Source organism: Stenotrophomonas sp. GZD-301, assembly GCF_049310345.1.
In the GTDB taxonomy this organism is placed as follows: Bacteria; Pseudomonadota; Gammaproteobacteria; order Xanthomonadales; family Xanthomonadaceae; genus Stenotrophomonas.
On sequence record NZ_JBMOWY010000022.1, the window covers coordinates 55,897 to 107,887 of the forward strand.

The following is a 51,991-nucleotide window of genomic DNA, read 5'->3' on the forward strand; positions in this document are numbered from 1 at the left end:
CGACGCTGCGCGCCCACCAGTAGGCCAGCACCACATAGCCCGAGTAGAACAGGTAGTCGAAACTGGCCGCGCCCAGCTCGTCGGGGTTGCCGGCCGCGCGCTGCAGGGTGGCCATCGTCAGCTTTCCCCACTCGTCGGCCTTGGCGCGGAGCGGGGTGATGAACTCGGCCAGCGCCTCGTTGCCTTCATTGGCCTTGGCGAACGCCTCGATCTCGGCCAGCATCAGCTTCAGGCCCGCGCCCTGGCTGGACGCGGTCTTGCGCCCGATCAGGTCCAGCGCCTGGATGCCGGTGGTGCCTTCGTACAGGGTGGTGATGCGTGCATCGCGGGCAAGCTGCTCCATGCCGTGCTCGCGGATGTAGCCGTGGCCGCCAAAGCACTGCAGGGCGTTGTAGGTGTTTTCGATGCCCCATTCGGTCTGGCAGGCCTTCGAGATCGGGGTCAGGAAGCTCACCAGCGTATCGGCGCGTTCCCGCTCGGCGGCATCGTCGGCGTGGTGGGCCACATCCACCAGCGTGGCCGCATGCAGCGCGAGCAGGCGGCTGCCCTCGACCAGCGACTTGACCGTCAGCAGCATGCGCCGCACGTCCGGATGCACCAGGATCGGATCGGCCGGCTTGTCCGGGAACTTCGCGCCACTGAGCGCGCGCGACTGCAGGCGCTCACGCGCGTACGCCAGAGCGTTCTGGTAGGCGCGCTCGGACAGGCCGATGCCCTGCAGGCCCACACCGAGGCGCGCGGTGTTCATCATGGTGAACATCGCCTGCAGGCCCTTGTGCGGCTGGCCGACGAGGTAGCCTTCGGCGCCGTCGAAGTTCATCACGCAGGTGACCGAGCCCTTGATGCCCATCTTGTGTTCGATCGAGCCACAGCGCAGCGCATTGCGTTCGCCCACGTTGCCGTCGCGGTCGACCTTGAACTTCGGCGTGACGAACAGCGAGATGCCCTTGGCACCGGCCGGGGCGTCGGGCAGCTTGGCCAGTACCAGGTGCACGATGTTGTCGGTGAGGTCGTGCTCGCCGGCGGTGATGAAGATCTTGGTGCCGGTGATGGCATAGCTGCCATCGGCGTTCGGCTCGGCCTTGGTCTTGAGCAGGCCCAGGTCGGTGCCGCAGTGCGGTTCGGTCAGGCACATGGTGCCCGTCCAGCGCCCTTCGATCAGCGGCTTCAGGAAAGCCTCCTGCTGCCAGGCTTCGCCGTGCTGCTTGAGCGCTTCGATGGCGCCGTGCGAGAGCAGCGGGAAGTTGCCCCACGCCAGGTTGGCGGCGTTGATCATTTCGTTGAGCGGCACGCCCAGGGTGTGCGGCAGGCCCTGGCCGCCGAGTTCCGGCGCGGCGGTCAGGCCGGTCCAGCCCCCCTCCACGAACTGCGCGTAGGCCTGCTTGAAGCCGGGCGGCGTGGTGACCTCGCCGGTGGCCTGGTCAAGCACGCAGCCGATTTCATCGCCCACGCTGTTCAACGGTGCCAGCACGGTGGTGCTGAAACGGCCGGCTTCTTCCAGCACGGCATCGACCACGTCGGCAGTGGCGTCGGCAAAGCCCAGGCGGGCAAACAGCGACTCCACCTTGAGCACGTCGTGCAGGGCGAAACGGATATCGGAAAGCGGGGCGGTGTAGCTGCTCATCGGTAGGTCTCGATCAGGTGCAAGGGAAGGCGGACGGGCCGCCGGTCAGCGCAGCACGCCGGGCAGGCCGGGGGCCTGGTTGAGCGTGCTGCGTTGGTCGATCTCGAAACTGCGCTGCTTCTTTTCCTGCGGCGTGGCGCTGACGGTGCCCTTGAGCGTGTAGGCCAGGGTGCGGTTGCCGGCGAGGGCATCGGCCATCACCAGGCGGGCGCCGGAGGAGGGCTGCAGACGCAGGGTGACCACGTCGGCGGACTCGCCGCCGATCGACAGCGCAGGCGTGGTCTGCAGGGTGCCGGCGTCTTCGTCGTCCACTTTCAGGGACACGGCGACGGTATCGAAGGTCATGGGCATCGAGCTGAAATTCTGCAGCCGCAGGGCGACATCCCAGCCCCCGTCGGCGCGCACGGTCAGCTGCTGCACGCTGGCCGCAGGCGGCGAGACGCGTTTGACCACGCCGGTGTTGCAGGCGGCCAGGGCCAGGGTGGTGCCGGCCACCAGGGCGATCATCGCGGCGGTACGGAAGCGGTGGAACATGGGCGCAATCCTCGTGCAGGGTGCTGCGTGGGTAAGAGCATACTACGGCGTATGGTGGTTGTGCGGCCGCGCGGCGGCCTCCCCGCAAGGGTAGGCGGAGACGGTGTCGTTCAGGTAGGGGGACGCGCCGTGCCGCTCAGTCCAGCGGCGCCATGACCCGCAGTGGGCCCAGGTCGTAGCCCATCGCCTCGGCCCGGGCGGTGAGGCCGGCGAACTGCGCCTTGTCCATGCTGGGCGAGCGCGACAGGATCCACAGGTACTTCCGGTCCGGATCGCCCACGACCGCCCACTGGTAGTCCGGGTCCAGCGCGATCACCCAGTAGTCGGCCCACACCAGCGGCACCCAGGCCAGCCAGTCCGGCACGAAGCGCACCTGCAGCTGGCCCGGCTCGCCCGGCACCGGGCGCGCCACGCCCTCGGCCGCGATATGCCCGCCATCGTCGGTGCGGCAGGCGTTGTGCACGCTGATGCGGCCGTCGGCGCGCAGCGCGTAGGTGGCGGTGATGTCACCCACGCACTTCTTCTGGAACGACACCGGCAGGTGGGCGATCTCGTGCCACTGGCCGGCGTAGCGTCCCATGTCCAGGGCCGGGACCGAGCGCACCGGCGCGGCCGCGCTGGCGACGGTGGCCGACAGCAGCATGCCGAGGGCAAGCAGGGCAGGGCGCAGACGCATGGGAGAACTCCTCGCTGGACGACCGAGCTTAGGAGCCGGCGGCCGGGCAGGTGTAAAAGTTTCGTCATCGCCGTCCGGCGATGTGCCGTGTTTTTCACGCGTGGGCTGCGATGCGTTCACGACGAGGGGACAGCGCGATGACTAGCTTGAATGCTCCAACAGCGTCCCGACAGGGGAAAAAAGCATGATCAAGTGGGCCATCATTTTTCTGGTCATCGGCCTCATCGCCGGTGCCCTCGGTTTCGCCGGTATCGGCGGGGCGGCCATCGGCATTGCCAAGTTCCTGTTCTGGGCCGGCATCATCATCGCCGTGGTGCTGTTCCTGCTTGGCATGACCGTCGCCAAGAAGGTGAGTTAGCGCGCGGCAGCGGATGCCGCGAATGGCATGAGGCAAAAAAAAAGACCTGCATTTCTGCAGGTCTTTTCAAATAGTGGTGGCCGAGGACGGAATCGAACCGCCGACACGGGGATTTTCAATCCCATGCACCACTAGAAAAACTCTTTTAGATCAGACACTTTAGTGGTGCTACTAATGGCGTGCTGTAGCGCTAAGTGTTTGATCAATAGCGCCACCTATGCCGACCGTCCGTGCAACTTCCGTGCAACTTTCTCGATGCGCTCCGCGTCTCCAGCGAGGTGCTCAGGCGACAGGTGGGCGTACCGTAGTACGGACTGGTAGGACCGCCACCCGCCCAGCTCCATGAGGCTGCGCAGGCTGGTGCCAGCCATCACATGCCAACTGGCCCAGGTGTGGCGCAGGTCGTGCCAGGCCAACGGCTCAATCCTCGCCCGCCGTTGCGCGGCGTACCAGCCGGTGTTGCTTGCCCGGACGTACGGCGCGCTGTCCTTCTCAGATCCACTTGGGAACACCCACGGGTTCCCCGCCACCCTCTTCGCGCGCTGCTCCGTCAGGATGTCCATCGCGTTTCTGTTGAGCGGTGCGCCTATGGCCTTCTTCCCCTTGGCCTGTCTCCCCTTGATCCAAGCCACCCGCCGCTCCATGTCCACCTGTTCCCACCGCAGGCGCAGCACGTTCTGCTCGCGCCAGCCGGTGGCCAGAGCAAACAGGAAGGGCGGTCGCAGGTGGTCCGCCAGCTCGTCGTGCAGCCGCACCGCCTCGTTCTGCGTCAGCCACCGATAGTCTTCAGCGCCGTCGGCCTCCTTGATGCGGATGGTGGGCACTGAGTCCGACCAGCCCCGGCGCTGCGCGTCGCGCAGGATCGAGCGGATCAGCGCCATCATTTTGTCCACCGTGGACTGCGATGTTGGCTCGTCGGTGAAGGTGCTGCCGTCCTGCCGTCGGCGTTTGTTCTTCGGCTCAGCCTTGCGCTGGGTGGAGACGAGCGCCAGCACATCGGCGTTGATCTCGTCCAGGTGGAGGTGGCCCAGGTAGGGGGACAACCATTTCAGGTTGTGCTGATCCTTCTTGATGCTCCGTTTGCTCTTGTGGTCCTCGAACCAGGCCACGACCGCCTCGGTCCAGAGGCGCCGGGGCTTCTCGCCCAAGCGTGCTACGCGGTACTGCTCCGCGTGGATTTTCGACGCCCACTCGGTAGCGAGGTCACGGTCGACAGTCCCAGAGCTTCTAAATACTTCGCGTCCGTTGGGCGCGGTGAAGCGAATCCAGAGGATGCCTTTTTTGCCGCGCGGTTCAAGTCGGTAGGGATGGCGGGCCATTCGGGTGCTTTCGTTTCCGTGAGATATGCGTCGAGTGCTGCGCGGAGGAATCGCCAGTTTCCGCCGACCTTGCGGCCGGGCGGGCCTTTGCGCTTGCGCATCCAGTTGCGCAGGGTGACGGGGTGGTACTGCAGGTAGGCGGCGGCGGTCTCCAGGTCCATCACGTCCGGCCATAGCTTTTCAGCCGCTCCCACGATTCACCCCCTTGATCGAGCCGGCCTCGCGCGCAGGCGTGAAGCGCATCGGCAGCTGCAGCACGTTGTCCGCCGCCGGCGCATCGATCACGGGCAGCACCTTGCGCGCGCTGCGTGCGGGGCGATTGATGCGCCGCCATTCCGCCAGGGCTGCCTCGGGCTCTGCGTGCTTGCTGGTCGCCCTGCAACGGCATTCGACCAGGTGGCCGCCGCCGGCGGTCAGGCCGCGCAGGTCGAGGATGTGGCGCGCGCTGTGTCCGGCGGCGCAGGCCGGCAGCCCCTCGGGGTGGCTGATGTGTCGCTGGGTCATGGCAGAATCGGCTCCAACAGGGAGGGGTTATGGCGATTGAGTTCTGTCCGCTCGATGCGGCGTGGGGAAACTGGGCGGACTGGGCAGCGGTCGTGGTAACGGCCGCTGCCGCCATTGCGGTTTTTTGCCTGACGAGGGCGGCTAACCGCACGGTTAAGGCCTCGTATGAATTGAGCAAGGCGATTGACGCGAGCGCGCGCACGGCGCGCAGAGATGAGGCTATGGTCGTCGCCATCGCCATCTACCCAGAAGTGGTTGTTGCCGTTCAGCGGTACAGGCACGTGGTCGACGTCCTTGATCGAGAAGGCGACTGGCTGGCGCGCCATGCAGTCGATGAGCACATCCCACAGCTGATGGCGGCGAAGGCCCATCCGAAGCTCGATGAAGGTATGACCAGGTTCCACCTGCTGCCGCAGGACCTCTCGATCCTGCTGACAGCGGCATTGGGGAAGCAGAAGGCCGCCGAAGAACATGCGGAGCGCTATGGCGTGCTTCCGATGTCGCAGCAAGAAATAGATGCGTTCCGCGCCGAGGTCCTGGAGAACGCAAGGATTTTGGCGCGAGACTTCAAGCACGCAGAGGATATCCTTGGGGCGATCTTCGGAATCGATCCGAGGAACTGATTGGGCGCCGGAGAGCTTCAAGCTGCTTTCTCCGCGGCACAGATCGCTGCCAGGTCGAGCTCGTCCGCGCGGTCGCGCAGGCAGCGCGTAGCGCGATCGCCATATCCTTGCGGCTGTCGTGGCGGTAGTAGTTCAGGCCGACGAAGTGCAGCGCGCCGGCGTGGTCGCGCCGGAACAGGCGATAGGCGGTGATGCCGGTGTCGCCCTTCGGGAGCCTGCCCCAGGAGAAGCCGTCGTTCTTCTTCGGCGGGCGGCGGGCGGCTCACGACTTCACCGCCTTGAACTCGATGACCCACACCCAGGGGTTTGCCGCCCACTGGCCGCCGGTGCTATCCCAGAGCGTCTGGAAGCTGATCTGCGGCGTCAGCGATTCGTGCATGCCGCCGTTGAAGGTGAACCGGCCGCCGATCTCCTCGATGCCCTCGGCGAGTGCATCGGCCTCGCTGATCGCCTGCAGGCGCTCCACGCGGACGGCGGTGATCTCCAGCACCAGGCGGCAGGCCCAGCGCGGCATGTGGATGGAAGGGACGTAGCCGCGCGCTGCAGCGTCAGGCAGGATCCAGTCGTCGTCGGGTCCTGCCTGCGAGGTGAATGGAACCCACTGGCCATCTGCGGCGTAGGTGATGCCCACAGAATCGCAGTCGCATGCGTCTTCGCAGCAGCTGTGAATGACACTTGGCCGCCATGTCTCCCTCAGCCACAGCCGGTCGCCGGGCTGGCCGAAGGGGCAGACGATCTCCGGTTCTTGGCCCATCAGCTTCCGCACGGCCCAAACGGGGCCGCCAACCCGATGGTGTTGGGCGCCGGGCCAGCTCGGCGGCAGCCAGCAGTAGTCGATCCCAGCCAAAGCGCGCACGTCTTCGGGTGTCGGCGGTTGAGGCTTCACGACGCGCCGGGTCTGGGTCTTCTGGCCGGCCAGGATGGCGCGCACCATGTCGCCGTTGAACAGGATGGGACGCTCGCGCATCAGCGGGGCTCCTTCGGCAGCAGGGTGGGGCCACGGCGCAGCGGCTTCACTGCGGCCTGCGTGGCGGTGGTGTGCGGGATCGGGCCGGTGTGGCGGTACTCACGGAGTGCGTCGGACACGAACCGGCCGCGCTCGCGGCGCTGCACGACGTACTCGGGGAACGCTTCGCCCGGCAACAGCGCCTGGGCTTCGTCCATGAGCGCGACGAACTTCCGCTGCCATTCGAGGGGCATGGACTGGAGCGTGCGGCGCGGCACGACCAGGTAGCCGGCCCGGCCGAGACCGAACGCTTGCCAGACGGGGCCGTCGCAGTACGGATTGATGGCGTGCTGCTGTTTGGTGTCAGCCATTGGTAGTGGCCTCCCAGCGCTTTATCGTTTTGCAGTAAGCGATCACCTTTCGGCAATCGGGACAGGTGATCTTCTCGCTGGGATCTGCGAACAGAACATCCGGCTCGTCGGCGCAGTCTTTGAGGTGATTGCAGTCCCAGGCGACACCGCACAACGTGTACTCGCCGGTCACTGGGGTTCTGGTGTGTTTGACCGGCTCAGCCATTGCCCACCCCCGGCGCTGCATCGCGCTGGTCGATCAGGGTGCGAACAGCTGCATCAAGCCGGCTCTTCGCGGTCAACTCGCGCTCGTAGGCGGTGCGACAAGAAGCCCGCCCACCCGCCGCGCCACTCATTGCACTGACGGTGTGATACCTCTTCTTCGCCTCGGCGTACTCGCTATCAGCTGCCGCAAGCTCGGCAACGAGCGGACCCAGGTCGATGCCCTGCGCGGGCGTGGCGCGATAGAGCGGCTGAGTGAACTTCCCGGCACTGCTTTTGCGCGCGGGCAGGTAGTGACCGCCCTCACCGCGTTGCGGATCTGCGTGTGCTTCCAGTTGTTCCGGGCTGACCCAAACCGCCACCTCCTGCGCCGCCGGCTGGCGGGCGGCGAGGGCCTGTACCGCCTCCCACGCAATTTGAACACCGTCCCCGACGTATCGCCCGCTGGACAGTTTGTCCCGGTTGTAGGAATTTTCTTTCAGCCACGCTTCGAACTGCGCGCGCGCATCCCCCTGCACCTCGCCAACCTGCTCGTGCTTCTCATTGAGCTGGCGCAGCGTCATCTGCAACACGGTACTGGCGCCGCTCTCGCCATCCGATTCATGGCCGAACACCTTTTGATGCAGAGCCTCGGCCAGCTCTTCCAGTTCGTTCACGCAAGCGACGGCATCAGCGAGTCCGCCGGGGAAGCGGTCGTCTTCGACCACCTCGCCAACCTGCATCACCTGCGCTTTCATGGGTGAGCTGCGGTTGGCTGCTTGACCTGCGCCACCCACCTCCGGCGCCGCATCGCGCAGGCTGTCGATCGCTGCGTCCAGCTCTGCCGGCGTGTGCCCGGATACGAACGCCAAGTCGCCATCGTCATCTGCTTCTTCCACCGACACGGTGACGCCGCTCTGTTCGCGCACCCAGCGCCAGCGGGCGGCGTCCTGCTGCTGCCCCAGGTCGATGCCATGCGCGGGCGGCGCGGCGTAGACCTGCATCATGCGAACCGGCTCGCCTGCGACGAAGTCTTCGCCCACGCTCTCCTGGACTGCTTTCCTTGCGGAATCGCTGTCACCACCGAACACCTGCTGCCCGTGATGGATCGCCCCGGCCGGATCAAGCGCGATCCAGAAGCCCACCGGCTCCTGCGCCCCCGGCGCTGCAACGCGCTGGCTGTCGATCAGCGGCAGCCAGCCAACCGGCGCGCCCGTGCCCTGTGTAAAGTGGTCGTGCGTCCAACACCAGCCTGCGAACTGCCAGCCGATCCTTGCGCCTTCACTCACGTTATCGTCGTTGCATGCGCCGATGGTCCATGTAGCGCCGATGCTGTCCTCGATGGCGTTTTCATCGAAGTCCACCAGCAGGCGCACGAGCGTGCCGTCGCGTGGCGCGGTGTCCATCGGGCGCGGCGCCAGGTCGATGCCCTGCGCGAGGCTTTCCCCCATGCGGACCTTCACCAGGTCAAGGCAGGAATCGTCGGAGCCGTAGTAGCGGCCATCGGACCGGTAGTTCGATCCGTGCGAGGATTTGAACGGCTTGTTCGGATTCCCGCTGTGCGCGGTGATCTGGATTTCTCCGCCACTGCGGAGCTGATAGGTCCGACCGACCTCCAAGGTCTGGAAGGTGGTCCAGCTCTGGGACGGCTCCTGCGCCCCCGGCTGGCGGGCGGCGAGGGCGGCTTGCCACGCCTGCCAGGCATCTTCCGTGTACAAGTTGCCGTACTGCCCATTTCGTTGCAGCCCGGGGACGTCGCGGCGATGAACCTGCATGTCGCGGTCCTTCGCCCACGCCTCAAACTGTGCGCGCGCGCCCCACTTCCCATCACCAGCTTGCTGCTCGCTAATTGCGGCGGACAAGGCGCGAGACAACCAGCGGATACGATCCTTGGCGGCGGTCAGGTAGGTGATGCCCGGCAGCGCCGTGCCTGCGGCCAGGTCAGCCATCGTGGGTTGCTCGTTGCCATGCATGAACACGGCGTTTGCCAGCTCGTCGTCCGTCAGATGGCCCAGGGTCAGCGCGGCGCGCAAGCAGTTGTACCGGTTGCCGTGGGGGTCGGGCCGTCCGGCCGCCGCCCATTTGGTCGCCGGCGTGGCGGGCACGAGTGCAATGGTGAAGCAGCTCGGGCTGTGCTCTTCGATGCGTGCTTTCTCGCGCGCTGTGATGGCGCGCTCGCCGCCGTCCCACCACATGGGTGCGGCGGACGTCGGCAGCGCTTCGGCGGCAGGGCGGGTCACGACTTCACCTCCGCGGCATCGCCGTCCTGGCTGTCGGCCAGCAGGCCGTCCCAGCACACCGCGCAAAGCGGGACGCCTTCGCTGTCATGGTTGGTGACCGGGCCGCACTCGGGTTGCCCGGCTTCACAGGACTCGCCAAGGTCCTCAGCGGTGATGACGTGGCTGGCGATGTTTCCGACCCGCCAGAAGTTCACGGTTTCGACCCGGTCGGCCCAGTCGGCGACCAGGTGCTGCAGCTCCTTGAGCTGTTCAGCGGACACCACGGCCAAGTAGTCTTCGGACGCTTCACCGGCGTCCTCATAGGCCCGCTCCTGCATCGCTTCAACGATAGAGCTGGCGTCGATCAGAGCTTCCGTCTCCACCTGCACGACGTCGCCGATGTAGACAGTGCTGCCTACCGGAAGATCACCGCCGTGATGATCAACAGCCGCGGCGATGGCTCCGGCCACGCTGTCGCACTGGTCGCGGAACGTCTCCTGGTCGATGCTCCAGCTGTACTGCACAGATGCTGCGTTGGTGTCGGTGGTCATGGCTGGCTTCCCTTCGCGTGGTCTTTGATGCGATCGATGAGGTAGGTGGTTTCGGTGCGCCACTTGGCGCGGTCCAGCGGGTTCATGTGCTTCGTGAGGTACTGGAGCTTTTCGAGCGGCTCGATCAGCCACCTCAGAGAGAAGGGCGTGTCGGAGCGGTGGTCGCGGATCGGCGCGAACGGCCTGCAGTCCGGCCCCGCGAGCCACTCGGTTTCGCCGCAGTCCAGGCATTCGCCCTGGCCGCTGCTGCCGGCCGGCCATCGGTGGTCCTTGTGCTTGCCGGCGGGCGGGTGCAGATAGAGCGCGCGAAGTTCCAGCTTTCGGCGCCGGTAATGCGCCACCTCGCCCATTTCGGCCGGGCGCCACGGCTGGGTGCTGTGCCGCGGCCTGCACTCGTATCGAGCCGGGCTCTGCGTGCCGTACAGCTGGGTCAGGAGCGTCTGCGTCCAGGCCTGCACCACTGCGGCCGGCACCGGCTCGCCTGCGGCGCCAGCACGGCGCATGTCACGCACGGTCGAGGCCACGGTCGGCGCCTCAGCCATCGCGACCGCGCCTCCACGCGTCGGGCACCTGGCTGGCGCAGAGCAGGGCGCCCATCAGCATGTAGACGCCGGTGTCGTTGATGCCTGCCCAGTGCATGGCGCCGGCGACGGCCGCGAGCAGGGCGCAGAGCAGCACCAGGACGGCGGCGCGCCAGTGGCGGATCAGTGCGCGCATCGGATCTGCTCCATGAGGCGCGCGAACTGCTCTTCCTGGCGGCGCAGCGCCCAGTGGACCCCGGCCCACGCGCCAGTGGCGAAACCCAGCACCAGACCGAATGAGAAGTCGATGGCGTTCATGCGGCGTCGCCTCCGTTGCCGCGCGCTGCGCGGGCGAGGGTACGGGTCATGTCGGACGCCGCGCGGCCTGCGCTCTTGCGGCCGTCCAGCACCTCGCGGCGCGCCAGCGCGGCGGCGCGGGCGATGTGATGCGCGGCGTAGCCCATGCGCTTGGCGGCGATGGCCACGGCGAGGCCGGCGCCGTTGGCGCGCGCTGCGTTGTCGACGGGGAACTGCAGGACGACGGCGCTCATTCGGCGGCTTCCAGCATGCGCAGGGCGATAGCGGGGCGCAGGTTGGCCTCCTCCTTCAAGATCGCCTTGATGCGGGCCGGGGTGGTTCCGTTGCGCTCTGCGGCGCGCACCAGGAAGTCACGTCCAACACTGGCAACAGCAGCCTTGGCCTTGATGCGGAGAGCGGCCAGCTCGGCGCGGCGCGCTTTGATCTCGGCGCTCCGAGCCTTGCGCGCGACGGCGCCAAGCTTCGCCTGTTGTGCCTTGTAGGCGTCGAGCTGTGAATCGATGCAGCCGCGCTTACGCAGCGGCACGTTCAGTACGCCGTGGTCGAGGCTCATGCCGCCACCTGCTGGGTGCCGCGCAGGTCTGCGGCGGCGCGCAGGAGCTGCGCGGCGGCGTCTTCGGCTTCGGTGGCGGAGAGGTAGACGCGGCCAGCGGCGCCGACGTACATGGCGACCTTGCCGGTGACGGGTTGGGCTTGGACCTGGACGGGTCCGGAAGAGGTGCTGAGGGCCAGGGTGGCCATGCTGATCTCCGTGCCCCGGCCCGGATGGGCGGTTCGTGGGGCGACGGAGTTAGGTTAGGAGAAGCTAATTATTCAGTCAATAGGACTAGCTAACATTGGTGCTGTGATAGCTGAACAGAGGTGCATTTTGTTCAGCTTTCGGCCGTCTATCGATCGAAGCTGAATACCGTGGGATACTTTTGCAGAGCCGTCGCAGGATGGACGGCGACAGGGGGATAACATGGAAGAAATGACAAAGTTCCGCATCACATACGACGGCCCAGCGCTTGCCACTCACGAGATGGACGCGCGCGACCTTGCGCCTGCGCTGTTGGCGATGGCTGACCTACTCGACGCGAGCGTGAAGGCCTTGCACGGTGACCGCGCCAAGGCGCAGATCAACGTTAAGGGTTCTTTCAAGACCGGCAGTTTCAACATTGATTTCAACACTGCGGTCAGCTTTGTAAAGGCAGTCAAGGACATTTTTGCCGGTGACGGAATGACTGCCGTCGCGAATGCGATCGCGGTGCTGGGATTCTTGGGATTCGTCGGTAAGAAGGGTGTTACGCACGCATTGAAATGGATGCGTGGTCGGAGGATCACAAACGTTCAGATCGAGCAGACTGGTCTGGCTAGGATCTTCTGCGATCAGGACTCGATCGAGGTTGAAATCGAGGTTCTTACCCTCCTTCGGGATGTCGCCGTTCGAGAGTCGCTGGATCAGGTGCTGGCGCCGTTGGACCGAGAAGGAGTTGACACCTTTGTGGCGGGCACGGATACCCAGCCGTATGTGGTGATCGATCAGGCAGAACGCGCGTACTTCGCACCGCCTGCCGGCGTCGAAGAGCTTTTGCTCGAAGATACTCGGCGAATGGTCTTCTCCATCCTGTCGCTGGCGTTCAAGGACGACAACAAGTGGCGATTGTCGGACGGAACTTCGACCATCAACGCTCTGATTTCTGATGCCGGCTTCTTGGCCGGAGTGAACTCGAACGAGATTTCCTTCAGCAAAGGCGACGTCCTGATCTGCAACGTCCTTGTGAAGCAATGGCTGACGCAGTCCGGTGCCAGAACCGAGTACGAAATCGTGGAGGTGATCGAGCATCGACACGCAGCCAGACAGATACCTCTACCTGGCATAGATCCGGTAAGGCCAATAAAGAAGTCGCCCCGGCCCTAGAAAGAAGCCCTACAAATGTAGGGCTTCTTCATGCTGCGAACAGCTTGACTAGAAGCGGCGCAGGCCAGCGTGGATCAACGCCTTCCCTAAAATGCTCACTTCTCCTTCGTCCGCCTTGTAGGTGGGGAAGTCTGGATTGATGCTTACCACGTACATGCCGTCTCCGCGCTTCTGCAGCATCTTGATCTGAGTCTCGCCACCGATGTTGATCAGATAGTAGTCGTCGCCATCGAAGTAGTCGCAGGTGGTGTCAATCCAGATGATGTCTCCGTCCTCGAGCTTGGGGCGCATCGAGGGGCCGCGGCCAGTGATGATCTGGATCCGGCCAGGCTGTGGCAGGTAGCCGAGCTTGCGCCGCACTTCCCATTCGGCCACCTCAATCGTCTGTACTACCTCGGGGTAGTCCTGGTTGACGATCCCTGCACCCATGCCAGCACCCCCTTCGAACAAGTCGAAGCGAACATAGCCGGGAGGGGTCTCAGTCTCTAAGACTGTTGAGACGTTGTAACTACCATCCGTCTCTCTAACCTGGTTGCTGCGGTCCGGCTGTCCCTTGCCGGTTGCGAGCCAACCCTCGTCCACCTGCAGCGCCTTGGCTGCGGCTAGGAGGTTCTCTCCACGGAGGAACTTCGCCTTGCCGCTGAACCAGCCATTCACGCTAGGGGCGCTAATGCCGACGCGGCGCGCCAGTTCGGCTTTGGTGATGCCGGCTTGGGCGATAGCTATGGTTAGTCGATCAGCGAGTGTGCTCATTAGGTAAGGCTAACGAGGTTTTTGTTAGGACTGGCTATTGACTCAGTCATTAGCTAGTCCTAACCTCTCCGAATGGACAAGCCAACCGACTCGCAAATCATTGACCGTTTGGGTGGGACCACCGAGGTGGCCCGCATCTGCCAGATCAAACCGCCATCCGTCAGCGAGTGGCGTGTCGCGGGCATTCCGCCCGCTCGCCGCCAGTACCTGGAGCTGCTCAGGCCGGACGCCTTCGGGCACGTGTTGGCTGTGGAGCCTCGCGCCATCGGCGTGCTCGTAGATAGTCGGATGAGCAAGCGCGCGCTGCGCGCTCGGCTGGGCCTGGCTACCGACGCTCACCTCGCGAAGGTGCTGCAGCTGCCGGTTGAGCAGGTGGCGGCCTGGCCGGAAGAGCAGGGCGTTCCGGCCCTCCCGCAGGTGATGAAGCTGCTCGGCGTGCAGGAGCCGGCCCCGGCCGCTGCTGCTCCCGAGGACCCCGACGCCGGCCGCATCGATCTCGACGTCCACGCCGCCTGACTGGCCGTCCTTGGCCTTCGTCCCTGAGTTGATTTCGTCCATAGCGCAGATGGTGCGCCACCCGGGCCCGGCCCGAAACCTTGAAACACCCGTCTTCCCAAGGTGACCCATGACCTGCCGTACTTCCTCCATTAACTGGCTCGACTGCCTCTACAACGCCGTGCGCAAGACGCCGGGCGGTGTCGCCGAGGCCGCCAAGTGGCTGACCGATCGCCGCGGCAAGTCCATGCACCCCGAGACGCTGCGCGCGAAGCTCAACGGCACGGAGGGCGAGTCGGTGACCATCGAGATCGCTGAGTTGCTGACCGAGTGGATGCAGCAGAAGGTCGGCGGCAGCGAGTACGCCCTGGAATGGATGCAGGCCTTGGCCGGGCAGTTCGGCATGGCCGTGGACGCAGTGCCGCCGCCGCCCGAGGGCGGTTGGTCGGACGAGATCGGGGCCATCCAGACGAAGCTGCTGGAGATCACCTCGCGGGTAGGCCGTTTGTCCGGCACCGCGCTGGACGCGATGTCCGACCGCTGCATCGACAGCGACGAGGCAGAGCTGATGGTCAGCGAGGTCCGCGCGCTGCGCACGATGGCGCATCGCCTGGAGCGCAATGTGGCGCGGGCTGCGCGGAAGGGGACGGGGAAGGGGAGGGCACGCCGATGAACCATCCGGCACGCGCTACCGATGTTGGCACCAGCCACGAGGCTGCCCACCACCTCATCGCCAGTGGCCAGCAGGCCATCCAGCAGGACCGGGCCGCGAAGGCGGTGCAGCAGCACCCCGGCCTGACCAGCATGGAGCTGGCGCGGGCGACAGGTCACGACCGCTACATGCTGGCCCGCAGGCTGCCTGAGCTGCTGGAGGGTGGGCGCGCGTGGCGCGGTCCGAAGAAGCCGTGCGAGGTCAGTGGCCGCAGCGCGTGCACCTGGTGGCCGGTGGCCACGGGCGACAACTACACACTGGCGGTCTGAGCCATGTCCACCATCATCATGAGCAGCTGCTGGCCGTTGCAGGGGCTGAGCGTCACCCAGAAGGCGGTGCTGATCTCGCTGGCGGATCAAGCCAACGACGACGGTGTGTGCTGGCCGGCCATCGGGACCATCGCCAAACGCTGCTGCATGTCGGCGCGCGCTGTGCGCAGTGCGATGGACCATCTTGAGGTTGTCGGGCTGCTGTCCCGCGAGCGCAGGTTCAACAGCAGCAACGTCTACGTTGTCACGCCGGCGAAGTTCGACGCTGCTGCCACTGCTTCGAGGAGCAAGCGCAAGGTTGGGAAATCGGGGGATGCAGCGGGCGCAGGTGATGCGCCCCATGCAGGGGGTGCGCCCGATGCACCCGGGGATGCGCCCGGTGCAGGGGGTGAGGCAGCGGGCGCAGGTCTGGAGGTGCGCCCCGTGCCGCCTAACCGTCATATAACCCCCATTGAACCGTCAGGAGAACCGTCATCTCCGGCGGGCCTGCCGGCCACGCCGCCGGCAGAGGACACCGAGACGGAACTGCAGGCCGCATGCCGGGCCACCTGGGCGGCGTACGCGGTGGCCTATCGCAACCGCCACGGCGCAATGCCGGTGCGCAACGCGAAGGTCAACGCCAACGTGAAGCAGATCGTCCAGCGCCTCGGCCGCATTGAGGCGCCGCAGGTGGCTGGGTGGTTCCTGCGGGTCAACGAACGGATGGTTGTCCAGGGCATGCACGACCTCGGGCTGCTGCTGGCGCGCTGCGAGGCGTACCGCACCCAGTGGGCCACCGGGCGGCAGGTGACCGAGACCAGCGCCCGCCACACGGACCAGACGCAATCGAACGTCAGCGCGGCGGATGAGGCGAAGGCCCTGCTGCGCCAAGGGAGGGCTGCCCATGCTGTGTGACCACGAACAGGACCACCTGGTTGACCTGCTTGTCGCGACCGCTGAGGTGATCGGCGACCAGATGCGGCCCACCACTGCCGCGTACATGGTGCATGACCTTGCCTGCTACCCGATGCCGGTTCTGGAGGCCGCGCTGGCCGGTTGCCGCCGCGAGCTGAAGGGGCGGCTGTCACTGGCGGCAGTGCTGGAGCGGATCGACGACGGGCACCCTGCACCAAACGAAGCATGGGCTATGGCCATCCAGGCGGCTGACGAGCGGGCCACGGTGGTCTGGACCACGCTCACGCAGCAGGCATGGTCTACGGCGCTGCCGCTGGTGCTGGCGGGCGACAAGATCGCCGCTCGCCCTGCGTTCCTCGAAACCTACGGTCGGCTGTTGAAGGAGGCGCGCGCTGCCCGCCAGCCGGCTACCTACACCCCATCGTTGGGCTTCGATGCGGCCTGCCGCCGCGCCGCGCTCTCGGATGCGCTGGCGAAGGGGCTGCTGCAGCACGAGCAGGTGAGCCACCACCTGGAGCTGGCCGCGCCGGCGCCGACGTTCAACGCCGTGGCACTGCTTGCGGGGAAGGTCGAGGCATCGCCCGGCGCGAGCGAGAAGACCCGGGCGCGGCTGGAAGAGCTGGCACGGGAGCTGGCCGCCTGATGCGCCCGCTCAGGACCCAGCTGGACATCTTCGAACACGACCCGGCGCGGCTGGCCAAGGCCAACCGTGTGGCTGCCGAGACCGCGCTGCGCGACGTGCAGTTCAGCGCGACCGAGCGTCAGGAACGCCACGACTACTACCTGGGCGAGGCGCTGCGGCTTGAAGCGCTGGCCCGCCAATGCAAACCCGCGCCGGCCCGCCGCCGCCGCACCACCAGACAGACAGGAGCAACACCACGATGAAGCCGCTGGTCATCTACCACGCAAACTGCGCCGACGGGTTCACCGCTGCAGGGTTCACGGTCCCCCGCGACCACGAGCTGGCGAGGGCCTGATGGACTTCAACGCTTACAGCACCCGCAGCAGGTTCGCCGCCGAGATCAACGCCGGATATTCGGCCCGGCTCAACGGCCAGCGCCTGAGCGACAACCCGCACCTGGTATGGATCGAGTGCGAAACCGAGGATGGGGCCAACCGCAGGGCTGGAGCGCTGAGCGAGAAGGCGCAGGCCTGGCAGCACGGGTGGAGGCTGGCCGACAAGGACGAAAGTGGTAGGGGAGGCGCGCGCTGATGAGTGCCAGGAAGATGCTCGCCCAGTTCACGACCGACCAGTTGCTGGAAGAGATCGTCCGGCGTCGCGAGGACCGGAAGGACATAGGGGACGTGCAGCCCTGCGATGAATGCAGGCACTTCAAGTTCTGGATCACCAGCGGCGAAGCGCCCAAGGACTACAACCCTTGCGAGCTGGGCAATCGGATGCGCTTTCACATGGCCGGTGACGGTGAGGACCCGCATAGCAGCATCGGCTACTACCGGCGCGTATGTGTCTCTCGCTCCCCGCGAGAGGGGGCAACCTGATGTGGTCCAAGGCACCACCGCCGACCGCAGCCGAGGCTGCTCGCATCGAGGCATCCAAGGTGGGGCCGTGCATGGCCTGTCTGGTCAGGTACTCACAGGGCCTGATGGCGCAGCGTCATGTGGTCTACGGCTGCGAATACAACCACACGAAGTCGGGAAACATCCGGCGGGGTCACTTCTTCGGATACGCCCTGTGCCAGTGGCACCACCAGCGCTATCGGCGCGAGGACATGACTGAAAAGCAGATGGTGGAACGGTGGGGACCGCCACTGCATTGGTCCAAGCAATTTCACGAGGCATTCGGCTCGGACGACGAGCTGATCGCACAGCAGACGTTCGTCAACGAACAGAGGCAGGCAGCATGACGACCAGTACCACCCACGACCTGACCCCGGACGCGATTCGCGCCTGGTTCGCAGACCAACCCGCCGGCGCGCTGTTCACGATGCCGGCAATCAGCAAGGCATTCGGCGTGGCGCCGGGGGAGGAACGGCGCAGGCTGGCCTCGTCGGTCCGCTGCGGCTTCCTGTGCGGCTTCCTCGAGCGGACGCAGGTGGCAGCCGGCACCGCGTATCGGGTGAGCGGCAAGAGCATGCGGAGGGAGAGGTTGAGCGAGGAAGAGCGGCGCGAGCGCAGCTTGGCGAACCAGCGGGCGCGCCACGAGCGTCATCGCCGCGCCAAGGGCGTTAAGCCGGTGCCGAACCGTTCGAAGCTGGTCCGGGCGGCGCGGGTGAATCTGCAGGCGGCCGGGGTGTCGCCGCCGACCGTCGCGGCGGCCGGGCGAGCGCCCGAGACGGTAGAGCAGTTCCTGGCGCGCGGTGGCCGGGTACACCGGCTGGCGGCGGGCTGGGACCAGACGGCGCGGGCGGCATGAGCGAAATCGAGACGCGCGCGCGGGAGCTGCTGAACGCGCACATGCAAAATCTACCCGGAGCGCCCTGGAAAACTCAGCCAGTCCAGGTATACGAGCGGGCGCTGTCAGCGATGATTGACGCCCTCACGCCGCCCGAGGGCTACGTGCCCGCGACCGCTGTTCTGGGCACCGCAACGCGTTTGCGTCGCCTCGCATCGGCCGCAAGTCCGCTGGGGCGGAAGGCGTACATCAAGGCCGCCGAGGAAATTGAGATGACAGTCAGCGCCGCTCGCCCGGAGGTGACCGGTGGCTGAGCCCGCCCTGGAGCTGGTGCTCCCCTGGCCGAGCAAGGACCTGTCGCCGAACGCGCGTGTCCACTACCGGGTGAAGGCGCAGGCCACGAAGACCGCACGGCAAACGGCGGTGCTGCTGGCCTATGAGGCCGGATGGCGAGGCCTGCGGCTGCCGGAGGGCCGGCTGTATCTGTGGATCGAGTGTTACCAGGCGCCGGGCAAGAAGCTCCCGGACGACGACAACATGATCGGCCGGTGCAAGCCCTACCGGGATGGCATCGCCCAGGCGCTGGGCATCGACGACAAGCGGTTCCGCTGCCTCCCGTTCGTCCATGACGAGCGCCGGCCCGGAGGGCAGGTAGTGATGCGGATTACGGGTAGTCCCCGGGAGGGGGAGTAGGTCGCGAGTGGTGCGACGGAAGGGCGGCAAGCTGGCTGGATGGACCTGACCTGCTACGACGACAAGGCGCTGGAGCTGCTGAGCGGCATCCAGCAAGACATAGCCGCGATGCGCTGGGCAAGGGCTTGGAATGCCCCGGCCCAGAGGCAGCAGGCAGAGCAGGCACTGCGCCGAGCACGCGCGCTGCGCCGTGAAATCAATCGACGAGAGCGACAGGGGAATGGGCATGGCAGACGTACGTGAGTTGATGGGCCGACTGGGGCCGACGACCGTCAAATTCGACACCGGGCGCGGCGGAGTGCCGGCCCTCACCAACCAGGACATCGCGGCGGCGCTCGGCATGGTGCCTGCTGGCCTGGGCAGGGAGCTGCTGGAGGCGCTGTGGTGGCCGGAGAGCGGCGCGCGGCGTACCCAGCGAGTGCGCCAGGCGGTAATCGCCCTGGTAGCACCGGAGTACATCCGGCAGCAGCAGGCCTTGAGCCTGGCACGTACCGAGTTCGGCATTGCGAAGGCGTGCATGGGGTGGGCGGGTGGTGCCGTGACCGATGCCCAGCGAGTGGAGCGCAGCCGGGCGGAGGCGAAGCTTGAGGCCGTGCGCGCGCTGTGCTGGCCGAACAACACGATGGAACAGCTCGGCACGCTCACCGCGGCTGTAATCAGTGAAATGGCGGGCGCCGGGAACTGTGCTGGCTGTGAGGGCCGTAGGGTCCAGGCTGCCGCCGACAGCTCCGGCGTGGTGGAGTGCGAATGCTGCGACGGCACCGGTCTTGAAGCGCTCAGCGGCCGGAAGCGCGCCATAGCCATCGGCGCAGATAAGTCGGCCTACCAGCGGTTCTGGCAGCCCGTGTATGAGTGGATGCTGGAGCGGATGAGGGGCGCTGAACGGGAGGCTGCGGAAGCATTCAATCGGGCGGTATCGCGCGCTGCGTAATGGGGACTTGATGAGTCCCCGGAATGGCGGGCAATCTTGCCACCATCCAGACGCAAGCCCCGGCCACAGCCGGGGCTTTTTCTTTGCCCGCGACCCAGCCGGATCAACCCTCGTGCCCAGCCGGCGCAGGGGCGGGCACCAATCAACCGGGAGGGGCATATGCCGAACCGGACATTCCACGGGGCAACCATGCGGGACGAAATCATCACCACCGCAGTGAGTGCTGCGGCAAAGGCGGTTCCGCCAGTCACTGTGGCCAGCGCGGTCGCTGCCGGCGCAAGCCTGGATCGCGTGGTGGTGGTGTTGACCATCATCTACCTGGTGGGCCAGATCAGCTATCTGTGCTGGCGTTGGGTCCGCGAGTGGCGCCAGAGGGCGCGCGCATGAAGGGCCGGATTGCTGTGCTTGCGGTCGTCCTTCTGGCAACGCCCGTCGTCGTCATGTTCGAGGGCGTGGAGCAGAAGGTGTATCGCGACCCGGTAGGCATTCCGACTGCCTGCGTAGGCGAGACCGACAAGGAGGTCGTCGGCTTCAAGCAGCAGTTCAGTCGGGATGAATGCCTCGCCGTCATGGGCGCCAGCCTCCATGCCCATGCTGTCGCGATGGACAAGTGCATCACCCGTCCTGTCGAGCGGCACGAGGCGGCAGCGGTACTGAGCTGGTCCTACAACGTGGGCACCAGCGCGGCGTGTGCCTCGACGCTCGTCCGCCTGCTCAATGAAGGGAAGCCGTTCTGCCAGGAACTCGACCGCTGGACCTTTGCCGGCGGGCGCCAGTTGCCGGGCCTGGTGCGGCGGCGCACCGCCGAGCGGGCCCTGTGCGAGGGAAGGTCGTGAACCGAACTGCGGCAGTAGCCGTCGCCGCGCTGATCTGGTCCGCGCTGCTTCTTGTGGGTGGGTTCATCGCGGGCTGGTGGTGGCGTGGCGATCGCGCCACGGCAACTGAATCCACCCGCGCATCTCTCACAGCGGGCGCGGCGCTGGACCAGGTGAATGCCACCCGATCAACCGAACATGCGGCGGCCGACACGATGGCCGCCATCGGAGCCAAGCTTGAAGAAGATCGCAAGACGGCCGAGGCCGTCCCTGCTGCTGTTGTGGCTCAGCTGCGTGATGGCACTCTCCGGCTGCGCGACGACCTCGCCACCTGCCACACCGACCGCCTGTCCCAGGCTGCCGCCGGCGCCGCCGAACGTGATGCGCGCGCCGAACTACGTCCAGAGGTTGCAGGAGCTTTTGTTCGAATCGTCACCGACGCCGAGCAGGACATCATCGCCTGCCAGGCCGTCGTCGAAGCCGACCGGGCCGCGATCCAATGACTGACAAACTGGTCGAGCGCCTGGTGCTGGCCATCGAGGCGCAGCAGGCAACGATCGCGCAGCAGGCAGAGCAGATCGGGCTCTTGGTTCAGTCGGTGGCGATGCTCCTGGGCGAAGAGGTGGGGACGCCTGTCGCCGAGGACGCGGCCGCGCCACGCACTGACATGGACGGGAACCCGTACTGATGCCAAGTCGAGCGCCAAGGCACCGGCCACACGGCGGCGCGGTGAAGCAGCATGCACCACCGGAGCGCAATCGGCAGGCCGAGCGCGCGCTCGCCACCAATTCCACTTACTGGCTGCGATTGCGCGCTGTGGTGCTGTCTCAGTCACCACTATGCGTCGCGTGCATGGCAGAAGGCCGGACTACCGCCGCCAGCCACGTGGACCATCGGGACGGTGACAGCCGGAACAACGACCTGTCGAACCTTCAGGGTCTATGCCGGCCGTGCCACAGCGCCAAGACCGCGCGAGAGGATGGCGGGTTCGGGAACAGGCGGGCATCGCGCACTTATCCACAGAAACCTGAACGATAACTGCCGAAATGAGTTATCCACAGAAACCTGAACGGGGGGTGGTCGAAAGTTCGACCTGAACGCGTCCCGATACGTGCGCCAAGGTGTTTATTTGCACCGTCAGTTGAGAAAAACCATTTTTTCGCGGTGAACATGCCGCCCCTCGGAACGAACATGGCGAACCCCCGCAAACCGACATCGCTGAAGGTGGTGGCCGGCACGGATCGCCCTGACCGCGCCCCGCCGGCGGCCGCCGCCGAGCTGCCGCTGGTGTCTGACGTGCCGCCGGCGCCGGACTGGATGCCGAACCCTCATGCCGTCAAGGAATGGAACCGCCTGGCGCCAATCCTCCATGCGAACAAGCTGCTCACTGAAGCCGGCCTGTCCGCCTTCGGCCAGCTGTGCGCCTTGCATGGCAATACTGTGCAGCTCTACGCCGCCGGCCTGGCGCCGGTAGCGTCGATGGTGTCGCAGCTGCGCGGCCTGATGAACGACTTCGGTCTGACCCCAGTTGCGCAGGGCAAGGTCAGGCCGTCAGGCGACGTCGAGAAAGCTGGGAACGCCTTCGCCAACAACGGTGCGAAGCGGAAGACCCGTGCGTGATTACGTTGGTATCGCCACGGCATACGCAGAAGAGGCGGTAGCCGACAAGAAGGGAAAGAAGTTCGGCAAGTGGATTCGGTTGGCCGGCAAGCGGTTCCTCGCGGACCTCAAGCGCGCCAAGCGGAAGCGGCCACCCTTCCTGTTCGATGAGTGGCACGCATGCGACCCATGCGACTTCATCGAGAAGCTTCCGCACGTTGAAGGGAAATGGGCACGGCCCGAAATCGAGCTGCACCGCTCCCACGTGTTTTTCGTGGTGCAGCTCTTTGGCTTCCGCAACCTCGATGGCAGCCGACGCTTCACGTCGGCTCTGTTCGCGGTGGCCCGCAAGAACGCCAAGTCCACGTTGGCCGCGGCGATCCTGCTCTACTGCCAGTGCTGTGAAGAAGAAGAGGGTGCCCAGATCATTTCGGCGGCGACGACCGGCAGCCAGGCGCGGATCATCTTCAACGTCGCCAAGCGGATGACCGAGAAGACGCCCGACCTGCAGGAGGCCTTCGGGCTTGCGTGCTGGGCCAACGCGATCAGCCGGGTGGAGACGGGCGCAACGTTCAAGCCAATCAACTCCAAGGCGAGTACGCAGGACGGCCTGAACCCGTCGCATGTTGGCTTGGACGAGATCCACGCTCACAAGTCGGCAGACCTGTTGAACGTGTTGACCTCCGCAGCAGGTGCGCGGAGCAACCCCCTGTGGCTGTACACCACGACTGAGGGATACACCAACCCCGGACCCTGGGGCGAGATTCGGCAGTTCGCAAAGCAGGTGCTGCAAGGAGTCCTGGGAGACTCGGCCGACCACTTCCTGGTGGTGTTCTTTGCGGTTGACGACGAGGACGACGAGTTCGACGAGTCGGCGTGGCCAAAGGCCAACCCGCTCATGGACGCGAACCCGCACCTGTTGAAGGCGATCCGCAAGGAAGCCGTCGAGGCGCGGCAGATGCCGTCCAAGCTGGCCGAGTTCAAGATCAAGCGGCTCAACCGCCCAGCGTCTTCAGCCACGGGATGGGTGGACCTGACGAAATGGCAGAGGTGCGGCGGCCGTATCGACCTCGACTGGCTCGCCGGCCATCCATGCTGGGGGGCGTTGGACCTGGCCAGCACCCTGGACCTGACTTCTTGGAGGCTGGTCTGGAAGGTCGACGGCGTGTACTACACCTGGGGCCGTCGATTCGTCCCCTCGGAAGCTGTGCGCGCGCGCACAGAGCGCGGCGTCGTGCCTTACGCGGGTTGGGTGGCAGCCGGCCTGATTGAGGTCACCGAGGGAGAGGTAACCGACTACGCGGTGGTCGAGCGCCGTATCCGCGAGGACATCGACAGATTCGGACCTTTGGCGATTGGCTTCGACAAGTGGAACGCCCAGGAGATCAGCCAACGGCTGTTGGCCGATGGCCACCCACTGATCGAGTTCAACCAGACCACGAAGAACTACCACCCGGCGATGCAGGAGCTGGAACGGGCCTATATCAGCAGAAGCATCCAACACGGGAACGACCCAGTGCTGAACTGGTGTGCTTCCAATCTCATCGCGGTGAAGGACGGAAACCTGAACATGAAGCCCGACAAAAAGCGCTCACCGGACAAGATTGATGACATGGCGACCCTGCTGATGGCCGTGGGCCTGAGCATGCCAGTGGCAGCGGAAGACGACGCGAGCGCCTTCCTCGCGAGTCCGGTGATCGGATGAAGGCGCGCTCAGCAAAGCCGGGCCGCCTGCGGGCGGCGGCCCTGAAATGGCTCGGTGTACCTATCCAATTGACCGATGGCGACTTCTGGTCCGACTACTTCGGCTCCAGTTCCGCAGCAGGCGTCCCAGTGAACCAGCAGACGGTGCTGAAGCTGTCCGCAGTATGGTCGTGCGTACGGTTGATCTCTGAGACGATCTCTACGCTTCCCCTCTCGATGTTCGAAAAGACCGGCAGTGGAAAGCGCGTCGCAAGCCACCATCCGCTTCATTTCATCCTCCACGATCAGCCCAACGCCGACACGACCGCAGCAGTGCATTGGGAGGCGAGCGTGGCGGCAATGCTGCTGCGGGGTAACGCTAGGTGCGAGAAGCTGACTATCGGTGGTCGGCTTGTCGGTCTCCAGTTCCTTCATCCAGACCGGCTTACCAGCTTCAGGCGTGACGGTGCGAAAGTGTGGCGATACACCGACGAGGGGGGGCTGCAGAGGGAGATCCAGAATGATCGGATATGGAGCATCCCCGGCTTCTCGTTGGACGGGAAGGATGGCGTCTCAGTCATTGGCTACGGGGCCGAAGTATTCGGTGCCGCCATCGGTGCAGATCGGGCCGCGAGCGGTACGTTCGCCAAGGGGCTTCTGCCGACAACCGCAATCACTTTCCCCGCCGTGCTGAAGCCCGACCAGCGAGACGACGCGCGGAAAACTCTTGAAACATTGAGTGGCGCGGTGAACGCGGGACGCCCCGTGATCCTTGAGGCTGGGTCTGAGATCAGGACCGTTGGCATCAATCCCGCAGACGCCCAGCTCCTTGAATCCCGGGCGTTCTCGGTGGAAGAAATTTGCCGTTGGTTCCGCGTCCCGCCCTTCATGGTGGGCCATAGCGAGAAGTCGACAAGCTGGGGCAGCGGGATTGAGCAGCAGATGATCGGGTTCCTTACGTTCACCCTGGGCCCCTGGCTGAGGCGTATAGAGCAGGCGATCAGCAAAGACCTGCTGACGCCCGCCGAAAGGCTCCGGTACTACCCCAAATTCGCAGTGGAGGGCTTGCTGCGTGCGGACAGTGCCGGCCGTGCAGCGTTCTACACGTCAATGGTGAACAACGGCATCCTCACCCGCGACGAGGTTCGCGAGTTGGAAGACCGTGAACCGATGGGGGGCAACGCGGCCGTGCTGACCGTCCAGACGGCGCTGGCGCCGCTCGACAAACTTGGCCAAGCCGAAGACGGCAACGCAGCCCGCGCATCGATGCGCGCGTTCCTCGGCGTGCCTGACACCACCAGCAAGGAATAAGAGATGACTATCCGTGCAACGCCGGGCGTCCCCAGCGGACGGCCGCAGATGGACGTGCGCAGCTACATCGCACCGGCTGCCTTCGAACGTTGGGACTCCAGCATTCGTGCCGCCGCAGAAGGCGATGAGGATCGAACGATCGGCATCTACGACGTCATCGGTGAGGACTGGTGGACTGGGGGCGGATTCACCGCCAAACGCATGTCCGCTGCTCTGCGATCGCTCGGCAAAGGGCCGGTGACCGTCGCAATCAACTCGCCGGGCGGGGACATGTTCGAAGGCCTTGCCATGTACTCAATGCTTCGCGAGCACCCCGGCGAGGTCACCGTGAAGGTGATGGGAATCGCTGCGTCGGCCGCGTCCATCATAGGTATGGCCGGTGACAAGGTTCAGATTGCGCGAGCTGGCTTCCTGATGATCCACAACTGCTGGCTGCTCGCGGCGGGCAATCGACACGAGCTGCGTGAGATCGCGGACCAGTTGGAGCCGTTCGACCAGGCGATGGCCGACGTATACGCCGCCAGGACCGGTGAGGACGTCAAGGCGATGCAGAAGCTGATGGATCGTGAGTCCTACATCGGCGGCAGCGCCGCTGTATCGCAGGGCTTTGCCGATTCGTTACTCGATTCTGACGAAATCAGCAAGAAAGACGACGGCAAGAACGCGTCAGCAGTTCGCCGGATGGAGGCAGCGCTCCGGGCGTCGGGCATGCCCAAGTCCGAGGCAATGCGTCTGATCAGTCAGTTCAAGTCCAGCGCGGGCGATCCCGCTGGCGGCGGTGAGGGCGAGCCCACCGAACACGGCCAGCGTGACGCTGCCGGCTTCACGACCACTGCGGCGCTGGCCGCGAACCTCACCACCATTCTGTAAGGAGAGCCTCAATGGCCCAGATCGACGACGACATCAAGAACATCAACGCCAGCCTCGGGCAGGTGAATGAGCAGCTGAAGAAGCACGCGGAACAGGCCAAGGCCGACATCAGCGCGCATGCACAGCTGTCCGAAGAAACGAAGGCCAAGGTTGACCAGCTGTTGACCGCCCAGGGCGAACTGCAGGCCAACCTCCAGGCAGCCCAGCAGGTGATCGCCAAGCTCGAGCAGGGCGGGGGTGCTCCGGCCAAGGCGCGCACCATCGGTGAAGTCGTAGCGACCTCCGATGTGTGCAAGAACTTCAATCCGGGCATGCAGGGCAGCTTCACGGTGAAGGCCGCCATCACCCGCGAGGACGCGTCGGCCGGCAACCTGATCGAGCCCCACCGTATCCCGGGGGTCGTGGCCACCCCGAACCAGCGCCTGTTCCTTCGCGATCTGCTCACGTGGGGGACGACCACGTCGGATAGCCTGGAATACGTGCGGGAAACCGGATTCACCAACAACGCCGAAGTCGTGGCCGAGAACCCGGCCAACCCGAAGCCCGAGTCTGACCTGTCCTTCGAGCTGGACTCGGCGAAGGTCGCCACGATTGCCCACTGGATCCGTGCGTCCAAGCAGGTGCTGCGCGACGCCGGAATGCTGCAGGCCTACATCAACGGTCGCCTCATGTACGGCCTGAAGCTGAAGGAAGAGGGGCAGCTGCTCAAAGGCTCCGGCCTCGGCCTCAACATCAACGGGCTGTACACCCAGGCGACTGCGTACGCCAACCCCGGTGTGGTGGTGCAGAACGAGACCGCGATCGACCGCCTCCGCATCGCCATGCTCCAGGTGACGCTGGCCGAGTACGAAGCCGACGGCATCGTGCTGAATCCGATCGACTGGACGACCGTCGAGCTTTCGAAGACCACCGAAAACGCCTACCTGTTCGCCACGCCGCGCGGCCTGGCAGTGCCCGGCCTGTGGGCGCGCCCGGTCGTGGCGACCAAGGCGATGGATACCGGCGAATTCCTGACCGGTGCTTTCAAGCTGGGCGCGCAGGGCTGGGACCGTGAGCAGGCGAACATCACGGTCTCCAACCAGGACCGCGACAACTTCGTCAAGAACATGGTGACCATCCTCTGCGAAGAGGACGTCGGGCTGACCGTGTTCCGTCCCGAAGCTTTCGTGAAGGGCGGTTTCGCCGGCCTGCCGGTGGTGGACGGTCCGTAACGTGGTCGCGGGGCAAGGCGATGTCCTTGCCCCGCGTAGGAGAAGAACATGGCGAAAGTAAGGGCTCTCAGCTCCTTCGAACACGGTGGCCATCGAAGTCGCGGTCTTGAATTTGAGGTGTCGCCCCAGCATGCCGATCTGCTCGTCAAGCGAGGTCTCGTCGCTCTGATCCCCGGTTCGCTATCCGCCTCCGTTGGCGGTGCCCCCTTGGCGCGCGCTGGCGCGGCCCTGGTTGGCCAGAATGTTGCGGACGTGATCGCCGAGCTGGCCACGGTTGTAGATATGGGCACCCTTGCAGCGGCCCTTGAGGCCGAGCAGTCGAAGGGCGACAAGGCAAGAAAGACCGTGTTGGAGGCGATTGCCTCGGCTATTGCGGCGCTTCCCAAGGAATGAACCATGCTGATTGAACTGGCCGACGCACGGCGACATCTGGTTCTCATCCATGACCTGGATGATGAGCTGATCACCGACTACGTCAACGCCGCCCAGGACTACATTGAGCAGTACATTGGGCGGTCAATACCTTGGACGGACGGGGGCAATCCACCGGAACAGGTTCCGGTGCCGGAGTCGCTCAAACAGGCGGCGCGCTTGCTGGTTGGTGACAGCTACGCGCTTCGCGAGGGGTCGGTGACCGGCACCATTCACTCGGACAATCCAGCGGTGATGCGACTGCTGAACCCCTACCGCGTCACCTGGGGTGTGTGATGGCGCGCCGTGGGAAGTACAGGCATCGCGTCACGTTGCAGAACCATGAGGTAGTCCGGCAGCCCCTGGGCGGCGATACCAGGGTGTGGAAGGACTGGCAGAAGGATCTGCCGGCGGAAGTGGTTCCGCTATCGGGGCGCGAGTTCACGGCGGCGAGCGCCGAGCATGGGGAAGTCACTGCCCGAATGGAGATTCCCTATCTCCCTGGCGTTCTGTCCTCGATGCGCGTTCTGTTCGATGGACAGGCGTATGCCATCCGCGCCGTGCTCCCGGACCCGACCGCGCGGCAGTGGCTGACGCTGATGGTGGATGCGGGGGTCGCCGATGGCTGAAGACCTGAAGCTGCATGGCTTGAAGGGGCTGCTGGAGACCCTGCGCGGCTTGCCCGACGAGGTCCGTGGGAAACCCCTGCGCACTGGTATGCGCAAGGGGGGGAACATCATCCGTGATGAGGCTAGAAACCGCGTTGCGAAGCGGTCGGGCTTCCTTGCCGGTGAGATTGTTGTTCGCAGGGCCAACGCCAAGAACCGCCGTCGGGCAGGGGTGGGCACGGATGGGGAGTACTTCACGGTCGGAGTACGGGTCGGCCGTAAGGCGAAGTACTCAAACACGAAGCGCAACCAGCGCATGCGGCGTGTTGGCAAGGTCTACGAAACGACGGGCTGGGCGCACTACTGGCGCCACCTGGAGTTCGGCACGAAGAAGATGGCGGCCAGGCCATTCCTCACGCCGTCCGCTGAGGCCCGAGGACCTGAGGCTGCCCAGGCGATCATCAATGAATCGTGGATCGCGATCACTCGCGCGCTGAAGCGGAAAGGCTGGGTACTGTGATGATTCCTTTGATCCAACCGATTTTGCAGGGCAGTGCGTCTGTGCGCGCGCTGCTGGGCGATCCAATCCGTGTCTGGCCCAGTGTGGCGCCTCAGGGCGCGGCGTTGCCCTACGCAACCTGGGAGGTCGTGGGAGGCTCCCCAGTTCCTCAGTCCGACACACCACCGGCCGACGGTTGGCGGGTCCGGATTACGGTCTGGGGTCAGGACACCACGCAGGCGAACGCCGCAGCTATCGCGATCCGCGACGAGGTTGAGCGCCGCGGCAGCATCGAATCCTACAACCCGAGCCCGGACCCCGACGGCACCGACACCTTCGGCATCTCCTTCGACGTGCGGCTGCTGACTGTCCGGTAGCTGCTCGAACTTCTCAAACCCTACCGCCGGCGCAAGCCGGTTTTTTCTGTGCCCGGCGACCGGGCTCTATCCAAGAGGTAAACCGCAATGGGCGTTTTGAAGTCCAAGCACACCCAGCTGTTCATTGCCACCGCGCCCACCGAGGTCACGAAGGTGACCCGTCTGCGCTCGGTCGGCTTCCCCGATGGCCAGGCATCGGAGATCGACATCTCCGATTTCGACGATGACTGGGATAAGTTCGTGTCCGGCCGGAAGGCCACCGGCAGCACCACCATCGAAATCAACTACGACGCCGTCGACCATCAGAAGATCGAGGCTCTGCACAAGAGCGGCGAGGTTGTGGACATCATGGTCACCGCGCCGCAGTCGGAAACCGAGGGCGTGGACAAGCCGGAGGCTGTGGCTGGTGTCATCACGCCCCCCGCCGGTGTGGTCTCGAAGCAGTTCAAGGGCTTCGTGCAGAACTTCGCGGTCCAGGTGGCCGACAACGACATCTGGAAGGCAACCATCACCATCCGTGGGTCCGGCGAGGTCGTCACCCACCTTCCGGCGCCCTAACTCGCGCAACGGCGCTCTCTCTCTTTAGGCCCGCTTCGGCGGGCCTTCTCTTTGGCCGGGCGCGCAGGAACCTCCGCGTGTTAGCCGTGCGCGGCCTGCGCGCCCGACCACCATTTCAGGAAACGGCCCATGAGCAAGACCAACGACACCCCGGCGACCGACACGTTCGCTGCCCCGCCGACCGTGCTGCAGACCTTCACCAGCCTCGGCATGTTCGCGTCCAAAGACGTGCGCGCGGATACCATCACGCTGCCCAGTGGCGACAAGGCGCAGTTCCACGTGCGCGAGCTGCCGGACGCGGAGTTCCGTCGGCTGTACCAGGACGGCGATCGGTCGAAGCTGATCGCGGCCACCATCTGCGACGAGAACGGCAAGCCGGTGATGACTGCCGCGCAGGCCGCACAGCTGAAACCGTTGGTTGCGGCGGAACTGCAGCAGGTCGTCATGAAGCACTCCGGCTTCGGCGACAAGGCTGCTGACGCCCAGGCCGAGACGGGAAACGCCTAAGGCAGCGCGGCGAAGACTGGTTCTGGCACGTACTGGCCGGCCACCTGCATCGCACGGTGTCCGAGCTGCGGTCGACCATGTCGCGCCGCGAGTTCCTGAGCTGGTGGGAGTTTCACAAGCGGAACCCCATCGACCCTGTCGGTCTGCACATCAAGCCTGCGGCCTTCGCCGCCTTCACCGCAGCAGCGCACAGCCAGGCCGGCACAAAGCGCAGCATGCAGGCCTTCCTAGAAGTTCTTGTGCCGAAGTCCGACGACGACGAGGCCGAGGATTGGTTCCACGCACTCTGAGGAAATGATGGCTGACACCTTCGGGCGCTTCGCCGCGCTGCCTATTGGCCCGTTGCTGGCCGCCCGCGACGGCGGCCTCACGCTGGCCACAACCGCAGCGGCGGACATCCACCACATGGCTCGCTCTGACGTTGCATTGGATCACGGCACCTTCGGTGCCGAGTTCGCGGTGTGGGGCGATGATCCGATGGCCGCCGTCGTCGGCGTCGCGACGGCCGCCGCCTCGCTGACCGCCTTCCCCGGCGGTGATGCCGCTGGGATTGGTTGGAACCTTGGCGCAGGGACCGTGCTTTTCAACGGTGGGCCGGTCGCTGCCGGCTTGCCCGTCCTTGCCAAAGGTGAAATCGCGGGGGTGCTGGTGGAGGTCGGCGCGCCAACCCGGCTCAAGCTTTACCGCAACGGCGTGCTGGTCCACCAGAGGAACATCGGGCTTACCGGCCCGCTGCACTTCGCCGCCTCGCTCGCGGCCACTGAAGCCGGTGGTCTATGCATGGCGGTCAATGCAGGGCAGTGGGGTGCCAGTAGTCCCGCCGCTCAGGTCGGCTGGCGCTTGCCCGCCGCATCCCCAGCGGTGGCGCGCCTCGCCGATGCCGACTGGCTGACCGCCCCGGGTGATTCCCCGGCCAACGCCCGGTTCGAGGGGGTGCTGGCCGACGGCATCACCCTTATCAGCGAGATCAACTTCTGGCCGTGGGGTGGTGAACCGGTGAGCCAGACCAGCGCGGCGGAATGCCAGGCGCTGGACGCTGATGGCATTCTGGACGATCTGGCGCTCAGTGGCGCTTCCGGCGCGCCGGCGCGGGTGAGGGTCGGTCCGGCGGATGGGATGCTGGCCGACGCGCAAGCGGCCTATCGCTTCTCGCTCGACCGGATCGAGATCAACGACGACGGCACCAAGGGCATCTACTTCCGCGACGCGCACGATGACCTCGACGAGGTGATCAACCGCAGTGTGTTCCTGCCCAACATCCCCGGCCTGGCGTGGAAGCCGCAGCCGGTGCTGATCGGCGCGGTGGCCAGCGTGCCGGCGTTGGGGGCAAATTCGGATGCGACGGCGATGTTCGTTGCCGATTCGCGGATCTACACGGATACCGTCCTTGACCGCGGCGACGCGATGGAGGCGGGCACCTTCTCCCTATCCCCGGATGGGCAGCAGCTGCTCATGCGATCGCCACCGGTCATGCCTGTGGTGACGGACGCTTCCAGCGTTGGTCCGGGGCCGGCGCCGGCGACGCTGCAGCAGGCGCTGGCCGACATCATGGGGCGCCTGGGCAAGGGAGCATGGTCGGGCGCAGACTGCGCGGCGATCGATGCCGCCACTGGCTATGCCGGTGTGGGCTACTACGCCGGCACGGCCATCACTGGCCGGGACGCCATGAACGCGATCCTGCCCAGCTACGGAGTCGGCTGCTACCAGGACGCTGACGGTGCACTTCGATTCGTCCAGGTGGCGGCACCAGAGGAATGGGCCGGGGAACTGGCTTTCGACCTCGCCGGCGGCGACCTGGCCGAAGATCTGCTCGCCGTTCCTGACGACGCCCCGAACCTCACGCGCCGCATGGCCTATCGGCCGAACGCCCAGGCGTTGGGCGCTTCCGACCTGGTCACCGACGTTGTGGACGTGCCCCAGTGGCGCCGCGACGAGCTGATGGGACTGTTCCGCGCCCAGGTGTACGGGGCTGGGGCCATGCATCCCCACTACCGCCGCGCCGACGGCACCGACCCGGTGCTCTCGCTCTTCTGGAATGGCGCGGACGCACAGGCAGAGATCGACCGGGTAGTGGCCATGTACCGGGTGCAGCGGTTCTTCTACCGGGTCAGCGTGCAGGGCGACCAGGAGCTGGCGCCGCAGCCGGGGCAGGTGGGGCGCATCGCCTACGGTCGGTATGGGCTGGAGGCGGGCAAGCAGGTACTGGTGCGGCGCGTGGAGCGCAACCCTGCCACGGGTGATGTGGTGCTGACGTTGTGGGGGTGATGCGGTGCTGATCGGATATGGAATGCCTGCGGTGCAGTCTGTGGCGCTGGTGGGCGGAACCTGGCTGACCACCGACGCCGGCGCTGCAATGTTCGACGGAAAGCCAGGGCGCCGGACCCGCATTCACCGCACCGGCGCCCTGTCCATCAATGTGACGCTCGCCGAAGGGTTGGTGCCAGGGGTGATCGCAGTCCTTGGTCTGAACGTTCCGGAGGGCGTCGCGGTAAGCGCCGCCGGCGCGGCCGCACTGACCGTACGCCTGCCCGACGGCAGCGTATGCGCCTGGCTGTTCCCCACCGCCACCGCCACGGTGAGCAGCGTTGCGGTGGTGATAGACACCCTGGTAGCGAACGTAGAGGTGGGGGAGATCGCGATCTTCCGCGTGGCCGACATCGGCATCAAGGACGGTTGGGCGGTAGGCCCGATCGATGCCAGCGTCCACAACCGGACGAAGGGCGGCCAGGTGAACACCGTCCCCGGCACTGTGTACCGGCGGCTGACTGCCACGTTCTCGGGGCGGCCCACGGACGTGGTGCGCCAGAGGGGGCTGGCCGGAACGGACTGGGAGACTGTCGCGATGGCAATGTCGCGACGGCAGCGGGCGTGTGTGGTGCCGCAGTTCCGAGACATCCGCACCAAGGCGTTCGATCCGGGACTGGCCGCGCGCGCTGCAATCTATGGTCACGCCACCCAGCTTCCGACGACGGAGAATCTCAGTCGGCAGTACTTCACTGGCTACATGGAGTTCGAAGAAATTCCAGCATAGTTTGTCGAAGTTGTAGCGCGGTGCGACAATTTTTACCCTTCATGGCTGAGGGGCTAACGACCGATGAGTAGGGTTTACACGTCCAAGGACTGGATAGCTGCTGGAATTGCTTTCGTCGTAGTGGTCGGTGTGTTCGCCTGGATGCAGATAGGTGGACGGAAATCACCTGAAGAAAGGGTAGAGGCTTCGGCTAGCGACAGGTGCAGACAGTGGATCAAAGAGTCTGCGAAGAACCCTTCCTCTGCGCGTGTTCCCGGGCCATCCCGGGTCCACACTTTTAGCGATCGCATCGTGGTTACCTGGGTGATTGGCGACGGGCTGACGCTTATGAACGGATTTGGATCAAATGTAGACACAGCCGCGCGATGCACGATGTCTAAGGATGGAGTGTTCCTAAAAGAGCTGGTCATCGATGGCCAGCTCGTCAAGCGCTCACGGGCCGAATAGGCCGTAGCTGCGAAATCGCGCCTCGGTGGCGCAACGACTAAGTACAGGCCCGCAACGCGCGGGCCTTTTTTTTTGGACGGAATATGGCCCTCTATACCCTCACCGTCGACCTTCTTGCAGAAACCGGGAGCTTTGAACGCGACCTCGGTAAGTCCGCACGTGCGTCTGATCGTGCCGCAAAGGCGATGCGGCAGATGCAACGCGAGATGTCCGACAGCTTCGCGCAGGCAGCCCGCGATGCCAAGGTGTCGGTTACCAGCATCGACCTGAGCATGTCTTCGCTGGCAAAGGGCTTCGGCGCTATCGGTGGCGGGGCGCTGCTGGGACGGTTCATCACTGAGACCGTGAATGCCCAGAACGAGCTTGGGCAGCTGAATGCGATTCTGAAGTCCACCGGGCAGACCGCCGGCTTCAACAGCCGTCAGCTGGTCGACATGGCCGACAAGATGGCCAAGGCGACCACACACTCGTCCGGTGAGATCGTCAATGCTCAGACGCGCCTGTTGTCGTACACGGGCATCGTAGGAGAGAACTTCCCACGGGCTCTTCAGCTCGCAATTGACCAGTCGGTGCGACTTGGCGAGAACATCACTCAGTCGGCCGAAACCATCGGCAAGGCGCTTGAGTATCCGACTGAAGGAATATCCGCACTTACCAAGCAGGGTTTCCTCTTCACCGAACAGCAGAAAGACATGCTGGCTTCGCTGGTTGAAACGGGCCGGCTCGCGGAAGCCCAGGCTATGGTCATGGGCGTCATGGAAGGCTCGTACGCCGGCGCTGCGGCTGCAGCGCGTGACAATCTTGGCGGCGCCCTCACTGGACTGAAGAATTCCTTCGATGACCTCTTGGGCAGCCAGGCTCAAAGTGGCGGCATCGCGGCTGCCACGGCCGCAGTCAACTCGTTCGCCGACAATCTCGATGTCGTAGCAGCGGCAGCCGTTCCGCTCGGCACAGGCCTTGCGGTGTTCTATGCAGGCGGCAAGTTGATGACCGGCATTTCGGCGCTCAACGCGCTGTGGGCCGCCAACTCCGTGGTGGCAAATCGGGCATCCGTAGGCATGTTGGGAATGCTCCCGCCGACGGTGCGATTGACGGCTGCGCAGACGGCCGCGCGCGTAGCAGCGCAGGGGCTTCAGTCCGCCTACGCCGCGCTCGGCGGTCCTGTCGGGATCGCTGCTGCGATCGCCACCGCAGCGGCTGGCTGGTGGATGATTCGCGACAGCACCAAGGAGGCGGACAGCGCGTTGATCGACTTCAACGGGACGCTGGACGACACGATCGCCAAGTACACGGAGCTGAATAAGCAGGAGCGCGCCGGCGAGCTGCTGAAGCTCGATGCTCGAATCAGCGAGTCGTATAGGGAGGTCACAAAGTCCATTCAGGAAATGATCTCTTCCGCGTCGGCGTACTCGGACGTGGCCCACGCCGACGCATTCATCAAGGAAACCACTCGGCTAAAGGAGAGTCTCCACGCCGGCAAGCTCTCCGCCGATGAGTTCTCTGCGGGGCTTGAAGCGGCCTGGCGCACGATGATCGACGGCTCTCCTGCAGCGCAGACTGTCGCGAAGTCTCTGACGCAACAAACCGCAGCTGCAGCGACCAGCAGCCTCGAATTCGAGCGCCAGCGTGGTGTCCTCAGTGCTCTTACCGGAGTGAGCAGCGCGGCTGAGCACCAGACCGACGCAACTACTGCCGCGCTCAATCGGCAGGCCGTCGCATCCCACGCGGCGTCCGAAGGAATCAACCAGCACCTGAAATCGCTGCAGTCCAGCGTCGACAGTCAGCTGGTGAACCTCGTCCGCCTGAAGCAGGGCGCCGAAGCGGCGTTCATGGTCGACGTTGGCCAGAAGATCAATGCGGCTGGCGGTGTGGACAAACTCACCACCGAGCAGCGCGCTGCCTACAACAAGCAGATTGCCCAGGGCTTGAGCCTGATCCGGCAAACGGAGGCGGCTCAGAAGGCAGTGCAGACCTCTCGTTCGGCGGACAAGGCCGGTGCCCGGGAGCAGAAGGCAGCGACCGACGCACTGGCCCGCTACACGCAGCAGGCGGAGCTGGCGGCAGCGGCAATGAAAGGCCCGCTCGACGAGGCGATGGCCAAGCACCTGCAGAACATGGGTGAGTACAACGCCGCCCTGGCCAAGGGCAACATCGCCCAGGCCGACGCCAACGTGCTGATGGCTCAGAGCGCACTGGAGTACGCGAAGGTCGCGTCCGAGGTCGACCGCGCCATCGCCAGCCCCGAGGCGCTGCTGGCGACGATGGATGGCGAACTGGTGATGCTGGGCAAGATCGGCCGCGCCCGCGAGCTGTATCGCCGGCAGCTGTTGAACGAGCGCGACATGCGGCAGGAGCTGCAGAAGGCGGTCGAGGCGGCTGGCGGGAAGGAGGCGCTGGCGCTGGCGAAGGGTGCGAGCAGCTACGAAGCTTACGAGCTGTCGATGCTCGCGGCGGCGGATGCTTCGGCTGAGCTGTCATTGCGGATTGAAGAGGCGGCCGCTGGGCTGGAAGCCTGGGCGGGCATCGTGGTCAACGGCGCAGGCGATGCCGCAGATGCAATGGCGGACTTCGCTGCCCGCGGCTTCCGCGACTCGGAGAAGATGTGGGACGACATCAAGGACGCGGCAAAGCAGGGGCTGCGTGACCTGGCACGGGAACTGCTCCAGCAAAAGCTGGTGATCCCGATCCAGACCAGGATCATGGAGGGAATCAGCAGCTGGGGCAGCCAGGGGGGCGGGTTCAGCCTGGACAGCCTGATGGGTTTGTTCGGTGGAAATGGCACCGCTGGCGGCGGCCAGAACGTGGGAAACATCGCCGGCATCCTGTCGAAGGGCCGCGCGGCGTTCGGCCTTGGTTCGTCCGCCGCCAGCGGCGCCGGCTCGCTGACCGGGTTCGGGGATGTGACCAGCATGGCGGGCATGTCCGGCTCGAGCTTCTCCGGCCTCATCGGCGGGGGCGGCGCCAGTGCGGGTACGGCTGGCGCGAGCGCTGGTGCTGGAGCGGCCGCGGCCGTGCCCATCATCGGGTGGATCGTCGCGGGCATGATGAAGAACGCCCAGCTGTTCGACCAAGGGTGGGACATTGCCAACGGCGAGAGCTGGGCGGGCAAGATCGCCACGGCCGGCGCGGTTGGACAGGCCGACAAACTGTTTCGCTCCCTGGGCCTGAGCAGCAAGACCGCCTCGATCCTCTCGGGATCCAGCATCCACGCCAAGCTGTTCGGCCGCAGCGCTCCGAAGATCACGGGGCAGGGGATCACTGGCAGCTACGGCTTCGGTGGATTCGACGGGCAGAGCTACGCGGATGTGAAAGCCAAGGGCGGCCTGTTCCGCAGCGACAAGAAGTGGACCCAGTACACCAGCCTTGACCCCAACATCGATCGCACGTTCGACATGGCGGCGCGGCAGGTGCGAGGTGCCACCACCGACCTGGCCAAGCAGCTTGGCATCGACCTGTCCCAGCAGCTTGCCGGCGTCCGTGTCAGCCTGGGCAAGCTGACGCTCTCGTCCGATTCTGCCGAGGCCAAGGCGCAGTTGGAGGCGTACCTCGGCGACATGACCGACCGCCTGTTCACCGAGGCGGTGCAGGCAGCAGGGTTCGGGAGCCAGCTCGATGGCTACTTCGAGTCGGCCGACGTGTTCTCCGCGCTCAGCGCATCGATCGCACTCGCTGTCGGCAACGCCGACGAGCTGGGGCGCGCGCTGAATGGGATGGAGATCGAGAAGGTCAACAAGGCCGTGGACTACTTCCAGGACCTGGCGGGCGTCGCCGGGACGGACCTGGCCACTCAGATCCAGAAGGTGACTGGCCTGTTGGGCAACTACGCCAGCCTCATGGCGGACGTGTCCACGCAGCTGCTCACCGGTGATTTGACGCAGTACCAGTCCCAAGCGCTGAGCATTGAGCGCAGCTATCGCCAGCAGGTGAAAGCCGCCAACGACTATGCGAAGGCGCTGGGGCTGTCGGGCGCTCGCGCTGAGGACCTGGCCAAGATCGAGGCCTTGCGCGCGACGAACATGGGGAAGCTGCAGGCCCAGATCGATGCCGACAAGAAGGCCATGAACTATGGCCTTTCGATCAGCGCCCTGTCGCCGTTGACGGACCAGGAGAAGCTGCAGGAGACGATGCGCGAACTGGAGCGCGCAGTGGCAGGGGGTGACACCAGCGCGGCGCAGGCGGCCGCACAGGCGGCCTTGGGCTTCGGTCGCAACCTCTACGCCAGTGGCAAGGACTACAACAACCTGTTCGGCCAGGTGACCGGGTTGATCGACGGCATGAAGGTCGGGAACCTGGACATGGACGACGGCACCAGCATGGGCCAGCTTGCCGATGCGATCGAAGCACTTCCGGACAACTTCAGCCGGGCCGTGTTCGACCTGGTGGTGGACGGGAAGGGACAGGCCGAGACCACTGCGGCCGTCCAGCAGAGCAACGCACTGCTGGCCGACCAGAACAAGGTGTTGCACGACCTGCTCGCGGTGACCACGCAGGGTGTGCGGACCAGCACAAGTTCCACGATGCGCAAAGCGCTCAACGAAAGGTAATCCCCATGCAGGCAAGGAAAATCACCCTGATCGAGATCGGGGCGGGCGCGCTTCCGTCGCTGACGCCGGCGGCGCCCCGGCAGTCCTCGTGGTTCCCCGTCGTCTACACGGCGGGGGTGACGCCGCCGGTGGACGGCGTTGTCCCCAACCCGGTGGCTGACGGGGTGCTGATCGAATGGGCGGCGGTGGACCAGGCGGGCGTCGTCTACATCATCGAGCGCGGGCCGACGCAGGAAGGTCCGTGGACGGAGATCCACCGCACCACGGAAACCCGTTATCTCTACAGCGACGGGAGCGGGCAGGCGTGGTGGTTCAAGATCACCGCGAGCGTGCGCGGCAAGCCCGGCGAGGGTTCCATCGTGGAGGGCACCCCGGGCAAGGTGCCGAGCTACGCCGAGATCGAAGAGCTGAACCGACAGATTGGTCAGGAGCGCATCGACAGGTTCAACGAGGATGCTCGCGTGGCCGCCGCGGCGGCCGCCGAAGCTCCCTTCAAAGCCAACCTCGCCCGCGATGTGGCGCTTGCCCGGGCGGATGCGGTCGCAGCACAGGTGGCCGACATCCTCGAGGCCGACGAGTGGACGGTCGTCGGCGTGTACCCCGTGGGCGATCTGGTGCAGCACGCCGGTCGTCTGTATCGCGCTCGGGTGGAGACCACCGGCCAGCAGCCCGACCTGTTCCCTGCCGTGTGGGAGCTGATCGGCGAGTATGCGTCGCTGGGTGAGGCAGTCGCTGGCGCGCTGTCCATGACCACCGTCAACGCAGGCGAGATCGAGGCCCAGGCCTCGCAGCTGCAGGCGATTCAGGTGCGCATGCCGGTTGGGGCTGGCGCGATCGCCAGTGAGGCCAGCGTTATCGCGGAGCGGAATGCCCGCGTGTCTGCGGACGAGGCACAGTCGAGCCAGCTGGACGCCGTGAAGGCGCGAATGCCGGCGGGCTCGGGCGGGGTCGCAAGCGAGGCATCGGTCGTGGCCGAAGCTCAGGCACGTGCCACGGGCGACGCGGCGCAGTCGCAGCGAACCGATGCTGTCGTTGCACGGCTTCCTGCCGGCAATGGCAGTCTCGCTTCCCAGGCGGGCGTGACTGCCGTCGAGCAGGCCAGCGTCGACCGTGACAATGCGCTTGGGCAGCGCATCGAGCAGACCAACGCAGCGTTGGAGGGAAAGGCGGAGACGTCTGCGCTCCTGCTGCTCAGCAGCGAGGTTCAGCAGCTCGAGGGCGCGGTTAGCGCGAACAGCACCGCGATCACGCAGGTGAAAGCGTCCACCGCTGCCAATCCCAACATGATCGCCAACCCGACGTGGCGCAGCGGCTTCGCATCGTGGACCACTCCGGCAAGTGGTGGGGCGTACTCGGACGCCAGCTTCGGACCGTTCGCGGCGATCCTCGCCACCGCCAGCAACGACACCTCCTACCAGTTCATCCCGGGCCCCATTACGCCCGGGCGCCACACGCTGTCCGGGGATATCTTCCGCAACGGGCTGCAGGGCAATGCCCGGTTGGTGCTCAGCGCGTACAACAGCGACGGGCTGATCGGTTCGGTTACGGCGATGTCGGACCCGACCAAGCTGGGGGTCTGGACCAGGTACAGCTGCACGATCGACGCGCCTGCCGGCACCACCCGTCTGCTGGTGGGCATCATCTGCGAGGTCACCGACGCCGTATCGTCGTTCCGACGGCTGAAGCTGGAGCTGGGGGCAGTGCCGACGGTGTGGAGCGACGAGGTGACCGTCGGCGGCACCGCGTCGGCCACGCAGGCCTTGGAGGTTCGCGCCACGACTCTGGAAAACGGCCAGAGCCAGCTGCAGGCATCGTACACCTGGGCGCTCAACGTCAACGGCCAAGCCATCGGCATGACCTCGGTGAACAACGGCAACATCGGCCGCATCGACTTCGTGGCCGACATCTTCGGGATCGTGGACCCGAACAATACCGGCAGCAGCACGTACGAAGGCGGGCGGTGGCTTACCCGGTCGGGTGGCTACATGCTGGCGCACGGCAAGCCGTTCGGCACCTCGGGGGACCTTCTGTTCTGGATCGGCGTGGGCTCGAACGTGGCGGCCTGCAGCAAGGCAAACGGGCTGTTCTGGGTAGACAACAAGGGTAACGGCTACTTCGGCGGCTCGCTCTCGGCCGGCATCCGGCGCAACGCCTACCGCTCGACGGCCGTCTCTACGACCGCGACGGTGGAGTCGCCGCCGTTTGGCACCGGTGGAGCGCCCAAGACCGTGGTCTTCAGCCTGGCCTACTACAACTCCGGCTACTTGGATTCGGGTACGCCAGGCGTGGTCGCCAACAGCGCGATCATGACCTTGCAGCGCAGCTACAACGGCGGTGCGTGGGAGACCGTCAGTTCGATGCAGGTTGGCGGACAGACGTCGGTCTACTACGACGATCTGTGGGGGCGGTACAGCTACGAGGCGCAGGTCGGTGGAAGTGTCACGTTCACCGATGGCCTGCCTGGCACCGGGACGTTCGCCTATCGCGTGCTGCTCAGCGGCGCAGCGGGCCTGTGGCCTATCACCCTGGCTGAGGCCAACGGCAGCAATTTCCACATCGGCTCCCAGGAGCTGTCCCTGATCAGTACGGAGGCTTGACGTGGCAGTAATCAGCGAGAGCGAGCAGTTCGGCACGAAGGTGGAGGCGATCGCGCCTCGCATCGGGATCGACTGGAGCCCGTACACGAACGACGGGCCGGTGACCTTCCACTTCGAGAAGGTGACCACGCAGTCCGACGGCACAGTTCTGGAACGCACCTTCCTTGGCGTGCTGCCCGCAAGGATCAGCGAGCTGCTGGCGCGGGACTACATCGTGAAGCACCCCGTCACCGGCGAGGAAACCGTGGAGCCCGGGTGGAAGCTCATGGCCATGATCAAGGCGGCGACCGACGCCGTGTTCGAGGCGAGCGCGCCGCCGGCGCTCCCGCCGCCCCTGTAGCCGCTCAGGCCACGGCCGCGAGCAGATCCTCGCGGTTGTTGCGGGGCGTGTTCACCGCGCGGCTGACGCGATAGGCCTCCATCGCCGGCGGCTGGCTGGCCAGCAGCATCGCCATCGCCGCAGCGGCGTCGGCCGCGATCCACTCGTCGGCCTGGCCGGGGTTCAGCCACACCGGCATGCGGTCGTGGATATCCGCCGACACGCCGCTGCTGTCGCCGGTGATCACGGTGAACGTGCCGAGATTGTCCGGGTCCAGCAGGGGGCTGGTGTCTTCCCAGAGGCCGGCGGCCCAGAGCGGGGTGGCCGCGTGGATGAACCACGGGTCCTTCTTCCCGTCCTCTTCGCTGACCGACCACTCGTAGTAGCCGGCCATCGGTATCAGGCACCGCCGCTTCTTGAACGCGGCGCGGAACGCCGGCTTCTCCGCGACGGTCTCGATCCGGGCATTGATCGTGGAGCCCTGGAGGTTCTTGGCCTTGGCCCAGAAGGGCAGGAGGCCCCATGACAACCTGGTGAGCTGCAGGCCAGTGCCGCGGTCAAGGATCACCGACGCGCGCTGGGTCGGGGCCAGGTTGTAGCTGGCCGGCATGGACAGCAGGTCGCCAACGAGCTGGGGGAACAGCCTCGCGTCTGCGTCGCGCATGGGAATCTGGACGAATCGGCCGCACATGATGAGATCCTATTTCCCGTTCGACGACGGGGCGCCTGCGCCACTCTTACCGGCCGGGCGTGAGTATCGAGTGCTCACCTGGGCAACGGGAACGGGATGGCTGTGTGCACTGTGCAGCGTGTTGCGCTATCGGTCGGGTGCTTCGCGGGATCGATTTGGCCTTGACCGCGCGGTCGGTTTCGACAGGTATCAATGTGCCAAGAAAAGCGCTTCGGGGTCACCCCTTGTGCCACAAGGGATTCCACACTTTCACTACATTTGGCGTTGACGATCCCGGGAGTCGGCCATAATCTTGAACTCGTCGGCTCAAGGACCCAAAGTCTGCGGGGCGACGAACAATGCAAAAGCCCCGAAGCCTAGAGAGCATATCGGGGCCTTTGTTACCACAATGGTTTACATCTAACTCCCACGGGGGAGCATGTTCGGTGGCCTCTGACAAGATCACTGAACTTGGATCGTAGGATATACACGTATAGCTCGACCGTCAATAACGATGGTGGCGAAACGTTATTAACGACGAACCTATGAACCTGTGGAAGGTAGATGCCCGAAAAGAGGCATTCGCCCATGAAACACCGTATCACCGAGCATGATCTGCAACTGCAGGTGCTGAAGCTTGCTTCCATCACCGAGATTGCCAAAGCACAGGGGTTGGAGGGTAACCAGCTCCTCCTATCTGCGAACGCGAGCTTGAAGGAGGAGACTGGCACCGATGTGCTCCGCACGATGCACGTGCAGCTCGTGTCGCCAGACGGGGAGCGCATTTTGACGCCGACGCAGTTGGGGAAGCCCTATGGGCTGAGCGCCCAGAAGCTGAACGCCGTATTGGCCGAGGCAGGGTTCCAGGAGAAGACTGAGGCGGGGTGGCAAGCGCTTCCGAAGGGCAAGCCGTTCGCGGTCCTGTGCGACGTCAACAAGCATCAAGGAGGCCGAACGGCTGTGCAGCAGCTGAAATGGAAGCGGGGTGTGGTCCAGTACCTGCCGCTCCGCGCCTGACGGCAAAGCGGCCCGCTTCGTCGGGCCGCTTTCCTTGGTCGGCGGCGGCTCCGTGCCATCTCAGCCGCGCCGGCCCCCTTCGAACAGTCGAAACGGCGGGTCTCAGACCATGAGACCCCGGTTCGTATCCTGCCCCCATGCTTCCTCACGACTTCGAATGGGCAATGTCCCTTCCCAACCCAGACTGCCGGCCGGACGTGATTCGGCACCGGGGGCAGTGGGTTGCCAGGCTGCACCAGCGGGTGGACAACGGGTTGTGGTTTGCCGAGCTGGACGTGCAGCGGGAGCGCCGGCACAAAAGGCCCTGCCAGAGCTACGACACCGGGATCATCGGGGTCGAGCTGTGGGTTGAGCGGCACCAGGACCGGCTGCGAACCGAGGTGCTGGCCAAATACGCCAGCGCGAAGTTCCCGATCAAGCAACTGGGGGCGACCGACGCGCCACCTCCCGGGGCGTAGACGGAGGGGGCGCCAGACCGTAATAGTGGCGTCTCGCCTTGGACCTGCCACATACCCCATGAGCATCCTCAACGTCTTGCTGCGCCATGAAAAGCTGCTGGTGGCTGTCGACACCCTCGCGCAGGACGCGCACACGGGACAGCAGTCCAAAGGCGCCAAGCTCCTGCTCATCCCCCAGTACAACCTCGTGCTGGCCTGTAGGGGTTCCGCTCAGTTCTTCCTGAGGATCTACGAGCTGTGCCTGCAGGCCAGCTTCCGTGCGGACTTCACGATGGAGCAGCTCATGGCCGAGCTGGGCCTGGTGATCGACAAGGTGTGGCCAGCCTACGTGGAGGCCGCCGATAGGGCAGGGCTGCCGCGAAGCGACCTGTACACGGAGCTGGTTCTGGGTGGCTGGTCGCCGAAGAACGGCCGGATGATGGCTACGGCCTACGCCAAGGACGCTGGCGGCGCGGCAGCAGTGGTCCAGGTCCTTGCCGGTGGTCTCGCGTCACCTGGGGAGCCGCTGCGTGGTCGGCCAGAGAGCTTCGACGCCGCTGCAGTCGCAGAGGCGGGCCGGCTCCAAGCTCTGTACCTCAACGATCGGGCCGGGCGCACAGTGGCGGGGGGTAACTTGCTCGTGGCCAGGCTCTCGCGTGGCCTAGCGACGGTCGAGGACATCGGTCTGCTGTAGCCGTGCGGGCACCGTGCTGTGCGCGGGACGTGGAGCACAGGCGAGCGCGCACCCCACTAATCCGTGCAAATTCCGTGCAACTGGCAAAAGAAAAGGGCTCGCATTTCTGCGAGCCCTTTGAATAGTGGTGGCCGAGGACGGAATCGAACCGCCGACACGGGGATTTTCAATCCCCTGCTCTACCAACTGAGCTACTCGGCCACTTCATCGCTGCGTTGCCGCTGGCGAGGACGCGAATAATACGGAGGTCTGAGAGGTTCGGCAAGCCTTTCATCAAAAAAATTTCACATTTGTTGCTGAGGGTCCTGCGCGGCCTCGCGCATGCAGGCCAGCAGCACGACGCCGATCGCCATGATGATCGCGGCCAGCAGAAGCGACGCGCGGTACGAACCACTGTCGCGGGCGAGCATGCCGGCCAGGGCAGGCGCGATGATCTGTGCCACGCCGTAGCTCAGCGTCAGCGTGGCCATCGCCGCGGCGGGGTTCTGCGGATAGTGGCGACCCACCACGGTAAGGGTGAGGCTGACGATGCCGGCGAAGGTGATGCCGAACAGCAGTGCGCTGCCCATCCCCGCGGCGAGCCCGTCGTCCAGCAGCGGCAGCACGAATGACAGTGCCTGCAGGGCGAAGGCGATCGACAGCGCGCGGATCATGCCTGTGCGCGCCGCCAGCCGGTCCCACAGAAATGTGGATGGCACCGCCGCCAGCCCGACCAGCGTCCACACCGCACTGCCATGACCGCGGAAGGCGGCGGTCTGTTCGAGAATGGCGACGATGAAGGTCGCGCTGACCACGAAGCCGAACCCCGCGCAGAAGTACGCGGCGACCAGCAGCATGCGCCAGCGTCGCGGCGGGGGTGGGGGCGCGCTGGCGACCTGCGCCGCCGATGGCGCGGTGGGCGCCGGCATCCAGCGCCAGGCCGGCACCAGGAAGGCCAGGCCGAGCAGCCCCAGCCAGACCCATTGCCCGCTGGAACCGGCGTGCCCGGCCAGGAGCGCGGTAGCGAGGCCGGACACCGCGATACCAAGACCGAGGCCGGCAAAGTGCAGGCCGAGCTGCGGTCGTCGGCGCTGCGCCAGCAGCCAGTTCAGCACCAGCCCGGAGGCCAGCAGCAGGCCGGCGGTGCTGGACATGCCCGCGATGAAGCGCAGGATGCTCCACAGCCACGGCTGGGTGGTGCAGCCCATCAGCGCGGTGGCCGCCACCGCAAGCAGCAGGCCGGCCCGGTAGAAGCGGAACCGGCGCTGCGGGTCGCCGACGCGCGCTACCAGCAGGGTGCCGAGCAGATAGCCCAGGTAGTTGAAGGTTGCCAGCCAGCCGCCCTGCGCCGCGCTCAATCCCGCGTCGGCGCGCATCAGCGGCAACAGCGGCGTGTAGGCGAAGCGGGCCAGGCCTACGGTCAGTACCAGGGCGCAGATGCCGGCGCCGATCACCTGCCAGGGCTGCAGCGACGACGGGGACGGGGAGGCGGGCAGGGTCATGGCGGGCAGGCAGGGGGGCGGCAACCCCATCCTGGGCAACATCGCGCCGGCTGTCTTTCGATAGAATGACGCATCATGTCGATGAAGCGACACTCACAGCCGGCGCGGTCGGCGCCGTGGCGCGAAGTACCGGTGCCGCCGCTGCGTCGGTTGGCCTGGCCGGTGGTCGCGCGCAGCCAGCAGTTGGCCGCAGGGGAGCGCTTCCCGCCGCACGCGCATGGCTGGAACCAGCTCGTGTTTGCGACCGAAGGCGTACTGCAGGTCACCGCCGCGCATGCGCGCCACGTGATCACACCGCAGCAGGCGCTGTGGGTGCCCACGTCGACCGTGCATCACACCGGTGCCTTGAGTGCAGCCGCCTTCCGCAACCTGTACGTTGCCGATGACGCGGCCCCGGGCATGCCCGATCACTGCGTCGTGCTGGATGCATCACCGCTGCTGCGCGCGCTGATCGTCGAACTTGGCCGCACCGATCCCGAGGAGGATGCGGCCTGCTACCGCGCGCTGTGCCAGGTGATCTGCACACAGCTCCCGCGCCAGACGCGTCACGACCGGCACCTGCCGTGGCCGCAGGACGCGCGGCTGCAACGATGGTGCCAGCGGTTGTACGACCATCCCGGCGATGCGCGCGACATGCCGGCCTGGGCGCTGCGGATGGGCATCTCCGCGCGGACCCTGGCGCGTCATTTCGAGCGCGAGACCGGCATGAGCGTGCGTGCGTGGCGAGCGCGCCTGCGCCTGCTGCGCGCGATGGAAGGGCTGGTGCAGGGGCGCTCGCCCACCACCATCGCGCATGAACTCGGCTACGCCTCGGCGTCGGCGTTCAATTACATGTTCCGTATCGAAACCGGCATGACGCCGCTGCAGTGGCGCCGGGCGCGGCAGGCCGCAGACGCGCCGGGCTAGGGGCTCGCGCTGCTCAGGGTGGGGCTGGACAGTCCAGGTGAACCAGACGCTCGTCCTCGAAGCGCGCGCGGATCGTGCCGTCGCCCACCTTGTCGGCTGGCCACGAGGCCGTCCTGCCGGCGCCGGGCAGCGGGTTGCCCAGTTCGAAATACACGTGCCCGCGACTGTCGCCGGGCTGCACGCGCCCGCAGCGCCCGAGCGGCGACGCCATCTGGCCGCAATCGCCTTGCAGCAGGCACAGGCGGGTGTAGCACTGCCGTGCACCGGAGGACCAATGGCCCTGCGCCAGCAGGCAGCCCGGTTCGGTGGCCAGCACCGCCCAGCACGCCAAGCCGAACACGGTGGTGGCCGACATCAGCGCGAGCAGGAGGTAGCGGCGCAGGTGGCGGCGGACATGGGCAGGGAGGCGGATCATGGCGCGATGATGCGCTACTGGAATGCTGTAGTGCCACCGGACGCGTCGATGTCCGTCGCGCAAGGCGCGCGGCGGGTGGCCAGGCACGGCATCGATGGAACGCTGTTTTACCCCACTCCCGCGCAGGGCGGCAGCGCTTACTGTCGGGGTTCCCGTTCGTTCCGTGTGGAGATGTCTGCCAATGAGTGACCTCACCAACGCCCGCATCGTGCTGGCCTCGCGTCCCCGTGGCGAGCCGACGGCGGCCGATTTCCGTCTGGAGCACGTGCCGGTGCCGGTGCCTGGCGAAGGCCAGGTGCTGCTGCGCAACCGCTTCCTGTCGCTGGACCCGTACATGCGCGGTCGCATGGAGGAAGGCCCGTCCTATGCTGCGCCGGTCGCGCTGGATGCGGTGATGGAAGGGCGGACCGTTTCCGATGTGCTGGCCTCCAATTACCCCGGCATTGCCGTCGGCGACCGGGTGCTGGCCACCGGCAACTGGCAGACGCACGCGGTGGTCGATGGCGATCGGGTTACCCGCACGCTGCACGACAACGGGCTGCCACCCAGTACCGCGCTCGGTGTGCTCGGCATGCCCGGGTTCACCGCCTACGCCGGGCTGCGCGAGATCGGCAAGGTGCAGGCGGGCGAGACGCTGGTGGTGGCGGCCGCCAGCGGCCCGGTGGGGGCCACGGTCGGGCAGATCGCCAAGCTGCAGGGCGCGCGCGTCGTCGGCATCGCCGGCGGTGAGCAGAAGCGCCGCTACCTGGAAAGGCTGGGGTTCGATGTGGCGCTGGACCACCGTGCGGTGGACTTCGCCGACCAGCTGCGCCACGCGGTGCCGGCCGGTATCGACGTGTATTTCGAGAACGTCGGCGGGCATGTGTTCGAGGCGGTGGTGCCGCTGCTCAACGACTTCGCGCGCATTCCCGTATGCGGCACCATCGCCACCTACAACGCACGCGACGCGGTGCTGCCCGGGCCGGACCGCCTGCCGGGCTTCATGAGCCGCGTGCTGCGCCAGCGCCTGGCCGTGCGTGGTTTCATCCAGTCCGATTTCCATGCGCTGTTTCCGCAGTTCCTCACCGACATGACCGCGTGGGTCAAGGCCGGACGCGTGCAGTACCGCGAAGACATCGTCGAGGGCCTGGCGAACGCGCCGGAGGCCTTCTTCGGCCTCCTCAAGGGCCGCAACTTCGGCAAGCTGGTGATCGCGCTGGCATGACGGCACAACGGAGCCGGTGACACGCGCGGCCGCATCCCTATCCCCGCACGCGAGACGCATGCGAGAATCCCGCGAATCACTAACAAGGAGCGGGGGGAAGCATGGGATTTCTGATGTTCATCGTGGCGCTGGGTCTGGGTGCCGCCGCGTGGTACCTGGTTGCCGGGAAGGTGCTGGCCGGCAAGTCGGTGCCGGTCCGCCACGGTGCGGGGCTGGTCGCCTCGCTGGCGGTCTTCCTTGGCGCGTTGATCGTGATGGCGATTGCCGGCCTGATCAAACCCGCGGCACCGGTCGAGCTGACCCCGGCGCAGGCCGAGCAGGCCGCAGCGCGCGAGGCCGAACGGGCGCAGCAGGCCACGGCGCGCGATGCCGAACGGGCGCAGCAGGATGCCGAGCGTGACGCACGCAAGGCCGGCCGCGCGTTCGAGGCGTCCAAGGACAAGACGTTGAAGGAGATCGCCGAGACCGGTCCTGCCAAGGCGCGCACGTTCGCCGAAAGCTATGCGGCCATGAATGGCGTGGACGAGGCGTCGCGCGAGGCGTTCTACCTGTGCCTGGGCGACTACATCGGCAGCAAGGATGGCGAGCTCAAGGCCGCCAATGTGCTGGGCTGGTGCCTGAACGATTTCAAGCACGACCCGGCCAAATTCGTGACCGAGAAGTCGCGCTACGACTATTTCAAGGTGCGCAGCCAGTTCAGCGCGTGGGACGGGTCCAGCTACAAGGTGGATAAGTTCATCAAATCGACGATGCAGAATCCGGACTCCTACAAGCACGTCAGCACGCGCCACCACGTCCGGGTCGATCCCACCGAGACGTTCGTGCTGGTGGACACCACCTTCCGCGGTACCAACGCCTTCGGCGGCGTGGTGACCAACGAGGTGCGACTCAAGGTCGATCCTGCCACCGGCGAGGTGCTGGACGTGCTTCACGCGCAGTAAGCCGGGGCGCGGCAATCGGGCGTGATGCCGGTTGCCGCGCAGGCGGAGACATGTACGTCACGGTCGAACCGCCACGCTGGTGCCATCGGGCCCTGTACCGGGCCTGCCACCATGAGCATCGACCATGAGCAGTACGCAGCCGCCGCGAAAGGATGACAAGCAGGGCATCCAGGAAAGCCAGCAGGACCGCAAGCAGGACGAAACCGCCAAGCAGCGTCCGGGCCAGCACGACCAGCAGGTGCACGACGCCAACACGCGGCGCCCGCCGCGGCAGGACCAGCCGCCGGAGTAATCCGCCAGCGGGATCCTTCAGGACACAAAAAACCCCGGGAACCGTGTTCCCGGGGTTTTTCATGGAATCGTGGTGGAGCCAGGGAGGATCGAACTCCCGACCTCGTCATTGCGAACGACGCGCTCTCCCAGCTGAGCTATGGCCCCACGGATGCTGCGATCCGCATGGCGCCGGCCGAGCCGGTGAACCACGCGACCGGGCTAGTGTAGCGCTGCCACGTCGGGGCTGCAAAGGGGGGCCGGCGCCGGGCAGGGCGGGCGTCTGCAGCCAAGGTCTGTTCTTCCGGACCGGGCGCGCGCCGGGCATAATCCGCGCCACGCATCCTGGCAGCAGCCAACCGATCAGGGTCGGGGATGGACGGCCGTCCCCCCGCATCGCCCTGAAAACAACCTGCAACATCCGCGCAATATCGTGCCGCATCGCTGCGCAACCAGCGGTGCTGTTGTTGTTTTCCTGCGTGCCCTGCACGCCACCCAGTTCAGTACTGCCCGAGACCCTTGCATGCCTGTCAATCGCACCACCTCCGTGTCCCTGCGTCATTCTTCCCGCCGCGCCGCCGGTTCGCCGCCGCGCCGCCATGCCCTGGCGCTGGCCTGTGCCACCGCCTCGCTGCTCGGCCTGGCCGGCGCTGCCTCGGCCCAGGACGCGAGCCCGACCTCGCTGGACGCGATCACCGTGACCGCCGATCACCGCGAGCGCAATCTGCAGGAAGTGCCGGTGTCGGTCGGCGTGGTGCAGGGCGAGCGCATGCGCGACTACACCGCCGGCGGCGACGACACGCTGCTGGCGCTGTCGGGCAAGGTGCCGAGCTTCTACGCCGAAACCACCACCGGCCGCATCTTCCCGCGCTTCTACATCCGTGGCCTGGGCAACATCGACTTCTACCTGGGTGCGTCGCAGCCGGTGTCGATCATCCAGGACGACGTGGTGCTCGAGCACGTCGTGCTCAAGTCCAACCCGGTCTATGACGTGGACCAGGTCGAAGTGCTGCGTGGCCCGCAGGGCACGTTGTTCGGCCGCAACACCACCGCCGGCATCGTCAAGTTCGACAGCATCAAGCCGAGCCAGGACTACAGCGGCCGCGTGCAGGCCAGCTACGGCACCTACGGCAGCGTTGCAGTGGACGGCGGCTTCGGTGGCCCGATCAACGACATCGCCTCGTTCCGTGTCTCGGCGCTGTACCAGCACCGCGATGACTACGTGGACAACACCTACACCGGCCCGAGCGCCGATGGCACGGTGTCGCCGAAGAAGAATGCGATGGGCGGCTTCGACGACCGCAACGTGCGCGCGCAGCTGCTGCTGCAGCCCAGCGATGCCTTCTCGCTGCTGGCCTCGGCGCATGCGCGCGACTACGACGGCACCTCCACCCTGTTCCTGCGCAGCGCGCTGACCAAGGGTTCCAACAAGACCGACGTGCCGCGCGACAAGGTCGCCTACGACGAAGCCGGCAACAATCCGCAGGCCTACAAGACCTACGGCGGCTCGATCAAGGCGGTCTACGATTTCGGCAACGTGTCGCTGACCTCGATCACCGCCTACGAAACCACCTCCGGCTACAGCCGTGGTGACACCGACGGCGGCGCGGCGGTGAACTATCCGGTCAATGGCGTGCCTAACGGCTACGGCCAGTCGATGGGCCAGATCCGTGATCTGGACCAGTGGACCCAGGAAATCCGTCTGGCCAACGGCGACGACAACCGCCTGAAGTGGCAGGTCGGCGCGTTCTACTTCGACGGCCGCGACACCACCGATTTCTACCAGCGCGCCTGGTTCCTGCAGGGCAATGCACGCAATCCGAACAACTGGGTGCGCCTGCGCAACGTCAATACCTCGTGGGCCGGGTTCGGCCAGATCAGCTACGACGTCACCGACAAGTTCACCCTGACCGCCGGTCTGCGCCAGACCCGCGACGAGAAGCACACCCGCCTGCTGAAGACCGCCGACACCGCCGCCGGCGTGGTGACCTACAAGGGTCGCACCGACGTGGAAATGTCCGACACCACGCCGAGCTGGGACGTCAGCGCGATGTATGCGTTCAATCCGCAGCTCAGCGTGTATGCGCGCGTGGCCCGCGGCTTCCGCGGCCCGACCATTCAGGGCCGCTCGGCCGTGTTCAATGCCGACTTCACCACCGCGGACTCGGAAACCATCCTGTCCTGGGAAGCGGGCATCAAGAGCAGCCTGTGGGACAACCGCCTGCGCGTGAATGCCGCTGCGTTCACCTACGTGGTCAACGACATCCAGCTCAACGGCAACGATTCGGACGGCAACGGCGTGCTGTTCAACGCCGACAAGGCCAAGGCCTACGGCCTGGAAGCGGACATGGAGCTGCGCCCGATCCCGAACCTGAGCCTGAGCGCCGGTGTGAGCCTGCTGCACAGCGAAATCCAGGACGATCGCGTGTATGCGCAGGTGTGCGCCCTCAACGGTGCCGTGGTGTGTACGGTGAACGATCCGACCATCAAGGTCGGCGCGAACACCTTCGCCCAGATCAACGGCAACCCGCTGCCGAACGCGCCGAAGTACAACATCAACCTGGCCGCGCGTTATGACATGCCGGTCAACGACAGCGATGTGTTCTTCGTCTCCACCGACTGGAACAAGCAGGGCTACACCAGCTTCGTGCTGTACGACTCGGCCGAGTTCAACTCCAAGGGCAGCTTCGAAGGCGGCCTGAAGCTGGGCTACTCGGGCAACTATGGCGCGTGGGAAGTGGCGCTGTTCGCGCGCAACATCACCAATGAGAAGAACCTCAAGGGTGTGATCGAGAACTACATGGCGGCGGTGTACAACGAACCGC

67 protein-coding genes, 2 tRNA genes and 1 pseudogene (2 of these 70 running past the window's edge) are annotated in these 51,991 nt (G+C 65.8%); 47 read left to right on the plus strand and 23 right to left on the minus strand.

Annotated elements, in window-relative coordinates; all coding sequences use genetic code 11:
* From ACO6VK_RS05525 to ACO6VK_RS05535, 3 genes are all read right to left on the minus strand, one after another.
* Positions 1 to 1,624, minus strand: the 5' portion of a protein-coding gene (locus ACO6VK_RS05525; RefSeq protein WP_422505913.1) for an acyl-CoA dehydrogenase C-terminal domain-containing protein. Its footprint begins 170 nt before the window's first position; only the first 1,624 of its 1,794 coding nucleotides appear in the window; it begins with the start codon at positions 1,622 to 1,624; its stop codon lies beyond the left edge, outside the window.
* A 45-nt stretch (positions 1,625 to 1,669) separates the two neighbouring features.
* Positions 1,670 to 2,158, minus strand: a complete 489-nt coding sequence (locus tag ACO6VK_RS05530; RefSeq protein ID WP_422505914.1) for an LEA type 2 family protein — start codon at positions 2,156 to 2,158, stop codon at positions 1,670 to 1,672.
* Positions 2,159 to 2,294: 136 nt separating this feature from the next.
* Positions 2,295 to 2,834 carry a lipocalin family protein gene (locus ACO6VK_RS05535; RefSeq protein ID WP_422505915.1) on the minus strand — a complete coding sequence of 180 codons (540 nt, stop codon included), beginning with the start codon at positions 2,832 to 2,834 and terminating at the stop codon, positions 2,295 to 2,297.
* Positions 2,835 to 3,018: 184 nt separating this feature from the next.
* Here ACO6VK_RS05535 and ACO6VK_RS05540 point away from each other — a divergent pair, with 184 nt between their 5' ends.
* Positions 3,019 to 3,192 carry a DUF1328 family protein gene (locus ACO6VK_RS05540; RefSeq protein WP_017355244.1) on the plus strand — a complete coding sequence of 58 codons (174 nt, stop codon included), beginning with the start codon at positions 3,019 to 3,021 and terminating at the stop codon, positions 3,190 to 3,192.
* Positions 3,193 to 3,407: 215 nt separating this feature from the next.
* Here ACO6VK_RS05540 and ACO6VK_RS05545 read toward each other — a convergent pair whose 3' ends face one another.
* From ACO6VK_RS05545 to ACO6VK_RS05555, 3 genes and pseudogenes are all read right to left on the minus strand, one after another.
* Complete coding sequence (locus ACO6VK_RS05545; RefSeq protein WP_422505916.1) at positions 3,408 to 4,511, minus strand: tyrosine-type recombinase/integrase; 1,104 nt, start codon at positions 4,509 to 4,511, stop codon at positions 3,408 to 3,410.
* 26 nt (positions 4,512 to 4,537) lie between these two features.
* A pseudogene (locus ACO6VK_RS05550) lies at positions 4,538 to 4,672 on the minus strand (helix-turn-helix domain-containing protein); the annotation flags it as partial.
* A gap of 19 nt (positions 4,673 to 4,691) precedes the next feature.
* Entirely contained in the window at positions 4,692 to 5,015 is a 324-nt protein-coding gene (locus ACO6VK_RS05555) for a hypothetical protein (RefSeq protein WP_422505917.1), read from the minus strand.
* Between the two features lie 29 nt (positions 5,016 to 5,044).
* Here ACO6VK_RS05555 and ACO6VK_RS05560 point away from each other — a divergent pair, with 29 nt between their 5' ends.
* Positions 5,045 to 5,638, plus strand: a complete 594-nt coding sequence (locus tag ACO6VK_RS05560; RefSeq protein WP_422505918.1) for a hypothetical protein — start codon at positions 5,045 to 5,047, stop codon at positions 5,636 to 5,638.
* A 262-nt stretch (positions 5,639 to 5,900) separates the two neighbouring features.
* On the opposite strand, the gene ACO6VK_RS05565 is transcribed toward ACO6VK_RS05560, so the two are convergent.
* Genes ACO6VK_RS05565 through ACO6VK_RS05615 form a run of 11 tightly spaced genes read right to left on the minus strand, consistent with a single transcriptional unit; the run spans position 5,901 to position 11,485 of the window.
* Positions 5,901 to 6,605: a hypothetical protein gene (locus ACO6VK_RS05565; RefSeq protein WP_422505919.1), complete on the minus strand. Its 705-nt coding sequence runs from the start codon at positions 6,603 to 6,605 to the stop codon at positions 5,901 to 5,903.
* Entirely contained in the window at positions 6,605 to 6,955 is a 351-nt protein-coding gene (locus ACO6VK_RS05570; protein WP_422505920.1) for a hypothetical protein, read from the minus strand. The genes ACO6VK_RS05565 and ACO6VK_RS05570 overlap by 1 nt, the downstream gene beginning before the upstream one ends.
* Entirely contained in the window at positions 6,948 to 7,160 is a 213-nt protein-coding gene (locus ACO6VK_RS05575; protein WP_422505921.1) for a hypothetical protein, read from the minus strand. The genes ACO6VK_RS05570 and ACO6VK_RS05575 overlap by 8 nt, the downstream gene beginning before the upstream one ends.
* The gene (locus tag ACO6VK_RS05580) at positions 7,153 to 9,375 is read right to left on the minus strand and encodes a hypothetical protein (protein ID WP_422505922.1); all 2,223 of its coding nucleotides are present in this window, start codon (positions 9,373 to 9,375) and stop codon (positions 7,153 to 7,155) included. The genes ACO6VK_RS05575 and ACO6VK_RS05580 overlap by 8 nt, the downstream gene beginning before the upstream one ends.
* Entirely contained in the window at positions 9,372 to 9,905 is a 534-nt protein-coding gene (locus tag ACO6VK_RS05585) for a hypothetical protein (RefSeq protein ID WP_422505923.1), read from the minus strand. Before ACO6VK_RS05585 ends, ACO6VK_RS05580 begins: the two co-directional genes overlap by 4 nt.
* Positions 9,902 to 10,447, minus strand: coding sequence for a hypothetical protein (locus ACO6VK_RS05590; protein ID WP_422505924.1), 546 nt, complete (start codon positions 10,445 to 10,447; stop codon positions 9,902 to 9,904). Before ACO6VK_RS05590 ends, ACO6VK_RS05585 begins: the two co-directional genes overlap by 4 nt.
* Entirely contained in the window at positions 10,440 to 10,622 is a 183-nt protein-coding gene (locus tag ACO6VK_RS05595) for a hypothetical protein (protein WP_017355882.1), read from the minus strand. The genes ACO6VK_RS05590 and ACO6VK_RS05595 overlap by 8 nt, the downstream gene beginning before the upstream one ends.
* Positions 10,610 to 10,744, minus strand: coding sequence for a hypothetical protein (locus ACO6VK_RS05600; protein WP_287248921.1), 135 nt, complete (start codon positions 10,742 to 10,744; stop codon positions 10,610 to 10,612). Before ACO6VK_RS05600 ends, ACO6VK_RS05595 begins: the two co-directional genes overlap by 13 nt.
* Positions 10,741 to 10,977 carry a hypothetical protein gene (locus ACO6VK_RS05605; protein ID WP_166473262.1) on the minus strand — a complete coding sequence of 79 codons (237 nt, stop codon included), beginning with the start codon at positions 10,975 to 10,977 and terminating at the stop codon, positions 10,741 to 10,743. Before ACO6VK_RS05605 ends, ACO6VK_RS05600 begins: the two co-directional genes overlap by 4 nt.
* Positions 10,974 to 11,297, minus strand: a complete 324-nt coding sequence (locus ACO6VK_RS05610) for a hypothetical protein (RefSeq protein ID WP_422505925.1) — start codon at positions 11,295 to 11,297, stop codon at positions 10,974 to 10,976. The genes ACO6VK_RS05605 and ACO6VK_RS05610 overlap by 4 nt, the downstream gene beginning before the upstream one ends.
* Positions 11,294 to 11,485 (minus strand): hypothetical protein, encoded by a 192-nt coding sequence (locus ACO6VK_RS05615; protein ID WP_422505926.1) that lies wholly within the window; start codon positions 11,483 to 11,485, stop codon positions 11,294 to 11,296. The genes ACO6VK_RS05610 and ACO6VK_RS05615 overlap by 4 nt, the downstream gene beginning before the upstream one ends.
* A gap of 220 nt (positions 11,486 to 11,705) precedes the next feature.
* Between ACO6VK_RS05615 and ACO6VK_RS05620 the strand changes: the two genes are divergently transcribed.
* On the plus strand, positions 11,706 to 12,644 hold the full coding sequence (locus ACO6VK_RS05620; RefSeq protein ID WP_422505927.1) for a hypothetical protein: 939 nt from the start codon (positions 11,706 to 11,708) through the stop codon (positions 12,642 to 12,644).
* Between the two features lie 48 nt (positions 12,645 to 12,692).
* On the opposite strand, the gene ACO6VK_RS05625 is transcribed toward ACO6VK_RS05620, so the two are convergent.
* Positions 12,693 to 13,397: a LexA family transcriptional regulator gene (locus tag ACO6VK_RS05625; protein WP_422505928.1), complete on the minus strand. Its 705-nt coding sequence runs from the start codon at positions 13,395 to 13,397 to the stop codon at positions 12,693 to 12,695.
* Between the two features lie 72 nt (positions 13,398 to 13,469).
* On the opposite strand from ACO6VK_RS05625, the gene ACO6VK_RS05630 reads away from it, so the two are divergent.
* The 36 genes from ACO6VK_RS05630 (at position 13,470) to ACO6VK_RS05805 (ending at position 41,152) form a co-directional block, all read left to right on the plus strand.
* Positions 13,470 to 13,913, plus strand: coding sequence for a hypothetical protein (locus tag ACO6VK_RS05630; protein WP_422505929.1), 444 nt, complete (start codon positions 13,470 to 13,472; stop codon positions 13,911 to 13,913).
* Positions 13,914 to 14,022: 109 nt separating this feature from the next.
* Positions 14,023 to 14,565 (plus strand): phage regulatory CII family protein, encoded by a 543-nt coding sequence (locus tag ACO6VK_RS05635; RefSeq protein WP_422505930.1) that lies wholly within the window; start codon positions 14,023 to 14,025, stop codon positions 14,563 to 14,565.
* Positions 14,562 to 14,873 (plus strand): winged helix-turn-helix domain-containing protein, encoded by a 312-nt coding sequence (locus tag ACO6VK_RS05640; RefSeq protein WP_422505931.1) that lies wholly within the window; start codon positions 14,562 to 14,564, stop codon positions 14,871 to 14,873. The genes ACO6VK_RS05635 and ACO6VK_RS05640 overlap by 4 nt, the downstream gene beginning before the upstream one ends.
* 3 nt (positions 14,874 to 14,876) lie before the next feature.
* Complete coding sequence (locus ACO6VK_RS05645) at positions 14,877 to 15,767, plus strand: helix-turn-helix domain-containing protein (RefSeq protein WP_422505932.1); 891 nt, start codon at positions 14,877 to 14,879, stop codon at positions 15,765 to 15,767.
* Positions 15,757 to 16,410 carry a hypothetical protein gene (locus ACO6VK_RS05650; RefSeq protein WP_422505933.1) on the plus strand — a complete coding sequence of 218 codons (654 nt, stop codon included), beginning with the start codon at positions 15,757 to 15,759 and terminating at the stop codon, positions 16,408 to 16,410. The genes ACO6VK_RS05645 and ACO6VK_RS05650 overlap by 11 nt, the downstream gene beginning before the upstream one ends.
* Positions 16,410 to 16,652 (plus strand): hypothetical protein, encoded by a 243-nt coding sequence (locus tag ACO6VK_RS05655; RefSeq protein WP_422505934.1) that lies wholly within the window; start codon positions 16,410 to 16,412, stop codon positions 16,650 to 16,652. Before ACO6VK_RS05650 ends, ACO6VK_RS05655 begins: the two co-directional genes overlap by 1 nt.
* Before the next feature lie 91 nt (positions 16,653 to 16,743).
* Entirely contained in the window at positions 16,744 to 16,980 is a 237-nt protein-coding gene (locus ACO6VK_RS05660) for a hypothetical protein (protein ID WP_422505935.1), read from the plus strand.
* A complete protein-coding gene (locus tag ACO6VK_RS05665) occupies positions 16,980 to 17,267 on the plus strand; it encodes a hypothetical protein (protein WP_422505936.1) in 288 nt (95 codons plus the stop codon). Before ACO6VK_RS05660 ends, ACO6VK_RS05665 begins: the two co-directional genes overlap by 1 nt.
* Entirely contained in the window at positions 17,267 to 17,632 is a 366-nt protein-coding gene (locus ACO6VK_RS05670) for a Ref family recombination enhancement nuclease (RefSeq protein ID WP_422505937.1), read from the plus strand. The genes ACO6VK_RS05665 and ACO6VK_RS05670 overlap by 1 nt, the downstream gene beginning before the upstream one ends.
* Entirely contained in the window at positions 17,629 to 18,141 is a 513-nt protein-coding gene (locus ACO6VK_RS05675; protein WP_422505938.1) for a hypothetical protein, read from the plus strand. The genes ACO6VK_RS05670 and ACO6VK_RS05675 overlap by 4 nt, the downstream gene beginning before the upstream one ends.
* A complete protein-coding gene (locus ACO6VK_RS05680; RefSeq protein WP_422505939.1) occupies positions 18,138 to 18,434 on the plus strand; it encodes a hypothetical protein in 297 nt (98 codons plus the stop codon). Before ACO6VK_RS05675 ends, ACO6VK_RS05680 begins: the two co-directional genes overlap by 4 nt.
* On the plus strand, positions 18,427 to 18,813 hold the full coding sequence (locus tag ACO6VK_RS05685; RefSeq protein WP_422505940.1) for a hypothetical protein: 387 nt from the start codon (positions 18,427 to 18,429) through the stop codon (positions 18,811 to 18,813). The genes ACO6VK_RS05680 and ACO6VK_RS05685 overlap by 8 nt, the downstream gene beginning before the upstream one ends.
* A 226-nt stretch (positions 18,814 to 19,039) precedes the next feature.
* Entirely contained in the window at positions 19,040 to 19,744 is a 705-nt protein-coding gene (locus ACO6VK_RS05690) for a hypothetical protein (RefSeq protein WP_422505941.1), read from the plus strand.
* Positions 19,745 to 19,933: 189 nt separating this feature from the next.
* A complete protein-coding gene (locus ACO6VK_RS05695) occupies positions 19,934 to 20,131 on the plus strand; it encodes a hypothetical protein (RefSeq protein ID WP_422505942.1) in 198 nt (65 codons plus the stop codon).
* A complete protein-coding gene (locus ACO6VK_RS05700) occupies positions 20,128 to 20,580 on the plus strand; it encodes a lysozyme (protein WP_422505943.1) in 453 nt (150 codons plus the stop codon). The genes ACO6VK_RS05695 and ACO6VK_RS05700 overlap by 4 nt, the downstream gene beginning before the upstream one ends.
* Positions 20,577 to 21,062 (plus strand): hypothetical protein, encoded by a 486-nt coding sequence (locus ACO6VK_RS05705; protein ID WP_422505944.1) that lies wholly within the window; start codon positions 20,577 to 20,579, stop codon positions 21,060 to 21,062. Before ACO6VK_RS05700 ends, ACO6VK_RS05705 begins: the two co-directional genes overlap by 4 nt.
* On the plus strand, positions 21,059 to 21,247 hold the full coding sequence (locus tag ACO6VK_RS05710; protein ID WP_422505945.1) for a hypothetical protein: 189 nt from the start codon (positions 21,059 to 21,061) through the stop codon (positions 21,245 to 21,247). Before ACO6VK_RS05705 ends, ACO6VK_RS05710 begins: the two co-directional genes overlap by 4 nt.
* A gap of 164 nt (positions 21,248 to 21,411) precedes the next feature.
* Positions 21,412 to 21,597 carry an HNH endonuclease signature motif containing protein gene (locus tag ACO6VK_RS05715; protein ID WP_422506001.1) on the plus strand — a complete coding sequence of 62 codons (186 nt, stop codon included), beginning with the start codon at positions 21,412 to 21,414 and terminating at the stop codon, positions 21,595 to 21,597.
* Between the two features lie 153 nt (positions 21,598 to 21,750).
* Positions 21,751 to 22,179, plus strand: a complete 429-nt coding sequence (locus ACO6VK_RS05720; RefSeq protein ID WP_422505946.1) for a hypothetical protein — start codon at positions 21,751 to 21,753, stop codon at positions 22,177 to 22,179.
* A complete protein-coding gene (locus tag ACO6VK_RS05725; protein ID WP_422505947.1) occupies positions 22,172 to 23,863 on the plus strand; it encodes a terminase large subunit in 1,692 nt (563 codons plus the stop codon). Before ACO6VK_RS05720 ends, ACO6VK_RS05725 begins: the two co-directional genes overlap by 8 nt.
* Complete coding sequence (locus tag ACO6VK_RS05730) at positions 23,860 to 25,152, plus strand: phage portal protein (RefSeq protein ID WP_422505948.1); 1,293 nt, start codon at positions 23,860 to 23,862, stop codon at positions 25,150 to 25,152. The genes ACO6VK_RS05725 and ACO6VK_RS05730 overlap by 4 nt, the downstream gene beginning before the upstream one ends.
* A 3-nt stretch (positions 25,153 to 25,155) precedes the next feature.
* Positions 25,156 to 26,022, plus strand: coding sequence for a head maturation protease, ClpP-related (locus ACO6VK_RS05735; protein ID WP_422505949.1), 867 nt, complete (start codon positions 25,156 to 25,158; stop codon positions 26,020 to 26,022).
* Positions 26,023 to 26,033: 11 nt separating this feature from the next.
* Positions 26,034 to 27,233 (plus strand): phage major capsid protein, encoded by a 1,200-nt coding sequence (locus tag ACO6VK_RS05740; RefSeq protein WP_422505950.1) that lies wholly within the window; start codon positions 26,034 to 26,036, stop codon positions 27,231 to 27,233.
* A gap of 48 nt (positions 27,234 to 27,281) precedes the next feature.
* Positions 27,282 to 27,626 carry a hypothetical protein gene (locus ACO6VK_RS05745; protein WP_422505951.1) on the plus strand — a complete coding sequence of 115 codons (345 nt, stop codon included), beginning with the start codon at positions 27,282 to 27,284 and terminating at the stop codon, positions 27,624 to 27,626.
* Between the two features lie 3 nt (positions 27,627 to 27,629).
* Positions 27,630 to 27,941, plus strand: coding sequence for a head-tail connector protein (locus tag ACO6VK_RS05750; protein WP_422505952.1), 312 nt, complete (start codon positions 27,630 to 27,632; stop codon positions 27,939 to 27,941).
* On the plus strand, positions 27,941 to 28,273 hold the full coding sequence (locus tag ACO6VK_RS05755; RefSeq protein WP_422505953.1) for a phage head closure protein: 333 nt from the start codon (positions 27,941 to 27,943) through the stop codon (positions 28,271 to 28,273). Before ACO6VK_RS05750 ends, ACO6VK_RS05755 begins: the two co-directional genes overlap by 1 nt.
* Complete coding sequence (locus tag ACO6VK_RS05760) at positions 28,266 to 28,772, plus strand: HK97-gp10 family putative phage morphogenesis protein (protein ID WP_422505954.1); 507 nt, start codon at positions 28,266 to 28,268, stop codon at positions 28,770 to 28,772. Before ACO6VK_RS05755 ends, ACO6VK_RS05760 begins: the two co-directional genes overlap by 8 nt.
* Positions 28,772 to 29,128, plus strand: coding sequence for a tail completion protein gp17 (gp17, locus tag ACO6VK_RS05765; RefSeq protein ID WP_422505955.1), 357 nt, complete (start codon positions 28,772 to 28,774; stop codon positions 29,126 to 29,128). Before ACO6VK_RS05760 ends, gp17 begins: the two co-directional genes overlap by 1 nt.
* A gap of 87 nt (positions 29,129 to 29,215) precedes the next feature.
* Positions 29,216 to 29,686: a phage tail tube protein gene (locus ACO6VK_RS05770; protein ID WP_422505956.1), complete on the plus strand. Its 471-nt coding sequence runs from the start codon at positions 29,216 to 29,218 to the stop codon at positions 29,684 to 29,686.
* A gap of 129 nt (positions 29,687 to 29,815) precedes the next feature.
* A complete protein-coding gene (locus tag ACO6VK_RS05775; RefSeq protein WP_422505957.1) occupies positions 29,816 to 30,193 on the plus strand; it encodes a hypothetical protein in 378 nt (125 codons plus the stop codon).
* A gap of 56 nt (positions 30,194 to 30,249) precedes the next feature.
* Positions 30,250 to 30,483 carry a hypothetical protein gene (locus tag ACO6VK_RS05780; protein ID WP_422505958.1) on the plus strand — a complete coding sequence of 78 codons (234 nt, stop codon included), beginning with the start codon at positions 30,250 to 30,252 and terminating at the stop codon, positions 30,481 to 30,483.
* A gap of 7 nt (positions 30,484 to 30,490) precedes the next feature.
* Positions 30,491 to 32,458, plus strand: a complete 1,968-nt coding sequence (locus tag ACO6VK_RS05785) for a hypothetical protein (protein ID WP_422505959.1) — start codon at positions 30,491 to 30,493, stop codon at positions 32,456 to 32,458.
* A 22-nt stretch (positions 32,459 to 32,480) separates the two neighbouring features.
* Positions 32,481 to 33,224, plus strand: a complete 744-nt coding sequence (locus tag ACO6VK_RS05790; RefSeq protein WP_422505960.1) for a hypothetical protein — start codon at positions 32,481 to 32,483, stop codon at positions 33,222 to 33,224.
* A 530-nt stretch (positions 33,225 to 33,754) separates the two neighbouring features.
* Positions 33,755 to 38,215, plus strand: coding sequence for a phage tail protein (locus tag ACO6VK_RS05795; RefSeq protein WP_422505961.1), 4,461 nt, complete (start codon positions 33,755 to 33,757; stop codon positions 38,213 to 38,215).
* 5 nt (positions 38,216 to 38,220) lie between these two features.
* Positions 38,221 to 40,812, plus strand: coding sequence for a hypothetical protein (locus ACO6VK_RS05800; protein WP_422505962.1), 2,592 nt, complete (start codon positions 38,221 to 38,223; stop codon positions 40,810 to 40,812).
* 1 nt (position 40,813) lies between these two features.
* Positions 40,814 to 41,152: a hypothetical protein gene (locus ACO6VK_RS05805; protein WP_422505963.1), complete on the plus strand. Its 339-nt coding sequence runs from the start codon at positions 40,814 to 40,816 to the stop codon at positions 41,150 to 41,152.
* 4 nt (positions 41,153 to 41,156) lie between these two features.
* Here ACO6VK_RS05805 and ACO6VK_RS05810 read toward each other — a convergent pair whose 3' ends face one another.
* Positions 41,157 to 41,822: an SOS response-associated peptidase gene (locus tag ACO6VK_RS05810; RefSeq protein ID WP_422505964.1), complete on the minus strand. Its 666-nt coding sequence runs from the start codon at positions 41,820 to 41,822 to the stop codon at positions 41,157 to 41,159.
* 567 nt (positions 41,823 to 42,389) lie between these two features.
* On the opposite strand from ACO6VK_RS05810, the gene ACO6VK_RS05815 reads away from it, so the two are divergent.
* The 3 genes from ACO6VK_RS05815 (at position 42,390) to ACO6VK_RS05825 (ending at position 43,949) form a co-directional block, all read left to right on the plus strand.
* Positions 42,390 to 42,818, plus strand: coding sequence for a hypothetical protein (locus ACO6VK_RS05815; protein WP_422505965.1), 429 nt, complete (start codon positions 42,390 to 42,392; stop codon positions 42,816 to 42,818).
* 164 nt (positions 42,819 to 42,982) lie between these two features.
* A complete protein-coding gene (locus ACO6VK_RS05820; RefSeq protein ID WP_422505966.1) occupies positions 42,983 to 43,276 on the plus strand; it encodes a hypothetical protein in 294 nt (97 codons plus the stop codon).
* Positions 43,277 to 43,334: 58 nt separating this feature from the next.
* Positions 43,335 to 43,949 carry a hypothetical protein gene (locus tag ACO6VK_RS05825; RefSeq protein ID WP_422505967.1) on the plus strand — a complete coding sequence of 205 codons (615 nt, stop codon included), beginning with the start codon at positions 43,335 to 43,337 and terminating at the stop codon, positions 43,947 to 43,949.
* Between the two features lie 125 nt (positions 43,950 to 44,074).
* Here ACO6VK_RS05825 and ACO6VK_RS05830 read toward each other — a convergent pair.
* Positions 44,075 to 44,150, minus strand: a tRNA-Phe gene (locus tag ACO6VK_RS05830).
* A gap of 83 nt (positions 44,151 to 44,233) precedes the next feature.
* Positions 44,234 to 45,430 carry a YbfB/YjiJ family MFS transporter gene (locus ACO6VK_RS05835; protein ID WP_422505968.1) on the minus strand — a complete coding sequence of 399 codons (1,197 nt, stop codon included), beginning with the start codon at positions 45,428 to 45,430 and terminating at the stop codon, positions 44,234 to 44,236.
* An 81-nt stretch (positions 45,431 to 45,511) separates the two neighbouring features.
* Between ACO6VK_RS05835 and ACO6VK_RS05840 the strand changes: the two genes are divergently transcribed.
* On the plus strand, positions 45,512 to 46,336 hold the full coding sequence (locus ACO6VK_RS05840; RefSeq protein WP_422505969.1) for an AraC family transcriptional regulator: 825 nt from the start codon (positions 45,512 to 45,514) through the stop codon (positions 46,334 to 46,336).
* Between the two features lie 13 nt (positions 46,337 to 46,349).
* Here ACO6VK_RS05840 and ACO6VK_RS05845 read toward each other — a convergent pair whose 3' ends face one another.
* Positions 46,350 to 46,751: a hypothetical protein gene (locus tag ACO6VK_RS05845; protein WP_422505970.1), complete on the minus strand. Its 402-nt coding sequence runs from the start codon at positions 46,749 to 46,751 to the stop codon at positions 46,350 to 46,352.
* A gap of 181 nt (positions 46,752 to 46,932) precedes the next feature.
* Between ACO6VK_RS05845 and ACO6VK_RS05850 the strand changes: the two genes are divergently transcribed.
* The 3 genes from ACO6VK_RS05850 (at position 46,933) to ACO6VK_RS05860 (ending at position 49,188) form a co-directional block, all read left to right on the plus strand.
* Positions 46,933 to 47,955, plus strand: a complete 1,023-nt coding sequence (locus ACO6VK_RS05850; protein WP_422505971.1) for an NADP-dependent oxidoreductase — start codon at positions 46,933 to 46,935, stop codon at positions 47,953 to 47,955.
* A gap of 101 nt (positions 47,956 to 48,056) precedes the next feature.
* The gene (locus tag ACO6VK_RS05855) at positions 48,057 to 48,896 is read left to right on the plus strand and encodes a hypothetical protein (protein ID WP_422505972.1); all 840 of its coding nucleotides are present in this window, start codon (positions 48,057 to 48,059) and stop codon (positions 48,894 to 48,896) included.
* A gap of 124 nt (positions 48,897 to 49,020) precedes the next feature.
* Positions 49,021 to 49,188 carry a hypothetical protein gene (locus ACO6VK_RS05860; RefSeq protein WP_422505973.1) on the plus strand — a complete coding sequence of 56 codons (168 nt, stop codon included), beginning with the start codon at positions 49,021 to 49,023 and terminating at the stop codon, positions 49,186 to 49,188.
* Positions 49,189 to 49,258: 70 nt separating this feature from the next.
* On the opposite strand, the gene ACO6VK_RS05865 is transcribed toward ACO6VK_RS05860, so the two are convergent.
* A tRNA-Ala gene (locus ACO6VK_RS05865) sits at positions 49,259 to 49,334 on the minus strand.
* 355 nt (positions 49,335 to 49,689) lie between these two features.
* Between ACO6VK_RS05865 and ACO6VK_RS05870 the strand changes: the two genes are divergently transcribed.
* Positions 49,690 to 51,991, plus strand: the 5' portion of a protein-coding gene (locus ACO6VK_RS05870; protein ID WP_422505974.1) for a TonB-dependent receptor. The gene runs 35 nt beyond the window's last position; only the first 2,302 of its 2,337 coding nucleotides appear in the window; the start codon lies at positions 49,690 to 49,692; the stop codon falls past the right edge of the window.

Excerpts from the sequence above, each read along its gene's own strand:
- ACO6VK_RS05530 (WP_422505914.1), bottom strand. The coding sequence starts at position 2,158 with ATGTTCCACCGCTTCCGTACCGCCGCGATGATCGCCCTGGTGGCCGGC.
- ACO6VK_RS05535 (WP_422505915.1), bottom strand. The coding sequence starts at position 2,834 with ATGCGTCTGCGCCCTGCCCTGCTTGCCCTCGGCATGCTGCTGTCGGCC.
- ACO6VK_RS05540 (WP_017355244.1), top strand. The coding sequence starts at position 3,019 with ATGATCAAGTGGGCCATCATTTTTCTGGTCATCGGCCTCATCGCCGGT.
- ACO6VK_RS05545 (WP_422505916.1), bottom strand. The coding sequence starts at position 4,511 with ATGGCCCGCCATCCCTACCGACTTGAACCGCGCGGCAAAAAAGGCATC.
- ACO6VK_RS05555 (WP_422505917.1), bottom strand. The coding sequence starts at position 5,015 with ATGACCCAGCGACACATCAGCCACCCCGAGGGGCTGCCGGCCTGCGCC.
- ACO6VK_RS05560 (WP_422505918.1), top strand. The coding sequence starts at position 5,045 with ATGGCGATTGAGTTCTGTCCGCTCGATGCGGCGTGGGGAAACTGGGCG.
- ACO6VK_RS05565 (WP_422505919.1), bottom strand. The coding sequence starts at position 6,605 with ATGCGCGAGCGTCCCATCCTGTTCAACGGCGACATGGTGCGCGCCATC.
- ACO6VK_RS05570 (WP_422505920.1), bottom strand. The coding sequence starts at position 6,955 with ATGGCTGACACCAAACAGCAGCACGCCATCAATCCGTACTGCGACGGC.
- ACO6VK_RS05575 (WP_422505921.1), bottom strand. The coding sequence starts at position 7,160 with ATGGCTGAGCCGGTCAAACACACCAGAACCCCAGTGACCGGCGAGTAC.
- ACO6VK_RS05585 (WP_422505923.1), bottom strand. The coding sequence starts at position 9,905 with ATGACCACCGACACCAACGCAGCATCTGTGCAGTACAGCTGGAGCATC.
- ACO6VK_RS05590 (WP_422505924.1), bottom strand. The coding sequence starts at position 10,447 with ATGGCTGAGGCGCCGACCGTGGCCTCGACCGTGCGTGACATGCGCCGT.
- ACO6VK_RS05595 (WP_017355882.1), bottom strand. The coding sequence starts at position 10,622 with ATGCGCGCACTGATCCGCCACTGGCGCGCCGCCGTCCTGGTGCTGCTC.
- ACO6VK_RS05600 (WP_287248921.1), bottom strand. The coding sequence starts at position 10,744 with ATGAACGCCATCGACTTCTCATTCGGTCTGGTGCTGGGTTTCGCCACT.
- ACO6VK_RS05605 (WP_166473262.1), bottom strand. The coding sequence starts at position 10,977 with ATGAGCGCCGTCGTCCTGCAGTTCCCCGTCGACAACGCAGCGCGCGCC.
- ACO6VK_RS05610 (WP_422505925.1), bottom strand. The coding sequence starts at position 11,297 with ATGAGCCTCGACCACGGCGTACTGAACGTGCCGCTGCGTAAGCGCGGC.
- ACO6VK_RS05615 (WP_422505926.1), bottom strand. The coding sequence starts at position 11,485 with ATGGCCACCCTGGCCCTCAGCACCTCTTCCGGACCCGTCCAGGTCCAA.
- ACO6VK_RS05620 (WP_422505927.1), top strand. The coding sequence starts at position 11,706 with ATGGAAGAAATGACAAAGTTCCGCATCACATACGACGGCCCAGCGCTT.
- ACO6VK_RS05625 (WP_422505928.1), bottom strand. The coding sequence starts at position 13,397 with ATGAGCACACTCGCTGATCGACTAACCATAGCTATCGCCCAAGCCGGC.
- ACO6VK_RS05630 (WP_422505929.1), top strand. The coding sequence starts at position 13,470 with ATGGACAAGCCAACCGACTCGCAAATCATTGACCGTTTGGGTGGGACC.
- ACO6VK_RS05635 (WP_422505930.1), top strand. The coding sequence starts at position 14,023 with ATGACCTGCCGTACTTCCTCCATTAACTGGCTCGACTGCCTCTACAAC.
- ACO6VK_RS05640 (WP_422505931.1), top strand. The coding sequence starts at position 14,562 with ATGAACCATCCGGCACGCGCTACCGATGTTGGCACCAGCCACGAGGCT.
- ACO6VK_RS05645 (WP_422505932.1), top strand. The coding sequence starts at position 14,877 with ATGTCCACCATCATCATGAGCAGCTGCTGGCCGTTGCAGGGGCTGAGC.
- ACO6VK_RS05650 (WP_422505933.1), top strand. The coding sequence starts at position 15,757 with ATGCTGTGTGACCACGAACAGGACCACCTGGTTGACCTGCTTGTCGCG.
- ACO6VK_RS05655 (WP_422505934.1), top strand. The coding sequence starts at position 16,410 with ATGCGCCCGCTCAGGACCCAGCTGGACATCTTCGAACACGACCCGGCG.
- ACO6VK_RS05660 (WP_422505935.1), top strand. The coding sequence starts at position 16,744 with ATGGACTTCAACGCTTACAGCACCCGCAGCAGGTTCGCCGCCGAGATC.
- ACO6VK_RS05665 (WP_422505936.1), top strand. The coding sequence starts at position 16,980 with ATGAGTGCCAGGAAGATGCTCGCCCAGTTCACGACCGACCAGTTGCTG.
- ACO6VK_RS05670 (WP_422505937.1), top strand. The coding sequence starts at position 17,267 with ATGTGGTCCAAGGCACCACCGCCGACCGCAGCCGAGGCTGCTCGCATC.
- ACO6VK_RS05675 (WP_422505938.1), top strand. The coding sequence starts at position 17,629 with ATGACGACCAGTACCACCCACGACCTGACCCCGGACGCGATTCGCGCC.
- ACO6VK_RS05680 (WP_422505939.1), top strand. The coding sequence starts at position 18,138 with ATGAGCGAAATCGAGACGCGCGCGCGGGAGCTGCTGAACGCGCACATG.
- ACO6VK_RS05690 (WP_422505941.1), top strand. The coding sequence starts at position 19,040 with ATGGCAGACGTACGTGAGTTGATGGGCCGACTGGGGCCGACGACCGTC.
- ACO6VK_RS05695 (WP_422505942.1), top strand. The coding sequence starts at position 19,934 with ATGCGGGACGAAATCATCACCACCGCAGTGAGTGCTGCGGCAAAGGCG.
- ACO6VK_RS05700 (WP_422505943.1), top strand. The coding sequence starts at position 20,128 with ATGAAGGGCCGGATTGCTGTGCTTGCGGTCGTCCTTCTGGCAACGCCC.
- ACO6VK_RS05710 (WP_422505945.1), top strand. The coding sequence starts at position 21,059 with ATGACTGACAAACTGGTCGAGCGCCTGGTGCTGGCCATCGAGGCGCAG.
- ACO6VK_RS05715 (WP_422506001.1), top strand. The coding sequence starts at position 21,412 with ATGGCAGAAGGCCGGACTACCGCCGCCAGCCACGTGGACCATCGGGAC.
- ACO6VK_RS05720 (WP_422505946.1), top strand. The coding sequence starts at position 21,751 with ATGGCGAACCCCCGCAAACCGACATCGCTGAAGGTGGTGGCCGGCACG.
- ACO6VK_RS05730 (WP_422505948.1), top strand. The coding sequence starts at position 23,860 with ATGAAGGCGCGCTCAGCAAAGCCGGGCCGCCTGCGGGCGGCGGCCCTG.
- ACO6VK_RS05735 (WP_422505949.1), top strand. The coding sequence starts at position 25,156 with ATGACTATCCGTGCAACGCCGGGCGTCCCCAGCGGACGGCCGCAGATG.
- ACO6VK_RS05740 (WP_422505950.1), top strand. The coding sequence starts at position 26,034 with ATGGCCCAGATCGACGACGACATCAAGAACATCAACGCCAGCCTCGGG.
- ACO6VK_RS05745 (WP_422505951.1), top strand. The coding sequence starts at position 27,282 with ATGGCGAAAGTAAGGGCTCTCAGCTCCTTCGAACACGGTGGCCATCGA.
- ACO6VK_RS05750 (WP_422505952.1), top strand. The coding sequence starts at position 27,630 with ATGCTGATTGAACTGGCCGACGCACGGCGACATCTGGTTCTCATCCAT.
- ACO6VK_RS05755 (WP_422505953.1), top strand. The coding sequence starts at position 27,941 with ATGGCGCGCCGTGGGAAGTACAGGCATCGCGTCACGTTGCAGAACCAT.
- ACO6VK_RS05760 (WP_422505954.1), top strand. The coding sequence starts at position 28,266 with ATGGCTGAAGACCTGAAGCTGCATGGCTTGAAGGGGCTGCTGGAGACC.
- gp17 (WP_422505955.1), top strand. The coding sequence starts at position 28,772 with ATGATTCCTTTGATCCAACCGATTTTGCAGGGCAGTGCGTCTGTGCGC.
- ACO6VK_RS05770 (WP_422505956.1), top strand. The coding sequence starts at position 29,216 with ATGGGCGTTTTGAAGTCCAAGCACACCCAGCTGTTCATTGCCACCGCG.
- ACO6VK_RS05775 (WP_422505957.1), top strand. The coding sequence starts at position 29,816 with ATGAGCAAGACCAACGACACCCCGGCGACCGACACGTTCGCTGCCCCG.
- ACO6VK_RS05785 (WP_422505959.1), top strand. The coding sequence starts at position 30,491 with ATGGCTGACACCTTCGGGCGCTTCGCCGCGCTGCCTATTGGCCCGTTG.
- ACO6VK_RS05790 (WP_422505960.1), top strand. The coding sequence starts at position 32,481 with ATGCCTGCGGTGCAGTCTGTGGCGCTGGTGGGCGGAACCTGGCTGACC.
- ACO6VK_RS05795 (WP_422505961.1), top strand. The coding sequence starts at position 33,755 with ATGGCCCTCTATACCCTCACCGTCGACCTTCTTGCAGAAACCGGGAGC.
- ACO6VK_RS05800 (WP_422505962.1), top strand. The coding sequence starts at position 38,221 with ATGCAGGCAAGGAAAATCACCCTGATCGAGATCGGGGCGGGCGCGCTT.
- ACO6VK_RS05810 (WP_422505964.1), bottom strand. The coding sequence starts at position 41,822 with ATGTGCGGCCGATTCGTCCAGATTCCCATGCGCGACGCAGACGCGAGG.
- ACO6VK_RS05815 (WP_422505965.1), top strand. The coding sequence starts at position 42,390 with ATGAAACACCGTATCACCGAGCATGATCTGCAACTGCAGGTGCTGAAG.
- ACO6VK_RS05820 (WP_422505966.1), top strand. The coding sequence starts at position 42,983 with ATGTCCCTTCCCAACCCAGACTGCCGGCCGGACGTGATTCGGCACCGG.
- ACO6VK_RS05825 (WP_422505967.1), top strand. The coding sequence starts at position 43,335 with ATGAGCATCCTCAACGTCTTGCTGCGCCATGAAAAGCTGCTGGTGGCT.
- ACO6VK_RS05835 (WP_422505968.1), bottom strand. The coding sequence starts at position 45,430 with ATGACCCTGCCCGCCTCCCCGTCCCCGTCGTCGCTGCAGCCCTGGCAG.
- ACO6VK_RS05840 (WP_422505969.1), top strand. The coding sequence starts at position 45,512 with ATGAAGCGACACTCACAGCCGGCGCGGTCGGCGCCGTGGCGCGAAGTA.
- ACO6VK_RS05845 (WP_422505970.1), bottom strand. The coding sequence starts at position 46,751 with ATGATCCGCCTCCCTGCCCATGTCCGCCGCCACCTGCGCCGCTACCTC.
- ACO6VK_RS05850 (WP_422505971.1), top strand. The coding sequence starts at position 46,933 with ATGAGTGACCTCACCAACGCCCGCATCGTGCTGGCCTCGCGTCCCCGT.
- ACO6VK_RS05855 (WP_422505972.1), top strand. The coding sequence starts at position 48,057 with ATGGGATTTCTGATGTTCATCGTGGCGCTGGGTCTGGGTGCCGCCGCG.
- ACO6VK_RS05860 (WP_422505973.1), top strand. The coding sequence starts at position 49,021 with ATGAGCAGTACGCAGCCGCCGCGAAAGGATGACAAGCAGGGCATCCAG.